Source organism: Ochrovirga pacifica, assembly GCF_000220525.1.
Taxonomy (GTDB): Bacteria; Bacteroidota; Bacteroidia; order Flavobacteriales; family Flavobacteriaceae; genus Ochrovirga; species Ochrovirga pacifica.
Genome location: NZ_AFPK01000015.1, coordinates 1 through 41,207, shown reverse-complemented (window position 1 = coordinate 41,207; position 41,207 = coordinate 1). Strand labels below are relative to the sequence as shown.

Below are 41,207 nucleotides of genomic sequence, written 5' to 3'. Positions count from 1 at the left end.
CCCGTAAAATGTTTGATGGAATCTGCCATGGTCACTCTAGCAAAAGGAGCTTTAAAACTTACTTTATGCTTGCCAAAGACCACATCTGTAGTTCCATTCACTTCCATAGCACAGTGTTCTAACAAGTTTTCGGTAAACTCCATCATCCAGTTGTAATCTTTATAAGCTACATAAATTTCCATAGCCGTAAATTCTGGGTTGTGCGTTCTGTCCATTCCCTCGTTACGGAAGTTTTTAGAGAATTCATACACTCCATCAAAACCACCTACAATTAAACGCTTTAAATACAATTCGTTTGCAATACGCATGTACAACGGAATGTCTAATGAGTTGTGATGTGTAATAAAAGGTCTTGCCGATGCTCCTCCGGCTATGGGTTGCAGTACAGGAGTTTCTACTTCAAAATAACCTGCATTGTTAAAGAAAGAGCGCATGGCATTGAACAATTTTGTTCTTTTTACAAACACTTCTTTTACATGCGGATTTACAACTAAATCTGCATAACGCTGACGGTATCTTAATTCAGGATCGTTGAATTCATCATACGTATTTCCTTCGGCATCTGTTTTTGGTAACGGTAATGGTTTTAAAGCTTTGCTTAACAATTTAAAATCGCGAACCATAACTGATATTTCTCCTACTTGAGTTTTGAACAACTCTCCTTCTACCCCAATAAAATCACCTAAATCTAATAATTTTTTAAACACATCGTTGTACAAAGATTTATCATCTCCAGGACAAATTTCATCACGATTAAAGTAAATTTGTATTCTTCCTTGGGCATCTTGCAACTCTGCAAAAGAGGCTTTTCCTTGGATTTTCTTTCGCATCAAACGACCGGCAATCACCACCTTTTTTCCTTCTTCGTATCCTTCCTTTATCTGTTTAGAGTGGTTGTTTACAGGAAATAAATCTGCAGGATAAGGGTTGATACCTAAAGCTCTTAATTTGTCGAGCTTTTCTCTTCTTACAATTTCTTGTTCTGATAATTGCATGCTGATCGTTTTTTAAAATTTTTAACGCATTAATTCTGAGCCTGCAAAGATAATAAGAACATCAGAATTCAACACTTAGAAATTACAAGTTATTTTATTGCCTGATTGTGTTGCAAAGGTTTTTATAGAAAAAAAGATACAAAAACAGGGCTATCCAAAATAAAACCAGTAAGTTTGCATCGTTGTTGTAAAGCTACGCAAGTGGCTTTTGGGTTTAATTACCAATGGAAAGCTTCCCTATAGGGTTGCTTTTTTTGTTTACAACCAACCAAAAAAAGCTTCTCGATGGCGAATAACATCTCTTATAAAATAAATAAGGTATGCGATTCCTAAAATTAGTTTAATTCCCGTAGAAAAAAGAAATCCTACTACCGATCCTATAGAAGCCCTAAAAGCCTTTTGTAAATTTTTAGCATCGTTCATTAATTCTCCTATAAGTGCTCCTAAGAACAAACCCAAAATCATACCAATAGGTGCAAACAACAGTCCAACCACCAATCCTATAGTAGAACCCCAAATACCATATTTACTACCACCAAATCTCTTGGTTCCTAAAGCAGGAATTACATAATCTGCCACGGTTACCACAATGGCTATTGCCAAGGTAATTCCTAAAAAAGTCCAATTTGTTGTTACCTTAGATGTTAAATGCAACAATAGCAAACCTAACCAGCTTGTAGGTGGCCCTGGAATAACAGGTAAAAAAGAACCTAAAATTCCACCAACCGTTAACAGAAATCCAACAAACAACAAAATATAATCCATACTTCTTATTTTCTTTTACAAAGCAAGATACTGTATTCTAATGAAAAAAGATGTAATTTTGAGACTATTGATGTGGTAAAAAAGATGATTCGATACTATTTATTTTTGATGAGTTTAGTACTTTTCTCCTGTGAGAAAATCAATTCTGTATCGGCTATTTTTACGTCTAACACTTCTTTGGCCAGAGACACCATTAACCTAACAGAAATAGATCAATATCCACAGTTTAAAGAGTGTGATGCTTTGTTAGATTTTGAAAAAAGCAAAACCTGTTTTGAAAAACATATGTACCAACAAATTAATACAGGAATACAACAACTGCAATTAAAAACTAAAACTAATTTTAGCGATACGTTACTGGTTAAATTTAGCATCAATACTCATGGTGCATTTTTGTGTAAAAACATTCAACTAAAAGACTCTACACAAATTTTATTCCCAAACTTATCTAAAGATATAGCACAAATAATACAAACCATTCCTACGGTTTTGCCTGCTCAAAAAAGAGGAATCCCAGTAACTTCTAGCTATACCATTCCTATTTTGATACAAACAAAATAATTTTTTTTGTAAAAACCACGCAACCCATTGAAAGTTTGCACATCTAATAACTATAACCTAAATACACCCTATTATGAAACGTATATTTTATCTTTTAACTCTTAGTGCACTTTTATTTGCTTGTTCTAATGATGATGAATTTAACTTCCCTAAATTTCACTTAGAATTCTTACCGATTGATGAAATTGACTTACCACAAACCTTGGAAGTAGATAAAGACACTTTGATTGATTTTAAATACACCTTAAAGAACGGATGTTACTACTATGATAATTTATATAGAAAAGCAAATGACACTGCAAGCACTAACATTACTCTTGCTGTGGTAGCCTATGTAGACGATGATGCGGAAACTTGTTCTGAAGAAACTAGAGAAGAAGAAAATACCTTTAGCATGAGGTTGTCTAAAAAAGAAGACTATTTGTTTAAAATTTATAAAGGAACCGATACTGATGGGAACGATGTTTTTGAAGAAATTACTGTAAGCGTAGTAGACCCAGAGGAAACAGCAGCACAATAATAGCATTACCCCAAGTCTAGTAATGGACCTACAGCAACTGATTAAAAAATGTCAAAAAAACAATGCCAAAGCACAAGCAACTTTGTACAAGTTGTACGCAGGCAAGTTGTTTGCTGTATGTTGCAAATACTCCAAAAATAATACCGAAGCAGAAGATAACTTACACGATGGATTTATCACCATTTTCAATAAAATTCATCAGTTTCAACATCAAGGATCTTTTGAAGGCTGGATGAAACGAATCATGATTCATACTGCTTTGGAAAAATATAGAAAAGACAAAGTGTTCCCCCTTGTTAATGAAGAAATTGAAACTTCAATCCCTGAAACAATAGACGAGGGGGAACTTAATTTGTCTCAACTACTAGAAAGCATACAAAAATTACCTAGCAGGTATCGTTTGGTATTTAACCTTTATGTATTGGATGGATACAGTCATAAAGAAATTGCAAAATTACTATCTATATCCGAAGGAACCTCTAAGTCTAATTTATCGAGAGCTAAAGCCATCTTAAAAAAAGAATTGAGTAACATGACCCCAACAAACACTAATAAAACAGCTTTGTTATGAACTCCGAAGACCTAGAAAAACTATACCAAGAAAAGCTAAAGGATCTAGAAATGACTCCGCCTAAAGCTACATGGCAAAGAATTGAAGCAAGTTTGCTTCAACAACAACGTGCCAAAAAACGTGGTTTTATTTGGTTTACTTCTGTAGGTAGCGTTGCGGCTGTTTTTATATTTTGGTTTCTTTTTACAACTACAGACAGTACTGTTTCTTTAGCTCAACAACAATCTCAGAAAACTAAAAAAAATGCTTTTAAAAAAACATCCCCTGAACAAAATACTAAGAAAGCTACTAAAAGTTTATCTTCAGAAAAGACAGCTCTTACAAACAAAAAAAAGGCAGTTGTTGTAACTTCAAAATCAACCTACAACAACTCTACACTACCTGTTTCTAACATAAAAACACCTCAAAAAAACAACACAAAACAGCCCAAACATATTGTAGCTATAACCCCAGAACCTAGCACCAATATATCTAAACAGAACAGAGAACAAGAGGCTACCAAAGAATTGAATTTTTTAACTATAGCTTCTGCTTCAAAAACAGCAACAACAAATCAACCCAAAGAAAAAAAAGCACTAGTAGCTTCTGAAAATGATGTTAAAACCACTGTAAAAAAAGAATCTTTTTGGAGTATTGCTCCTGTAATATCCCAGTATGTATATCAGTCATTTTCTAATCAATCTACTCTAGACAATCGTTTAGACAACTCTGAAAAACAAGGTGAAAGTTCTACTGCTTATGGTTTTAATATTGCCTATCAAATTAGCAAACGTATTAAAATTAAAAGTGGAATTCATAAAATTAGTATGTCTCAGAGCACAAACAATTTGGCAATTAATACATTTAGTAGAACCTCATCTTATCAAAATACGAGATCTATTTCGTCTAGAGACAAGTTATCTAACCAAACTGTACCAACTAGCGAAAGCTTGTCTAGAGATATTGTACCTGTACAAAAATCAGCTGCTCTTTTTTCTCAAGTCCAAGCTCAGAGTATTTTAGAACAACGTTTGGGTTATGTAGAAATTCCGCTAGAAATTAATTATGGCTTGTTTGTTAACAATCAATTTTCGTTTTATTTAGCGGGAGGGATTAGTACCTTATTCTTAACCAACAATCAGGTGATAGAACAAACCGATTTGTTTGAGGAATCTTTTGAAGCAAACAACATCAACCCCTTAAATTTTAGCCTGAATTTTGGAACTGATATTGAATATCATTTTTCTAAAAAATGGTTTATCAATCTAAATCCTGCCATTAAAATACAAACACAAACATTTAGCAGAGATAACAACAGGCCTTACTTACTGGGGATTTCTACAGGAGTTAACTACAAGTTTTAAGCTACTGATTTAACACCAAAGGCAACAATCTTTCTACAAATTTTTGATAGGCTTTTTCGGATGGATGCAACCCATCACCAGCCACCAAACTAGGATTTTCTAAACCTTTTTGTGTGATGTCTGTAACATGTAAAAATTTTACATTTTGCTTGTTACAATAGTCTTCTGCAAACCTATTATAGCTTTCTATTTCTTGAGACGTCGTGCGGTCTCCGTTTAAAAAAGGCGTGTATGCATAATCGGGTATAGAAAGTACAATCACCTTATTTTTTTGATTTCCTGCAAAAAAAATTGCTTTTTGTAAAAGCGTAGGAAACTCTTCTTCATAAACCGATATAGGAATTCCCTGAAATTGGTTGTTTACCCCTATTAAAAGTGTTACTAAATCATAGGTTGGGTCTAGGTTACTACGTTCAATTCCTTGCAACAAATCCGCTGTGGTCCATCCTGTAGTTGCCACAATATCTAGAGAAACTAAATCTATGGAGTCTTCTCTTTTTTGCAATTGTGTTCTTAATTGTTCAGGAAAACTACAAGCCGCACAAACTCCTTCTCCAACCGTATAGCTATCTCCTAAGGATAGTATTTTATAAAGTTTAATTTCTTTAGGATTTTCCTGTAAATCCGTTTCTGTGATTTCTTCTGAGTTAGACGTTGAACAAGCAAACAGAAAAAATACAATTCCAATAAATAAAGTTCCTATTGTTTTCATACCTAATAGATACGAAAAAAAGATTGCATTGGATTTCTTAAAAGCGAAATTTCTTAAACAAATCCCATAGTACAACTCCTGTTGTAACCGAAATGTTTAAAGAATGTTTGGTTCCATATTGCGGAATTTCTACACAATAATCGCTTACATTAATTACCTCTTGCTGTACTCCCTTTACTTCATTTCCCATAATAACAGCATATTTCTGATTTTCCTCTATTATAAAATTCTGCAGTTTTACACTATTTTCTGCCTGTTCTATAGCCAAAACTTTGACTCCCTTTTCTTGTAATTTTTTCACCAAACTAACTGTATCTTCTACATACTCCCAAACTACAGAATCTGTTGCTCCCAGTGCAGTTTTATGAATTTCTTTATTAGGTGGTGTAGCCGTAATACCACACAAATAAATTTTTTCTATTGCAAAAGCATCACTTGTTCTAAAAACAGAACCAATATTGTTTAAACTTCTAATATTGTCTAGCACAACAATCAAAGGTGTTTTTTTGGCTTCTTTAAAAGCCTCTATATTCAATCTGTTTAGCTCTTTGTTTTTTAGTTTTCGCATGTTCTTGTCTTCTAGCTTTGGATACAAATATAGGTTGAATAATTCGTTGATAACTTTAGTGCTTGTAAAATATATCTTCTGCAAGAAACTTTTAACTTTCCCCTTTCTAACTTTTAAACTAAAATCGTGGCCAAAACCAAAGCAAAAAAAGAAACTCCTTTAATGAAACAATACAATGGTATTAAGTCTAAATACCCAGATGCCATGTTGTTATTTAGAGTTGGGGATTTTTACGAAACCTTTGGAACCGATGCCATTAAGTGTGCACAGGTACTTAACATTACACTAACCAAAAGAGGAAACGGAAGCGAGTCGGAAACAGCTTTGGCAGGATTTCCACACCATTCTCTTAACACCTATTTGCCCAAATTGGTGAAATCAGGACTACGTGTTGCTATTTGTGATCAGTTAGAAGATCCTAAAATGACCAAAACCATCGTAAAACGAGGGGTTACAGAATTGGTAACACCAGGTGTAGCATTAAACGATGAAGTATTGCAATCTAAAAACAACAACTTTTTAGCATCGGTACATTTTGGAAAAAAGAATTTGGGAGTTGCTTTTTTAGACATTTCAACGGGAGAGTTTTTAACCGCTCAAGGAGATGTTAGTTATATTGATAAATTGTTACAAAACTTTAGCCCTAGTGAGGTTTTGGTAGAGAAAAAAAACAAATTATTTTTTACCGAAAATTTTGGAGACCGTTTTCACACCTTTTATTTAGACGATTGGGTTTTTCAGACTGAATTTGCCAACGAAAGCCTGCTAAAACACTTTGATGTAAACTCATTAAAAGGTTATGGAATAGAAGGTCTTGACCAAGGAATTATTGCCTCGGGGGCTGTACTCTACTATTTGTCCGAAACTCATCACAGCAAACTACAACACATCACTAGCATACAACGTGTACACGAAAACGAGTATGTTTGGATGGATCGATTTACCATCAGAAATCTAGAATTGTATCAATCCACCAACGAAAATGCCATCACTTTGCTAAGCATTATCGACCAAACTCATTCTCCTATGGGAGCTCGTTTGTTAAAACGTTGGATGGCCTTACCTCTTAAAGAAACTTCACAAATTGTAAAAAGACATGAAGTGGTAAGCTACTTTATGAATCATGAAGATTTTTATCAAAAAACGACGTATCAAATTAAACAAATTAGCGATATAGAACGTTTGATTTCTAAGGTAGCCACAGGAAAAATTAATCCTAGAGAAGTCGTGTATTTAAAACAATCTTTGGATGCAATTCTTCCTATAAAGAATGCAGCCGAAGAGAGTGATAATATCACCCTAAAAACCATGGGAGAGCAACTGCAGGATTGCACTTTGTTACGAGAAACTATTGCCAAAACACTGGTAGAAGATGCACCTGTAAGCATTCATAAAGGAAATGCTATTGCTGGTGGAATTAGTACAGAATTAGACGAATTAAGAACCATTTCTAACTCAGGAAAAGAATACCTAGATAATTTGGTACAACGAGAAATAGAACGTACTGGAATTCCTAGTTTAAAAATTGCTTTTAACAACGTTTTTGGCTACTATATAGAGGTAAGAAACACCCATAAAGACAAAGTTCCTGAAGAGTGGATTCGCAAACAAACCTTGGTAAATGCAGAACGATACATTACCGAAGAACTAAAAGAATACGAAAGTAAAATATTAGGTGCCGAAGAAAAAATTGGACTCCTTGAACAACAATTGTTTTCAGAATTGATTCAGTTTTTAATCGATTACATCCAACCAATACAGTTAAACGCAAACCTAATAGCACAGCTAGATTGTTTGTGTGGTTTTGCTACTTTGGCAATAAACAATAGCTATGTAAGACCTACTATTGATGACAGTACAGAAATTGATATTAAAAACGGTCGTCATCCTGTAATAGAAAAACAATTAACTTTTGGTGAAGAATATATTGCCAACGATATTAGTCTTAACAGAAGTCAGCAACAAATTATTATGATTACCGGACCTAATATGTCGGGTAAATCTGCCATTTTAAGACAAACAGCACTGATTGTTTTATTAGCTCAGATAGGAAGTTATGTTCCTGCACAACAAGCCAGAATTGGAGTAGTTGATAAAATATTTACACGTGTTGGAGCTAGCGATAACATTTCAATGGGAGAGTCTACTTTTATGGTAGAAATGAACGAAACCGCTAGTATTCTAAACAACGTATCAGAACGTAGCTTAATTCTGTTAGATGAAATTGGTAGGGGTACCAGTACCTATGACGGTATTTCTATTGCTTGGGCCATTGCCGAATATTTACACGAACATCCTAGCAAAGCCAAAACCTTATTTGCCACACATTATCATGAACTAAATGATATGAGCAAAACATTTACTAGAATTAAAAACTTTAATGTTTCGGTAAAAGAGCTTAAAGACAAAGTAATCTTTTTACGTAAATTAACAGCAGGTGGTAGCGAACATAGTTTTGGTATTCACGTAGCCAAATTGGCCGGAATGCCACAACCCGTAATACATAGAGCTAATAAAATGCTGCAACAACTAGAAAATAGTCATGGTTTGCAAAACAACAAAGCCAAACTAGAACAAGCTACTCAAGAAGAAGATTTTCAGCTAAGCTTTTTTCAATTAGACGATCCTTTGTTAGAAGATATTAAAGACGAAATTTTGGCTACAGACATCAATACACTTACCCCAGTAGAAGCTTTAATGAAACTGAATGAAATCAAACGAATGTTAACAGGAAAATAAATCTGCAAAACTAGTTATGAATTTTAATGTAATAGAATACATCAACATTTCTGGTTCTTTTGTTTTTGCCGTTTCGGGTGCACTAATAGCCATGAAACGAAAACTAGATCCTTTTGGAGTTTTAATTGTTTCTTTTATTACCGCAGTAGGAGGAGGAACTTTGCGTGATATTTTAATAGATAGACCCGTTTTTTGGCTATACGACACTACCATTCTATACGCAGTTTTGGCAGGAAGTATTATTGCCATGATTTTTAAAACCAAACTGAACTTTTTTGACAAACCTATGTTTCTGTACGATGCTCTTGGTCTTGGATTGTTTACTATTACAGGAGTTCAAATAGGCTTAGAAAACAATTTAGACTACTTAATTTGTGTTTTGCTAGGAACCGTTACTGGAGTTTTTGGTGGAGTTTTAAGAGATATTGTAGTAAATAAAATTCCTGTAGTTTTTAAACAAGAAATCTACGCAACCGCTAGTATTTTGGGAGGTCTAATGTATTTGGTATTGATGGACGTAAACATTCAAAAACCGTATTTACAAATTGTACCCATTGTACTAATTATTTTAATAAGATTGATTGCCGTATATTTTAACATCTCCTTACCAAGCATTTACAAGAAAAAGAAAGCATGAAAATAAATAATTTAGAACAAGGATATTTTGGAATTGGAATTATGAATGGAAAAACTCCTGAAAATTTAGGGGTTTTATGGAGATCCGCACAAAACATGGGTGCTAGTTTTATTTACACCATCGGAAACCGATATGCAAAACAAGCCTGCGATACCCATAAAGCAGTGGGTGCCATGCCTTATTACCATTACGACACCTTTGAAGAGTTTTACAAATTTTTACCTAAAAGTGCTGTATTGGTAGGGGTAGAATTAGATGATAGGGCGGTTTCTTTAGAAACTTTTGAGCATCCAAAACGTTGCGTGTATTTATTAGGAGCAGAAGACCACGGATTGACCAAAGAAGCCATTGACAAGTCCCATTTTTTGATTAAATTTAAAACCACACTCAGCATCAACGTTGCGGTAGCAGGTAGTATTGTAATGTACGATAGAGGCAGTAAAACGCCTATCAATCTCAGATAATTTATGAATCTTCGCTTTCTAAAATCCAAAAAAATATTGGTTGTTTTGGCCTTGGCCATTGTAAGTAGTATTTTATGGAATACACTTCGCCTTTTTGATGGATTTAGAGCACAAGAAGAATTGAAAATGGAAATTTTAGCCGATGCCTATTTTCAGTTTAACAAAGCAACTCCCGACGATGATATTAGCTTATTGGTTAAAATTATAGAGAACAACAAAACCATCCCTATGATTGTTACCGATGAAAAAGGGAAAATTTTATTAGACCAAAATATTGAGTATAAAAAAAGCGCTAAAAAAAAAGTGCTTGCCAAAAAATTAAAGGAGATGAAATCTTTACATGCTCCTATAGAAATTAACGTATCCGACAACAATAACCAATATATTTACTATTCCAATTCCGAAATTTTAGACAAGCTTCGCTATTATCCCCTAGCACTTATTTTAATTTTCTTAATTTTTTTATGGGTTTTATTTGCTGTTTTTAATGCCTCTAACAATGCCGATAAAAACAAGTTATGGAACGGAATGGCCAAAGAAACGGCTCATCAGATAGGAACCCCTTTGTCTTCTTTATTAGGATGGATTGAAATTTTAAAATCTGAAAACATCAATCCTACTTATGTAGATGAAATTCAGAAAGATGTAGATCGTTTGGGAGTAATTGCCAATCGATTTTCTAAAATTGGCTCAGAACCCACCAAAGTAGCCTCTAATGTATCTTTACTTATCCAAGAAACTATTGATTACTTTCAAAGTAGAAGCTCTAAAAACATTGTGTTTTCTTATCAAGCTTCTGCTTCTTTGGGAAGCTTTCATATCAACCCTGAACTTTTTAGTTGGGTACTAGAAAACCTAATTAAAAATGCTATTGATGCCATGCAGGGTAGAGGAAAGATTCATATAGAACTAAGAGACAACCCTTTGGAAATGCAAATCCTTATTACCGATACAGGAAAAGGGATTCCAAAAAATTTACACAAAACTATATTCGCACCTGGTTACACTACTAAAGAACGTGGTTGGGGCTTGGGTTTATCTTTATCTAAAAGAATTATTGAACAATATCATAAAGGGAAAATTTTTGTAAAACAATCGCAAAAAGATATAGGAACTACATTCCAAATCAACTTCCCTAAAAAACAAATTTTATGAAAACACAAACATGGATTCCAACAGCAGTAATAGCAGGACTGTTTTTTATTTTTGGTTTTGTTACTTGGATTAACGGAGCTTTAATTCCGTACATGAAAACTATTAATGAGTTAACAGAAGCCCAATCTTATTTAGTAGCATCTGCTTTTTATATTTCTTATGTAGTAATGGCCTTACCTGCATCCAAAATATTAGAAAAAATAGGCTATAAAAAAGGGATGTCTTTAGGTTTGTTTGTAATGGCTTTGGGGGCTTTGGTATTTATACCTGCAGCAAACTCAAGAACCTATGTGTGTTTTTTGCTAGGCCTTTTTATTCAAGGTAGCGGCTTAACCATTTTACAAACAGCTGCCAACCCTTATATTACTATTTTAGGACCTTTAGAAAGTGCTGCAAAAAGAATTGCTATTATGGGAATTGCCAACAAAATTGCAGGTGCTATTGGTTCTATAGTATTTGCTTCTTTACTTTTGTCTGGAATTGATGAAGTAAACAATCAGCTAATCAATACCAACCCTGCAGAAAAAGAACTACTACTAAACTCATTAGCCGAAAGCGTGGTAAATCCTTATTTATTAATGGCTTTTGTCTTATTTTTACTCACCCTTGGTATTAGAAAAGCCCCCCTACCCGAAATTGATCTTTCTAAAAGTTCCGATAATAAAAATTCAGAAGAAACTACAAAAACCTCTATTTTTCAATTTCCGTATCTGTGGCTAGGTGTTCTTACTCTTTTTGTATATGTAGGTGCCGAAGTAGTGGCTGGTGACACCATCATTAGCTACGGGAAAGCACTGGGAATTCCTTCAGAAAAATATAAGTTCTTTACTTCTTTTACTCTTATGAGTATGGTACTTACCTATGCCATTGGCGTTTATACTATTCCAAAGTTCATCAGTCAGCACAATGCATTAAAAATTAGTGCATTGTTAGGACTACTGTTTAGTGTTTGTATTCTGTGTACTTCAGGATTTACATCGGTATTGTTTGTAGCTGCCTTGGGTATTGCCAACGCATTGGTATGGCCAGCGGTTTGGCCATTAAGTATAGATGGTTTAGGAAAATTTACCAAAACAGGATCTGCTTTGTTGATTATGGCGATTGCAGGTGGAGCTACCATTCCACCATTGTATGGTATGTTTGTAGACTTTCAAGTACAATCTGGAACTAACATAGCCAATGCAAGCACCAAAGCTTATGGGGTTTTAATTCCTTGTTATGCAATTATCTTATTTTTTGCTACCAAAGGACATTTGTGGGGGAAACATCAATAATTCTTTTTTAAAAAGCAATAAAAAACGTATCATTACCTTACATATGTAGGGCCTAGAACCGATAACGGTGCTTTTTTTGAAGCCGAAATCATGCCGTTAATCAATTATTTTGCCAGTCCTAATGGATTGTACTACACCAACGAAGGTTCATTTAACGCCATTAAAGACGATGGTAGTGTAACTCGCTACTCTAACATTTCTGGAGCTTTTGTAAGTTCAGACAGCCCCAACATGCGTGTGTACGGATATTGGTTCTAAACTAAAAAAGGCTCGGAAACACCGAGCCTTTTTTATATATTACAAAGTACCACATCATTATTATTGCAATGTTTTGCTTACCATAGCAGTATTTTCTTTAACTGCATCTTCTTCAATTTTTCGGTAATTTCCTTGGGCAATAATCAACACCCCAACAATTAAAATAGACAAGCTTGTTACCAAAACACCTACGCTTTTCTTGCTTGCTCCTTTCCACTCTTTGGTTAAAATTCCGTTTACATTGGCCACCAAAATAGCTCCCGTTTCTAAGATGGCAAATCCTACAGACGTTCCTAATTCTCCTAAATGATATGCTGCCAGCCCGTAAATAACCAAGGCTGTGTCATGAAAAATGGCCATTAACAATACCAAAATCAAAGCTGTAAAAGCTCCTTTTTTTGTAAAATTCCCCCAGGTTTTATTTTTAGTCAACCGAATACCAAAAAAGATACTGGTAGATAAAGTAGCTCCCATAAAAATAGGCAATAAAACTGCCAATCGGGCAATCCATGGTTCATTGCCAAAACCCACTTCGGCCAATTCTCCTATTTTTCCTAGGTTGTTCCCTGTATGGTAAGACAAATTAAATCCGGCAGCACAAATAGCTCCTAATACACAAAATAAAATTCCTTTTCGTATGGTTTTCTGATCTGCTTTGTTACGCTTGTCTTGTTTATTTTTATCACGCAACACACCTGCATATCCGTTTAGGGCAATACCTAATACAATAATTACAATTCCCAACAGCATTTGGTTTCCTATAGAAGTTCCCAACACACTCTCTTGCCCCTCAGGAACCAAAATTAGTGGCAGTACTGTGTCTATAGAAGTTATTACTCCTAAAAATAAACTAAAAGCCAAAGCCATTCCAATAGATGCAATACTATAACCCCACAACATGTTTCCTATTCCCCAACAAAAGCTTAATGCAAACATTACAGGAAACACCCAGCTAGGTGTTTGTGCATAAATAGCCCATAAATCATCTACTAGAGCAAAAGTGATGACTAGCGGAATGACAAACATTCCAAAAAAGAAAAATCCTCCCCAAGTGTTTTCCCAAGCAAATCCTTTGGTAAACTTAGAGGGTAATGCATAAATACCTAACAAAATAGCAGATAAAAAAGCGTACAAGACACCTACAATCATAACAGTCTAATATTTTAAGTTTTCAGGATCAAGATATTAAAAAATCAATCTCTAAAAACACAATGATTTATTTTATCACCTAAAATAATAGTAATTGTTGTTGTCAGTTTCAATAAAATGCAATGCAATAAAGTTTGTATCAAGAATACACTGCATTAAACTCCGTAAATATCTTTGCTATTTTGGGTAGTAATTGCTGCAATTTCATCTAATGGTTTTTGATATATAGTGGCCAGTTTTTCGGCCACTTGTACCGTATACATAGACTCATTACGCTTACCTCTAAAGGGAGTAGGAGCTAAATAAGGGGCATCCGTTTCTAACACAATATGTGCTAACGGAATTTCGGCCAAAAACTTGTCTATTTTACCATTTTTAAACGTTGCCACACCACCTATACCTAGTTTTAGATTGTAACCAATAGCTTTTTTTGCATCTTGCAACGTACCCGTAAAACAATGAAAAATCCCAAACAATTCTGGGGATTGTTCTTCTTCTAAAATGGCAAATACTTCTTTAAAAGCATTGCGGCAATGGATGTTAATAGGCAGTTTTAATTCTTTAGCCCACTGCACTTGCGTTCTAAAAGCATCTTTTTGTTCGTTAATATATGTATCGTCCCAATACAAATCAATACCAATTTCCCCTACAGCTACAAACTTACCCGTTTCTAACCACTCACGAGCCATGGCTAGTTCTTCTTTATAGTTTTCTTTAATATGTGTAGGATGCACACCCATCATTAAATGCACATGTTCGGGAAAAGCTTCTGCTACCTGAAACATACTTTCGGTATATTCCGAATCTACCGACGGAACAAACATACGTGTTACTCCTGCCTTAATGGCACGTTTAATCATGGCAGCACGGTCTTCATCAAACTGTTCGCTATTTAAATGGGTGTGGGTATCGGTAAAAATCATAAAAAGAGTTTTGGCAAAAATAAAGGTTTCTGGTAGAATCATAGAGCAATAAGCTTTATAAAACCAAGAACAAGATCAAAATCAAAAAAAATTAAAGACATCAAAAACATAACATTTGCAAAATAAACAGTTGTTTTGTTGCGAATAATGTAACATTTATCTATTTTAATTGACTTAATCCTATAAAATAAAAAAGTTATGAGTCAAAAAGATGATTACAACAAAGAATTACCTGCAATGGAGGCCTTAGCATCCAATCAGGTAAAATCTCCAAACATGCCTGTAGAAATTGCTACCCAAGAAGCAGAAGACCAATATCAAGTAGCTCTAAAATATCAAGAACAACTTGCTACCGCAGGAATGACCACAGAAGTTCTAGACACATTAAAAAGTAGAGCCAATGCCTTAAGAGAAGCCGAAGCACAATGGAGAATTATTTACAACTCTCAACAAGCAAATATTAAAAACTGGAATGAACAAGAACCTGTTGGCATTGCCTTACAAAAAGAACTAAAAAACGTTTTCCGTTATGCCTTTAGAAACGATGCAGTTACCCTTGCCAAAGTTAGAGAAATAGCCAATGGCAAAGGAGACAAAGATATGATACAAGATTTGTTAGAGTATGCCGTTTTAGGAAACTCTAACCCAGATCCTTTAACAGCCGTAAATTTTGACTTAACCAAGTTAGACACCGCAACCTCCTTATCCGAAACACTGTCGCAACTACTTGCCAAAGCTACCACCGACAAACAAGCACAACACAAATACAAAAATACAAGAGACAGAGCTTATACCATTATGAAACAAACCTTAGACCAAGTTAGAGATTGTGGTAAGTTTGTTTTTATAGACCAACCTACTATTAAAAAAATGTTTGCTAGTGCCTATGCACGTAAACACAGAGACAACAACAAAGATGCTGAGCAAGAATAAAGAGAAAAGGAGTATAATGCTCCTTTTTTTATTTGATTTTTTTAAACACTTTCGAAAAATTAAACTGCAAAAAAACATAGCACCTATACAAAGACTCTTTTTTTAGTATCGGGATAGTATTTATTTCTCCACAGGAAGCCTATTCTAGAAGTAGGGAGTATACATTACTGCGTGGGAAACACAAAACCATGCATGGGAACATGTTTTAATACCTAGGAAAACATAAAACATACGCGGGAAGTTCTAATTTAGACATGGGAAGCAAAAAAATTGTAATAGGAAAGGTTTTTTTACTGCAAAGAATCAAAAAGCACTTGCAAAGACACTTATTTTAAGTGCAAAAACTCGTAGAATAGCTTTAAAAAAGCTATAACAACCTTTAAACATACTTTTTTTGCACAAAAACCACCCCATAGTTTTAACTGGTGTGCTAAAACTACCTAAAAACTCCTACTTCTTAGTCAGTAGAGCATTCAACCTTCTGTAGCTGTCAAAACCACCAACTAAAACCTCATCCCAAAACAAATAGAAACCGTAACTTAGGCAACAAAACCCTTTGTATGAGACACCTAAAAAACTATTGCCTTTTTTGCTTTATTTTGTGCTCCATACTATCCTGTTCTCAACAAAAAAAAATCAACGGAGCAAGTTTGGTATCACCCCCCAACCCTGTAGATACCTATTGTATGGATCAACTACAGCAAATTAATGCCAATTGGGTGGCCATCATTCCCTTTGCTTTTACACCACAAAACAGTACCAAAGTGTATTTTAACAATACGCACCAATGGTGGGGCGAAAAATCTGAAGGAACAAAAAAACTTATCCAAATAGCCCAACAAAAAGGATTAAAAATTATGCTAAAGCCACATGTATGGCATCACCATAAATGGATCGGAGATTTTAGCCTTTATACCCCAAAAGAATGGCAAATTTGGGAGCAAGAATACAGCAAATACCTACTACACTATGCAAAAATTGCTCAACAATATCAAGTAGAGTTGTTGTGTATAGGTACAGAGCTAAAAAAAGTTGTAATTAACAGGCCAATGTTTTTTAATCAGCTTATACCCAAAGTTAAAAAGATATACAAAGGCAAGCTTACTTATGCAGCAAATTGGAACAGCCTACAAGAAGTACCCTTTTGGTCTTCCTTAGATTATATTGGGGTAGATGCTTATTTTCCTTTATCCACAGAAAAACAACCTAGCGTTGCAACACTTAACCAAGCATGGAACCCCATTAAAAAACAATTAAAAATAGTAAGCCAACAACATAAAAAACCTATTTTATTTACCGAATATGGTTTTGAAAGCACCGATTACAATACCAAAACTACTTGGGGAAACAACGGAAAACACCCTGCCAATACACAAGCACAAGCAAATGCTTACACATCCTATTTTCAATCTTTTTATAAAGAATCTTGGTTTGCAGGGGGCTTCTTCTGGAAATGGCATTTAACTCCCAAAACGCTAAGAAATCCTGAAAAATCCTTTACCCCACAAAACAAGCTAGCCCAAAAAGTTATCCAAAAATATTTTAAGTAAGATTAACTATTGCCATAGCTTTTATCAATAAATATTTTTTATATTGAAAGCCTATTACCATTAGCTATGAAACTGAAATTACTATTAGTACTCCCTGTATGGTGCATGCAGATGTTTACTTATGCACAAACTCAAAACTTTTCTGTTGATCAAATTCCCGATAGTCTAAAAAAACATGCCGATGCAGTAATCCGTGATTACAAAAAGGAAATAGAGATTATAAATCAAAACAAAATGATGGTTTATTTTACCCAAACCATTACCGTTCTAAACAAAGACGGAGACCAATATGTGGCTCCTTACAAAACATATAGTAACGATTCTAAGATAAAAAAGATTGGTGCCATTCTATACAACCAAAACGGACACAAATTGGTTACCTACAAAAAGAAAGATTTTAGAGACCAAAGCGCAATAGATGGTTTTTATTCCGAAGACAGAGTAAAGTTTTTAAGTTTTACACCTAGAGATTATCCTTACACCCTAACGTTTAGTTATGTTTTTCAAACAGAAACAACAGCCTTTTTTCCTAGGTGGTATCCTGTTAGCGGCTACAATATATCGGTGCAAAACAAAGAAATTAAAATTACCAACAATACCAATACACCGTTAAAACATGTAAAAAACAATATCAATAAAATAGCGGTACAAAATCTTTCTTCAGAAAACAAACTACACTTTAAAATTCAGAACCAAATTGCTGTAGAAAACGAACGCTATAGTCCTTATTTTGAAGAAAAATATCCTAATATAAAGTTCTACTTAGAACAATTTACCTTAAAAGGTCATCAAAGTATATCTATTACCAACTGGAAAGACTTTGGCTGGTGGCTTAGAACCAAACTATATCAAGACCGTGTAAGCCTAAGTCCAGAAACCCAGCAAAAGGTAAAAGAATTGGTAAAAGGCATTCAAGATCCACTAAAAAAAGCAGAAATTATTTACAATTACATGCAAAACAAAACTCGATACGTAAATGTTGCTATCGGAGTGGGAGGCTGGCAACCTTCTTTGGCCAGCGATGTAGACCGATTGGGCTATGGAGATTGTAAAGGCCTTTCTAACTACACCAAAGCTTTGTTAGATGTAGTAGGTATAGAATCTAACTGGGTAATTGTATATGCAAAACAAAAAAGAAATTTTGACAAACAGTACCATGGAATGCAAGGAAATCATATGATTCTAAACTTGCCCAAACTAAACAATGGAAAAGATGTTTGGTTAGAGTGTACCAACCAAACATTGCCCTTTAATTACCTTGGTAGCTTTACCGATGATAGAGATGTGTTGGTCTTAGAAAAAGAAGGTGGAGTATTAAAACACACTCCTATATACACAGACAAAAACAACCTACAAATTAGCAATGCCACCTTGCAGTTACAAGAAAATGGACACTTAAATGCACATATAAACATACAATCTAAAGGTATAAATTACGACGATGATTACGTATTAGAAACCTATACTCCTAAAGAACTAGATCGTTATTACAAATTTTACAAATGGAGCTATAACAACAACGTAAAAATTACTTCACATCAATTTACAAATCAAAAAAACAAACAAACCTTTGCACAAGACTTAGATCTTTTACTAGAAGACTATGCAACTATTATGGGTAACGAAATGATTTTTAAAATCAACGCTCTTAACCAACACAAACAATCTGTTGCTTATCAAAAAGACCGACAACACCCTTTGGTTATAAGACGTGGGTATAACGAAAAAGACAGCATTACACTTAAAATTCCTAAAGGATATAGCATAGAAACACTACCTAAAGACAAAAACATTCAGTCAGAATTTGGAAACTATGCTCTGGTCTTTAAAAAGGTCGATGAACATACCCTAACATACCAAAGAGACTTTTATCAAAAGCAAGGAACCTATCCTAAAGAAAAATACAATGATTATGGAGATTTTATCCGCTCAGTAACTCAAAACGACAACCTAAAACTTGTACTATCTAAAAAATAAATGATGAAAAAGAAACTTATATTATTCCTAGCTGTTGTACTTTGCTTTGGTACAAGCAGCAAAGCCCAAAACTACAAATTTGGAAAAGTATCTAAAGAAGAACTTTTAGAAAAAACATGCGCTATAGACTCTTTGGCCGAAGCTGCCTTTTTGTATAAAAGCGAAAGCATTTCTATTAACTACAATACCATTTCTAGAAGCTTCGAAAAAGTGATAGATTATCATATTCGCTTAAAAATTTACGACAAAGATGGTTTGTCTTATGGAAACCAAAATATCTACTACTACTCAGGCTCTACACCCGATAGAATATTCAAAATTAAAGCCGTTACCTACAACCTTAAAAATGGTAAAATAGTAGAACAAAAAGTAAACAAAAAAGAAATCTATACCGAAGCAAAAAGCAAAACCCTAAGTGTTAGAAAAATTGCATTTCCTGATGTTCGTGCAGGCTCTATTATAGAACTTAAATACTCTTTAACTTCTAATTTTTGGGACATAGGAACCTTTAACATTCAAGAAAAAATCCCTGTAAAAAAACTGTATTACCGAACCGAAATACCAGAATTCTTTAAATACAAAAAAGTAACCAAAGGATATTATACTGTTACACCTAAAACAGAAAGTACTTCAGAACGCATAAATCAATACATTACTTACGATAAAGAAATTTTAACTTTTGAAGATAAAAACATTCCCGCCATTAAAAATGACGAACCCTACACAAGTAATTTTAACGATTACAGGGGTAGAATTCTTTACGAACTGTCTTCCGTAGTGTTTCCTGATGGTTACACAAAAACTTACAGCAACAGCTGGGAAAGTGTTTGTGAAAGATTGTTTGAATCTTACAGTTTTGGAAAACAACTAGCAAAGAAAAATTACTTTAAAGAGGATTTGGAAAAAATAACGGCTAACACCTCATCCGAAAAAGAAAAAATAGAAAGCATATTTGATTTTGTAAAGTCTAAAATTCAATGGAACAAACACTACGGACTATACACCAATGATGGATTGCCCAAAGCGTATAAAAAAGGAGAAGGAAACATTGCCGAGGTAAACTTAACATTGGTAGCAATGCTAAAAGAAGCTGGCATTAGAGCCTATCCTGTTTTACTAAGTACCAAAAACAACGGTGTTCCTATATTCCCAACTTTAGATGGACTAAACTATGTAGTTGCTGCAGTTAAAAACATAAACGGAGAAATTCTTTTACTAGATGCAAGTGGGCAAAACAACGCAGTAAATGTACTACCTACAAGAGCTCTCAACTGGCATGGTAGGTTAATGGCCAATAAAAAAACCAATATTGATGTACCGCTAGTTCCAAAACAACAATCAGAAGAAATTTATATGGCTCAAATTACTTTTGACAAAGATTTTAAAATGTCAGGAAACTTAAGAGCCAAACTTACCCGAAAAAGAGCTTTAGATTTTAGAAACAAATACAACAAACTAGGAGAAGAGGAACTAAAAAAGAAATTAGGAAATAGATACCACGTGTTTGTTAAAAACTGTCAACTTACAAACAAGAAAAAAACTTCAAAACCGATAATGTTGTTAGGGGAAGTATCTAGCAAAAAGTATTGCGAAACCATCAATGGAAAAAAATACATCAATCCGATGGTATTCTTAAGTGATACCAAAAACCCTTTTAAACTAGATAAAAGAAAATATCCTATTGATTTGGTTACTCCTACAAAGATTAGCAAAAACATTATCCTTACAATTCCAAAAGGTTACAAGGTGGTATCCTTACCAAAAAGCTTTAGAGCAACAATGCAAAATAAAACAGGAAGCTACAGCTACTTAATTCAACAAAACGGAAACTCAATTAGCGTAAAGAGTGTTAGAGAATTTAAAACACACATGATCCCTACATCCGAATACCAAGAGTTTAAAGCTTTTTACAAGCATATGGTTGCAAAAAACAAAGAAAAAATTGTATTAGAAAAAATAGAGCCCGTGGCTAGTGCTCATTAAGCTTACCCAAAGAAGATCCTTGCTCAGATTGTTTTGTTTTTATCTTAGAAACACCTACAATCTGAGCATTGTATATTCCAGTATGTCCAGAAAACAAATAAGCTGTAACACAGGCAAGTGCAATAAACACTATACCCTCGCTTCCAAACAATTCTACCCCCATTAAGGTACAAGCAATAGGGGTATTGGTTGCACCCGAAAACACCGCCACAAATCCCATACCCGCTAACAAACCAATGGGCAAGGGTACAAAAACAGAAAGGGCACTACCCAAGGTAGCTCCTATAAAAAATAAAGGGGTTACTTCTCCTCCTTTAAAACCAAAAGCAATACAAAAGGTAGTTAATAGTAATTTTGCAGCAAAATCATAAGATACCATCGTTACTTTAAAAGAATCTACAATAGTAGGAATTCCCAAACCAATGTACTTTGTTCCAATAGCAAAAACCAATACCGAAACAAACAAACCACCTACTACTGGTCGTAATGGTGGATACTTTATGTACGTTGAAAAACGACCAAAGAACGCAACTCCTTTAGAAAAAAAAGTACTTACCACTCCAAAAAGAATTCCAACAAACAATGCCCATAAAAAAGTACTAATGGTCAATTCAGGAACAACATCAACCACATATTGTGTATGAGGAATATGAAAATAATGAGCAACTTGAGACGATACATAATTAGAAATTACTGCCACCAACAAACAGGGCAAAACAGCATGATAACGAACGCTACCAATCATCAACACTTCTAGGGCAAAAACAGTTCCTGCCAAAGGCGTTCCAAACAATCCTGCAAAACCACTGCTAATTCCCATCAAAATAACAATATTTCTATCTAAAGCAGACAAGCGAAACCACTTAGAAAACTGATCGGCAATAGCACCTCCTATTTGTACTGCTGTACCTTCTCTACCTACAGAGGCACCCAATAAGTGAGACACAACCGTACCTATAAAAATAAAGGGAGCCATCCTAAAAGGGATAATATCTTTTGGGCTATGTAACTCCTCTAATAGTTGATTGTTTCCTTTGGCTACCGATTTTCCGTAATAATGGTATAACAAGCCTACAAGCAAACCTCCAAAGGGTAGCAACCAAATAATAGCCCTATGGGTTTCTCTATAATTTGTTGCATAGTGGAGTCCTATTAATAAAGATGCAGTGGCCAAACCCACCAAAACCCCAATAACGATGGCCAAAGACAACCATCTTAAAAAATCTTTGGATAGCCCCAGCCAAGAAGATTGCATTTGTTTAATAGCCATTGTATTTTTTAGAGCTGTTGCTTAGAATTGTTTCCCAACACTTACGCCAAACCTAGGTACAAATTGTCTAGACATTTTAGCGTTGAATAAATTACGTGCAACTCCTACATTGAATTCAAAAATATATCCATTTCTAGAAACATGCTTACCTCCTGCTCCAATTCCCAATCCAAAATCTGAATAATTTCTTTTTTCTTTAGTCGTAACTCCCATTTCGGTCATCTCTGTTTCTTTTTCTCCAAAGTTCAAGGTTCCAAAAAGTTCTCCAAAAAAGTCAAACCCTTTGTTAGTAGTTAAAAATTGACGAAAATAAGGAGTCAATTGAAAGTTTTCATTATATCGAAAGTCAGCACTTTTGGGTTCAAAATTAATAAACACCGAAAGTCCTACAGAAGCTTCATCATTCAATTGGTTTTCATAAGACACATCCAAGGTTCTAAACACCAAAATGTCTAATAAATCTAGTTTGATTTGATTGTTTTGTCCAAAAGAAGCCACAGAGGCAAATAGAATGCTAATAAAAAGTAGTTTTTTCATGTTTCTTTTTACTTTATAAGTTCAAAAATAACTCATTTTAACGAGCTTGCCTAATGTTTTAAAAGTTGGCTCTTAACTGTACACTACCAATATGAATGGTCGCTATGCTATTGTTTTTTCGTCCGTTATAACTTAGGCTTAAATCTAACAAACGTGTCAAACTCTTTTGTATTGTTACAGACCAAGTATAATTTCTATCGGGCGGCAAGCCTTCTAGCATTCTATAAGAAGCCGGACTGTTCAACGCTCCTTGGTATTGATTGTTTATTGTATGTACGCTTGCCAACACAGATCCTTTTTTGGGGTGATTGTAGTTGTAGTTCAATCCAATATCATGACTTGCCAATGTTTCGTCTCCTCCTTCATTTTTCTTATGCTGATAAATATATACTGCCTCTACAGTAGAAAACTCATCTTTTAGAAAACTAATAGACGGATGAAGCTTTTGAGAATGTATTGCAAAATTTCTAGATTCAAAACTACTTTTATTACTGTTTTCTTCTATTCTAGCCAACGCAGACAACACCCAAGAACCCTGAATATTGTGTTGAAAATTAAACTCATGTGCTTGCACACTTGCTGTTTGAGCATCGGCACTTATAATTTGACGATTTTCATTGTTTATATAGGTGTAAGTACTGCTGTAATGCTGTTGTCCTCGGTTAAAAAACAAACTAGAGGCAACATTTTTTTGCAAACCTACCACGTTTTGATTCCCCGTAGCAAATGGATTGATGTTAAACTGACGTCCTACCTTTAACTGATCCTTGTCTATCAAAAATCCTGTCTGAGTAGAAAAATGTGAAAGCCAACGCAGCCAAGGTGCTGTATGATTTTTAAATTGGATAAAGTTTAGATACAAAGACTGACTAAATTTTGCTTTCTGTGTAGCAATTCTAGCAAGGGTTGGCAACAAAACCCGTAAATAATTTGCCTGATCTGCAAACTGAGCTACTTCAAACTCGTCAAAATCTTTAATTCCATTATCGTTTAAATCACCTAAATACGTATAAAATCCTTGTCCGGGTTCGGTTTCTATATAATTGTAGTTTTGCTGAGGTGTAGTACCCGAACTGGTTTGATATAAACTACTTAGTACCAATAAATTTTGAAACAAACGTTGACTAAACTGAGTGCTAGCATTAACAACTTCTACATCATCAGCAAAATAATTAGCAACCACTCTGTAGTTGGCAAAAGTACTCCAAGAAGTTTGTTCGTTTTCAATCCATTTACTTTGTACAGAATAATTTTGAGCATTCTGTACCCGTGTCATCTTATTGTTTTTTACACTGTCAATTTCGGTAACATAATACTTTATACGTGTAAAAACTTTGGTAGAATCTCCCAAACCAAATTCTAACCCGCCCGTAGTATATTTCTGATTGTTGACATGCAATTCCTTTGTCTCCTGATTTTTTTGTTGATTGTCTTCGTACAAAAACAAACCCCGCATCCATCCTTTAGCAAATGGATAAGTAACCTGTGTATGATTTCTTACAAACACCCCTTTATCTAGTTTATTTTTGCTATTTAAAAAACTACTTCGGGTAGCAAGTACTATGTTTTTAAAGGTATTGTTTGTTATTAAAGAGTTTCTAATTCCCTTAAAGGCAGTTCCTAACTTTAAGTACTCACTTTCTAGCTCCATTTTTTGGTACTCTTGTTTGCTAGTTGTAAACTGATTTTTTATATAGGTCTGATTTCCTAAAAAATTAGGCATAAGTTGTACCTCTAAATTCCAATCTCTATTAAATTCTGCTTGATACAGTCCCTCTATATTGTTAAAGTTTTTTTGAACAAAATCCCAGTTCAGTTCGTTTTCTGTATTCCAATTTCCAGTAGCTATTTTTTGTTTCCAAGTTAGTTTAGAGGCAAGCCCTTGGTTGTTGTTATCGTCTTTATCAGAAAAAAGATTTAAATCATTATTGCTATAAGCCAATTCGGTGTGCACAAAAGAGGATTTGCTTATTTGATATCCTGTATTGACCACTGCGACCTGTGTTTTTACAGGAGCAATCAATTGAGTAACGGGTGCATAGCTTCCATTATTTTCTCCTACAAATACATATACATTTCCCTGTGCTGAAGTTTGTTGTAAATTGTACGCTCCTTGTCCGTTTGCAACTCTATTAAAAACAACATTGTACAATTCATCTTCTTTATTATTGCTTCTAACATAATTACCATCTGCATTTTTGGTATACTGAATTCTATTTTCATCGTATGCTGCTTTGTTAGCACTTTCGGCCACCATTAAAGACAGGTTGTTTCCTGCCTCTTTTAAGACTTGCTTTTGGGCATCGTTTAAATTTTGTTGTAAGGACTGACTTTTTACATCATGTTCATGATAAAAATACGTTCCTAAAGACCACTTATCATCTTTGTATTGTATTCCGTTATGGGTAACAAACCTATTGTAATTTTGATCACTGTACTGATAGTCTACCAAAATTCTTTGAGCAGCATTGATGGGAAACGTAGGATTAAAAGTAATTTCTGCCGTTGTATAATCTATTGTATAATCATGCTGTTCTCCTCTTTTTAAAACCACACCGTTTACATACACCACCTCACTACCCGAAATAACAACAATATTTAGTTCGCCATTAGCTCCTAACAACCTATAAGGCCCCTGGTTTCCTTCTTGAGGATGAATAGCAGCCGTGGTAAACTTTCCTCTAACCACTGCTCCTGATGCCGTAACCGTTGTTTGTTGCTCTCCGTTATCTAACATCACATTTAGTTGGGCTCCGTTTATTTTTTTATTAAAATTTAAAAAATAACTCTCCCTGTTTTGCAAATCCACGTCCCCTGCTTTTAGCTTCCAAGTGTCTGTAAACAGTTCTATAAACACCCGATCGAACTCTCTTAGATTCTGAGATACTCCATTTTCCTGAATAGGCACATTAGAATCTTTTATACTGGCTCTAATTTTTAATTTTTCTGATAAGCTTCCTGTAATTTGCAAATCTAACCCTGAATTTAGCACCGATCCTTGATTGTTACCCACCGTAATACCACGGGTAATGTTTCCGTAGGTGGCTACCTCTCCAAAAAAATCTTTTTTCCTGAATTCGGATAAAATGGAAACAGGTTTTGAATTGGGAGTTGCTTTGGGAATGATAAGTTTTTTTTGAAACGGACTGTAAGTTTGGGTTAAAAAATCAGGATACTTATAGTAATGTATCTTTGCCAATTTAATGCTATCGCTATAAAAAAATAGTTGTGCTTTCTGAGGATTAAAATAGTAGTAGCTAGAAGGAATAAGGATCCCTTTTGTATTTGTTACTTTAAATTGAACATCGCTAATGGCTACCTTTTCTAAACGCAAAGTGTCTTTTGTAACCGATATTGTTTTTATCACCCTATTTTTATTAATGAGCTGGGCGTAAGTGCTACTGCAAAAAGTAAGTATAAAAAATAGCACTTGTGTTAGTTTCATTCTTTAGGTCTATAAAACTAATTTAATGAACTATTTGTAATTAAGAAACCACGGAATTTACTTCTTGCGTTCTACCACGTAGTCTATCATGGTTTCTAAAGAAGATTTGTACTCAGAATCAGGATAAGTTTTTAGAATTTCTAAGGCTTTGTTTTTGTACAATTGCATTTGGGTGATGGTATATTCCAAACCTCCATGATTTTTAACAAAAGAAATTACTTCTTTTACTCTTTTTTTATTGGTATTGTGGTTTTTAACAGAATTAATTAACCATTTTCGATCCTTATCGCTACAAGTATTTAGCGTATAAATCAACGGCAAAGTCATTTTTTGTTCTTTAATATCTATTCCTGTTGGCTTTCCAATCTGTTCGTCGGAATAATCAAACAAATCATCTTTTATCTGAAAGGCAACTCCAATATACTCTCCAAACAATCTCATTTTTTCTACCTCTTCAACATCTGCACCAACCGATGCTGCTCCAATACCACAGCAAGCAGAGATTAGAGTTGCTGTTTTTTGTCGGATTATTTCAAAATAAACTTCTTCGGTAATATCTAATCTTCTGGCTTTTTCTATTTGCAGCAATTCTCCTTCGCTCATTTCCCTAACGGCAGTAGAAATTAGTTTTAAAATATCAAAATCATCATTGTCTATGCTTAACAGCAATCCTTTTGATAGTAAAAAATCACCTACTAGAACAGCAATTTTATTTTTCCACAAAGCGTTGATAGAAAAGAAGCCTCTACGTTTGTTGCTATCGTCTACAACATCATCATGCACCAAAGTAGCGGTGTGTATTAGCTCTATTATAGAAGCTCCTCTGTAAGTTCTTTCGTTAAAATCTCCGTCCGAAACCATCTTGGCTACCAAAAACACAAACATGGGCCGCATTTGTTTTCCTTTTCTACGAACAATATAGTGTGTAATGCGATTCAGCAAAGGAACTTTTGTGGCCATCGCTTCTTTGAATTTGTCTTCAAAGGCAGCCATTTCTGTATGAATGGGTTGCTGAATGCGTTCGGTAATTTTCATGTTTTCTTAAGGGGATAATCGGGTGTAAACTTAGTTAAAAACTTTAGGATAGTGAATTTTTTACTCGCTCTGAAGCCTCTATCACTTTGGTTTTTAAACTTTGTTTGTACGCCACAATAGTGTCTAAAACAGCACTGTTGCTAGCTCCTATAATCTGAGCAGCTAAAATTCCTGCATTTTTTGCTCCGTTTAGAGCTACGGTTGCTACTGGTACTCCTCCTGGCATTTGTAAGATAGACAAGACAGAATCCCATCCGTCTATAGAATTGCTAGATTTTACCGGAACTCCTATAACGGGTAACGGACTCATCGAAGCAACCATTCCTGGCAAATGTGCTGCTCCTCCTGCACCAGCAATAATAACAGCAATTCCTCTTTTATGAGCGTTGGTAGAAAAATCTACTAATTTTTCTGGCGTTCTGTGAGCAGACACAATATCTACTTCTACTTCTATTTCAAATTCTTTTAAAATATCTATGGCTTGTTGCATTACGGGCAAATCAGAATCTGATCCCATTACGATAGCTACTTTCATAATTTATAGTTTTAAAGTTACAAGTTTGTAAAGCTGAAAAGTTAATGCTCCTTGCAAAGAACTTTATATATCTTCAACTTTTTACTTTATCAACTTATTTTGTTTTACTAATTACTTTTACGGTTTTCTTTACTATTTCGGCTGTTTTTCTTGCCTTTTTGATGTCTTTATCAACAATGGTTACATGTCCCATTTTACGGAAAGGCTTGGTTATTTTTTTACCGTACAAATGTGGAGTAACCCCATCAATTTCTAAAATATCTACAATGTTTTTGTACACAACTTCTCCTTCATAACCCTCTGCTCCTACTAAATTAACCATAATCCCAGCCAATTTGCTATCTGTTTTTCCTAAGGGCAGATTTAGAACGGTTCTTAAGTGTTGTTCAAATTGATTGGTGTGCGATGCTTCTATGCTATAGTGACCGCTATTATGGGTTCTGGGTGCTACTTCGTTTATAATGATGTCATCATTTTCGGTTTGAAACATTTCTACTGCCAACAGACCTACGTGTTCAAACGCTTGTGCTACATCCATGGCTATTTTTCTGGCTTTGCTAGCCACTTCATCATCAATACGAGCAGGACAAATAACGTATTCTACTTGATTGGCTTCTGGATGAAATTCCATTTCTACCACAGGGTAGGTTTTAACTTCACCATCGGCATTTCTGGCTACAATTACAGCCAATTCGTTTTTAAATGGTATTAATTCTTCTACAATACATTCTGTGTCTGGTAATTTTTGAATATCGTCTATAGAACGTACAATTTTTACTCCCATTCCATCATAACCAAATTGTGCAGATTTCCAAACAAAAGGAAATTCTGTTAGATTGGCTTGTTTTAGTGCCTCCAAACTATCAAACCTTTGATGCGGAGAAGTTGGGATGTTGTTTTCTTTGTAAAAATCTTTTTGTTTTCCTTTGTGCTGTATGGTTTCTATTACATGGGGTTGTGGATATACTTTTATCCCTTCTTCTTGTAATTTGTACAACGCTTGTATGTTTACATGCTCTATTTCTATGGTTAATACATCGACCTTTTTCCCAAAGTTATATACATCGTTGTAATCTAATAAATTACCTATAAAAAACTCGTTACAATAAGGGGCACAAGGGGCATCTTTAGAGCTGTCTAGAATACAGGTGTGTACATCAAATTTTTGTGTTTCGGCCAACAACATTCTTCCTAATTGACCACCTCCTAAAACTCCCAATTTAAATTGAGAAGAAAAATAATTTTCCATGGAATTGTTATTTGGGCACAAAAGTACGAATTAATCAGCGATTAAAAATTAGTTACCAACAATGAGTTTCCTTGTACTGAAACTTTATATTGTCTTAGATGATATGTCTTTTGATTAATGGTTACTTTGGTTTTAAATTGAGTAAAAGTGATATCACTTTGCTCGCAAATAGCACAAGACATCACACCAGTACCGTCTTCTACATCCATTGCCAAATTACATTCGTTTGGACTTAGGTAAGGGCAGGTTAAATCAAAAGCTAAAAAAGTTTGTTTGTCAATATTAAAAACAATAATTCCGTTGGCACGATACCCTTGGTTCGGTAGTATTCGAAAATCACCTGGTATAGACAAAAAAGAAGGATCGTTAAGAGAAGCATTGACTGCTACTTCGGGAACCAATGTATTTTTTTGTGTAAATACATCGCTGCTGCAAGATGCAAACACAAGGATAAGATTGAAGAAAACAAATACTTTTTTCAATGGTGAAAAACTTTAAAAATTTTATGGGTTAAAGGTACGTCATTTTTTGGGCTTTAAAATATTTGCTTATATTTGTGTGTATCTCACTTTCAGCAGGAAGTGAGATTTTTTGTATTTTAAAAACTAGAGAAGATGAGTGAAGTATCATATTATTCAGAAGAAGGATTTAAAAAGTTAAAAGACGAATTAGAGTTTTTAGAACAAGTAGAACGACCAAGAGTTTCTAATGAAATTGCCGAAGCAAGAGACAAAGGAGATTTGAGTGAAAATGCCGAATATCATGCTGCCAAAGAAGAACAATCTTTGTTAGAGCTAAAAATTGCACAACTAAAAAATGTAGTGGCCAATGCTCGTATTTTGGATGAGTCTCAGATTGATACCTCTAAAATTTTAATCCATTCCAAAGTAAAAATTAAAAATACAGCAAACGGAATGGAGTTTAACTACCAACTTGTTGCCGATTCGGAAACGGATATTAGAAATGGGAAACTATCTGTAAACTCTCCTATAGGAAAAGGATTGTTAGGTCACAAAGCAGGTGAAATTGCTGAAGTTCAAACGCCTAACGGAATTATGAAATTTGAAATTGTAGAAATCAGCCGCTAATTTGTCTTTTGTGTTGCTACTTTTACAAACCTAAAAATTGTTAAGAAATGTCCAGTATTTTTACCAAAATCATTCAAGGGGAAATTCCGTGTTACAAAGTAGACGAAAACGAACACTTTATTGCTTTTCTAGACATCAATCCTAATGCTGCTGGGCATACTTTGGTGGTTCCAAAAAAAGAAATAGACCAGTTGTTTGATTTAGACGATGAGTTATATACCCAACTCTTCGCTTATTCTAAAAAAATTGCAAAAGCAATAGAAAAAGCTATTACTTGCAAACGTGTTGGACTGTCTGTTATAGGATTAGAAGTGCCTCACGTACACGTACACTTAATTCCGTTAAACAATATGGCCGATGCTACTTTTGGCAAAAAAGAAACACTTCGTCAAGAAGAATTTCAGACCATAGCAAAGAACATAGCAAAATATTTATAATAAAAGTGTCATCCTTCTTCTTATATAGAATAAAAGGAGGGGTTACGCTTTTATTTTCTTCCAAGCCTGAAACCAAAACCATTAACATTTCTTATCCAAAAAGACTTAAAAACAGGTAAAAAAGATTTAAATTCTATTAAAACAGCCCTAAAAAAAGGCTAAAAAACTTAGTTTAATAAAGATTTTTACACTTAAACCATTGTTAAATTTTAACATTTCTATTACAGTAACCCAACACTAAAGAAACAAATTAACAATTAATTAACGTTAAATATACAATAAATAAATCCATTGTTAGACATAACATAAAATAAGTACGTTAAGCAAAACACTGTAAGTGAGTAGTTTTGCTAGGCAAACTTAATTTTACTTTAAACAATGAAAAAATTTATTCTATTTGTTACCCTGTTCTCTGCTTTGGTTTCACAAAGTTTTGGACAAAGTACAAAAACAATTACAGGATTAGTTAAAGACACTTTTGGACAACCTGTTCCTGTTGCAACTGTTGAAGTTGTTAACTCTATAAACAAAGGTACTTTTACAAACTTTAACGGTGAATTCAATTTAAAAGTTACACAAAACAAAGGACAGATAAAAATTAGTTCAATGGGGTTTCAAACTAAGACTATTGAATTTAATGGAAACTCTAAAAATTTAATCATAATATTAGAAAGTTCTTCTGTAGGTTTAGACGAAGTGGTTGTTTTTGCCTCTAGAGCTATTGATAGAAAAACACCCATTGCTTATTCTACTGTAAAACAAGAAGAAATTGAGCAAAAACTAGGAAATCAAGAATTTGTAGAGATTTTAAAATCTACTCCAGGAGTGTTTACAACTCGTGCTGGAGGTGGTTTTGGAGATGGGGAAATTACCATGCGTGGTTTTAACTCTGAAAACGTAGCAGTGGTTATTAACGGAGTACCAGTAAACGCTGCTAAAGACGGACGTGTATTCTGGTCTAACTGGGCAGGTATTGGTAATGTTACTGCTTCTACCCAAACGCAAAGAGGTTTGGGAGCATCTAAATTGGCCGTACCTTCTATTGGTGGTACCATTAACATCATTACACAATCTACCGAAGCAAAAAAAGGAGGTAGATTTGAATATGGTATCGGTAATGATGGTTATCAAAAATATGGATTGAAACTTTCTACAGGTTTACTAGAAAATGGTTTTGCTGCAACCGTTTATGCTGATAAAATTTCAGGTAATGGTTATGTAGATGGAACTCAATTTGATGCCATGTCTTACTTTGCCAGTATTGCAAAAAAAATAAATGATGCACACAAGTTAACTTTCTTTGTTACCGGTGCACCTCAAAGGCACAACCAAAGGTTTGACAAGCTTACTATCAATCAGTTTAGAGAGAGTGAATACGGAATAAAAACCAACCTTAATTGGGGATATAAAAACGGACAAGAGTTTGGAGTTAGCTCTAACTTTTTTCACAAACCCATCGCTTCTTTAAATCACTACTGGAAGATAAATGATGATGCTAAATTATCAACCACCGTATATTACAGTAAAGGTGACGGAGGTGTAAGCTTTGAGGAAGGAGATGATAGCGGAAAATTAGAAACTTCAGAATACCGCTTAGGAGGTATATATGCACCTATCGATATAGACAAAGTAGTACAAGAAAACAAAATAAAAGGAGAGTCTACCATTTACATACAAACACGTACTAACGATCATACTTGGTTAGGAGGTTTGACCAACTTAAACTACGATTTATCAGATGAGTTAGCATTAACGGCTGGAGTGGATTACCGTTATACGAGAGTAAGTAGTGGTAAAGAATTAGCAGACCTTTTAGGAGGTGAATACATTATGGATAAAGACGGAAACGTTAACAACCCTAACAACGAGGTACAAGTTGGGGAAAAATACGACTTTTACAGCACTGCTTTCAATACTACTTACGGTGGTTTTGCACAAATTGAATATGACCACGAAGACATTACTGCTTTTGTAGCTGCAAACGTGTCAAACACAGTATATGCAAGAGAAGATCACTTTGCAAAATTAGATTCCGATCCAAATCAAAAAACAGACAATGTAAACTTTGTAGGTTTTGGTGCTAAGGGAGGAATTAACTACCGTTTGGATGCTTACAACAACATCTTTTTTAACGGTGGATATTTTGAAAGAGCTCCTTTTTTTAATGCTATATGGCCAACCAACAACAACGACGAAACCAACGTAGATGCAGAAAATCAAAAAATCTTCAGTTTAGAATTAGGATACGGTCTTAGAACCGACAAATTTGCTGCGAACATTAATGTGTATAGAACTGCATGGAACGATAGAACCGAAACTAAAACGCGTACCATTCCAGATTCTAATGGTCCAAACAAAGTAGAATTTATAAACATTCTGGGAGTGAATGCCTTACATCAAGGTGTAGAGGTAGACTTCGAATACCGTCCATTTAATCGTTTCACTTTAAAAGGTGCTTTATCTCTAGGAGACTGGACTTGGCAAGATGACGTAACAGCAACCTTTACAGATCAAAATAACAATGTACTAGGGAGCGAGATTGAGATCTTTATCAAAGACTTGCCAGTAGGTAGATCTGCACAAACAACGACAGCTCTAGGAGCAAGTTATGACCTTACGGAGGACACAAAGATTTTTATAGATGCAAACTACGCTGATAGGTTTTACGCAGACTTTGACCCAAGCGGTAGAACAACCAATCCTGAAACTGGAGATGTGAGAGACCCTTGGAAAGTTCCTGCATATACTTTAGTGGACTTGTCTTTACAACACAAATTTAAAGTAGGAGCTTTAGATGCAAAATTAATGGCAAGAATGTACAATGCATTCGACACTCGTTACATTACCCGTGCTGATGATGTGGGTGGTACCGCTGCAAAAGCATTGGTTTACTACGGTGTAGGAAGAACTTTTAGTGTAAGCACAATCCTAAACTTTTAATTCTTTTTCTCAATCAAAAAACAGAACAAAATGAAAAATATAAAACAACTAGCATACGCTTTTGCTACTAGTATGCTCCTTTTTTCTTGTACAGACACTTTAGAAGATACGTACGATGAATTGGGTGAATTGCCTTCGTTAATAAAAACTCCTATCCAGTACACACTTATAGAAGAGGATTTTGAAACCATGAAATTGTCTGGTACCGCTTTTGAATCTTTTGAGCAAGCTGAGAAATTAATTCCTTTGGCTTTAAACAAGGAATTACCAAATGCCCCAGGTGCTAGTGCAGAATTAACCATAGACATTTATAATGAAAATAACACGGTTATTCAAAGCCTATTCAATGCTGATGACATCACATTAGCTGATGAAGATTATCCAACAGCAAACAGTGGTGCTTTTCACCCTGATGAAACCGCTAGCGATTTATTAGCAGGTATTTTAGACACCAAAGTGACTAATCCTGTTGAAGATAACTTTTACAAAGTAACCTATAACAACTTTACAGAAGAGCCAAGCTTGGCTGCTGGTGGTGCTGTTAAAAATTTTGATTTTACCAACGAAACCTTTAACGGTTGGACTGCCTACAACGTTGTTGGAGATGAGGAGTGGACAGATGCAACTGGTTTTGGTAATATTTCTATGAGTGGATTCTCTGGCTCTGCAAAAGACAACGAAGATTGGCTAGTCTCTCCAGAAATTGATTTGACTGGAGAAACAAACTTGAAATTTCAAATTGATGAAAACCTTAGATATGGTACTGATTTGTCTAACTTAAAAGTAATGGTAACTGAAAACTTTACGGGCGATGTTGCTACAACCACTTGGTCTGAGCTAACTATCACAAACAGAACAACCCATACCAACCACTCTTTAACTCCTAGCGATGTAGTTGACTTTTCTGCTTATGACAACAAAATTATTCATATGGCTTTTAAATACATTTCTACTACTTCTGACTCTATGCGTTGGTTGATTGGTAATGTAACCATTTCCAAAGGTGAAGGTGACGAATATACAGGTGAGACGGAAACTTTAACTACATATTATCAATATGACGGTACCGAGTTTGTAATGCCTGAAAATATGATTACATTAACTGATGAGGACTATAAAGCAATGGGAACTGGATCAGGCCAACCAGGTGAGTATGGAAACTTTAGTAGCTCTGTTAGTCCTGACACATACTTACCAACTTATTTAGCTAACAAGTATACTTACGCACAAAACGAAGAACAAGTAATTGTATTATACAAATACTTTAGCGGTGGTACACAAACTCGTTTTGACTTGTACGAGTTTAGCGATGGAGCTTGGATCTTACCAGAAACAACAACAGCAACACCCATCCGTTTTGCACACAAAAAAGGTACTTGGGTCCCTGACAACCCAATTATTTATACGTTTACTAGTGATGATTTTGATTGGTTAGAAACTTCATCATTAAAAGACGATGCAACACTTGTAGAGCAAGTATCAAGTGCAGCACAGTATAACAACTTTGACAGAAGACCTGGAGCAAGTGCATACTGGACTGATGAAATGATTTTAAAAGCATTAAACGTATTTCTAAAAGATAGATTCCCTAATGCAGAAGAAGATGATGTATTTGCCGTTTTTGCAGATACTTATACCGGAAGCCGCCCTGTAGAAGAATTTAGAGTAGTACTTAAAGGTGATGAATACATTTACGTAGAAGAATAAACTTAGAATTATAACCCAATAAAAACCTCTTTCATATTTGGAAGAGGTTTTTTTAAAATTCGTCATATAATGAAAAAAATTTTAATCCTATTTGTAGCAGCTATAGCTGCTGCTTGCTCTAGCGGAAATAACAATTTTGTCATCAACACTCCGCCAGAAGAAATACCAACACCTGTTGCCGTTGCAGATAATTATGTGTCTGTTATCAATACTGCTTATGAAATTTCAGACCTGTTAGACAATGATGAAAAAGTAGAAGAAGTAACCTTAGCTGTTGACCAAACAAGTAAAAACAACGGAACTATTGTTAAAAATAACAATACAACTTATACCTATACGCCTGCAAATAATTTTGTAGGAGAAGACAGTTTTGACTATACCGTTTGTGCCAATGCCGATTCAGAAAAATGTAGTAGCACAACTGTAACTATTACCGTTTTAGACAATAGCAATGAAGGAATTTTTGATATTCCTGAAAATCTAAAAAGCTATTACAATTCTGTTACTTTTTCTACCAACAAAGATGAATTAACTGCTGAATTGACCAGTGTTACGACTAACAAACACACTACAATTTTATATTATTCTAGCCGTCACACACCTTTATTAAAAGCAGATCAAGACCCAGATAACAATACGAATGTTATTTTAATGTATACAGGTGAAAGTAGAGCAAAATCTAAAAGACAAACAGGAGGTAGTAGTAACGGACTATTTAATACAGAACATGTTTATCCTCAATCTTTATACGCAGGGGGTACTGGTGGTGATGAAAAAGACGAAATCGTTAAAGGTGATTTGCATCACTTAAGATACTGCGATTCTGGAGTAAACTCCTCTAGAAGTAATGATAAATTTGTTGATGGTTCTGGAGATGCAGGTCCCGTAGGCTCAGCTTGGTATCCTGGAGATGAATGGAAAGGTGATGTAGCCCGAATGATTTTTTACCTAAACATCCGCTACGGAGAAACCATTACCAAAGTAGGAAATCTGGATACGTTTTTAGAATGGAACAAAGAAGACCCTATTTCTCCTTTTGAAATTCAGCGTAACAACGTTATAGAAGACGCACAAGGAAACAGAAATCCATTTATAGACAATCCATACCTAGCAACACTTATATGGGGTGGAGAAGCCGCAGAAAACAAGTGGGACTAAATATTTAAGTAACAGAAAAAAATAAAAGACTGTGCAAATTAATTTTTGCACAGTCTTTTTCAATTAAAAAAAGGTATGGCTACACCTTATTGTTTTATTACTTTTAGTTTATAAGCAGCTTCACCATATAAAATTTCTACAAAATATAAACCTGTGCCAAGGTTGTAATTTGTAACTTGTTGACCTACAATATTTATCACACTAAGAATGGTTGCATTGGTACAAACAAATTTATTATTTTTTATTTGTAGACCAACATCTACTGCTCTTAGTTGCGGATTGGACAAGACACTAAAAGAAAACACTACTGAAGAAAAAGGCAATAGCGACTCACCATCAGAAGTACTTGTAGTCCAATTACTTTCATTGGTAATTAAAGTCGCAAATTCAGCTTCCGTTTTGTTAATTCTTGTTCCTGAATACACACCTCCATCCTTACTAGCTGTAGCAGCTATAACAACAAAATTGCTTGAAACATTGAGACCGGTAGCAGAAAAATTGGTTTCTAACCCTCCATTGCTATTTTGAATTCCAGCAATCCACTGTGTTACTTCATTTTCAGAAGGGTTTCCATAGCTTGCATAAATAGCATCACCAGAAGTAGAAATATTAAAACCAGCATCGGTTACAGACAAGCTACCCACCGAAACTCCAAAATTGGTATTAGAACCACTGTCTATATCTGTAAACACAACAACAGTTCCTTTACTTATTACTGAAGCTCCTGTAGACCAAAGCAATACTCCTTCAGAATTAGAGTTACCATTTCCATCTACATTGGGTTCATTGTCTGTAAAATAAATTTCTGTATTGGGGGGTAAATCTACCATGCTTACAATAGCAAAGTCAGAATCGCCATTCGCATTAAAACCAATAAACAAAATATCTCCTGCATTTTGAGCATACGAAAACGCAAAAGAAATAAACATTAAAATTTGTGTAATTCTTTTCATAATTGTCAATTTTTTTATCAAATATAACAATTATCATCAATAAAAACGACTCACATTTAATTGTTTTGTATTTACAACCGTTTGGTTTTGTTTTAAATACCTGCTAAAAAAGCATCTAACCAAGTACTTTTCTTTTTAAAAGTTTCGTCTAATACTTTTGCCAATCGAACACCTCCTTTTTGTAATTGTGTGCGTACAATTGGAAAATTATGATACATATACTTATACCCCAAACGCTCTCCGTCCTCTACTTCTTTATACACTTTAAGAGCTAGTTTTCTAGATTCGTGCACCCAATCTAACAAACTTCCTGATTGCAATCTACGAAGCTCCTTTTTCTTTAGTACATCGGTATTGTTTGCCAATTCGGAATAGCTCATCTGGTAGGAGTCTAACATATGAGTATCCCACAACGAATGTAAATTCACATCTTTTCCGTACCATTGTACTTTGATTTTATTTCCTCCGTAATCGTGTTTATTTCCGGCGTGCAAAGGCATGTGCAAGTCCCCTACAAAATGTACTAACATTTTTAGATAAAAGGTTTTATCTTCTTTGCTTATGATTGGGTTTCTAATCTTTAGAATACACGTTTTAATTCCTTGTAAAATATCCCCTTTTGGGTTTACCGGATCTTCTTTGTATTTTTTATCCCCTTCAAAATTTACATAATGCCACGGAGCAAATTCGTTATAACGTCCATCACTTCTAATTTCATCGGCATAAATAGAAACAAAAGCCAAGGAACGTCCTTCTAACAAATACGCTACTTTTTTTGCTGTTTTTTTACTAATATGACTGTTGGCAACCTCTCCAACAGTTCTATGCCCTGTTTTTCCCCAATCATTATTTGCTTGTAAATGCAGGGTGATTATTAAAAATACAAAGGTTATTTTTTTCATATGATTATGATAATTTATAAAAACACAATATTACGAATCCCTTAAAAATTGATGGCTAAACTGATATTAAGGAAAAGCTATTATTAACAAAAAAACCCTGAACATATGTTTCAGGGTTTGTGTGTATAAAACAGAACTTTAAGTATCGATTTTTATTCAATTTCATCAAAATCCATGCTTACACCTAATTTATCGGCTACCATGGTATTGATTTTTTGTTTTAAAGCAGGAATTTTGATGTCTTCAACAGCATCAGCACAAAAAGCAAACATCAATAATGCTTGTGCTTCTTTTGGAGGAATTCCACGTTGTTGCATATAAAACAAAGCAGACTTATCCAACTGTCCAATAGTACATCCATGCGAACATTTAACATCGTCTGCAAAAATTTCTAATTGTGGTTTTGAGTTGATAGTTGCAGTATCCGACAACAAAACAGAATCATTTTGTTGGTATGCATTGATACGTTGTGCAATCTGATCAACAATTACTTTTCCGTTAAACACACCTGTAGCTTTACCTCCGTAAATACCTTTGTAAGTTTCATTAGAAGTACAATCTGGCGATTTGTGAGCCACTAAAGTATGATTGTCTACCAATTGATCTCCTTCTAAGATGGTTACACCATTTAAATTGGATTCGCAACCCGTTCCATTTTGAAAGAATGACAAATTATTTCTTGTTAATTTACCTCCAAAAGAAAAAGTAAACACAGAAGCTACTGTGTCTTTTTCTTGAGCCACCAACGTAGCATCTACTAATGATGCATTTTCTTTATCATTTTGTATTTTGTACAAATCAAAAATAGCATTTTTACCAACAAACACTTCCGTTACTACATTGTTAAAAGTAGCGATGTCTGTTAAAGATTGATGTCGTTCAATGAATTTTGCTTGTGCATTTTCAGCAATTAGAATCAAATTTCTAGGTTGTAGTAACAAAGCAGAACTTTCACCTGAGGCCAAATACAAAATTTCGATAGGTTTTGAAACTACCTTGCTTTTTGCTACTTGAATCAACACTCCTTCTTGTGCAAATGCTGTATTTAAGTCCGACAGACTACTTACACCTTTGGCCAAACTGTTGTATTGCTGCTTAAAGATTTCATTGTTCTTACTATCTTCAATTGCTTTTGATAACAACTGTACCGAAAACTCGTCGGATTCATCAGATAAAGTTTCTTGAAACACACCGTCTACAAAAATTAATTTGTAAGAATCTACTCCTGAAACCAAATAGGGTTGAATAGATTTGGCAGAAACATCTGCAGTTTTTGCAGGTGCAATTCCATATTCGTTTTTTAACACATTACGCAAACTAGTGTATTTCCACTCCTCGTCTTTAGTGGTAGGAAAACCTTGTTGTGCAAAAGCATTAAAAGCTTCTTTTTTATGATTTTGGACAGCTGCATTGGTAGAATTTTCTTGAAATGCTGCTGCTAATTTATCTTGTAAACTCATTTTTAATTAAGTTTTTAAAGTTAGAAAGTTGCAGGTTAAAAAGTTTTTTAAAAAGTAATTCAACTTTACAAACTTTATAACTTTTAACTTTATCAACCTATTTTACAATCCAGTCGTACCCTTTTTCTTCTAATTCTAAAGCCAATTCTTTTCCTCCTGACTTTACAATTTTCCCATCGGCCAACACGTGTACATAGTCTGGCACTATATAATCTAACAAACGTTGGTAGTGTGTAATTACCACTACGGCATTGTCATCAGACTTAAGTTTGTTTACTCCATTGGCTACAATGCGCAAAGCATCAATATCTAAACCTGAGTCGGTTTCATCCAAAATGGCTAACTTAGGTTCTAACATGGCCATCTGAAAAATTTCGTTACGCTTTTTTTCACCACCCGAAAAACCTTCGTTTAAAGAACGTGATAAGAAATCTCTTTTGATTTCTAACAATGCAGATTTTTCTTTTATTTTCTTTAACATTTCTGCAGCAGGCATGTCTTCTAACCCTTGTGCTTTACGTTTTGCATTGATGGCTGTTTTGATAAAATTAGTAACTGAAACTCCAGGAATTTCTACAGGATATTGAAAAGACAAAAATACACCTTTGTGTGCTCTTTCGTCTGGATCTAATTCAGTTAAATCTTCTCCTTCTAAAGTAATTGATCCTTCTGTAACTTCGTAGTTTTCATTTCCTGCAACTACAGATGCAAAAGTACTTTTTCCTGCTCCATTTGGTCCCATAATGGCATGCACCTCTCCTGCTTTTACTTCGATATTTAATCCTTTTAAAATATCGTTATCTTCTACTTTTGCGTGTAAATTTTCAATCTTTAACATTGTTCTAGCTTTTGGCTTTTGAAATTTATCTATGTGATATGTTTTACTTTTTTCTTTATCTGTCTTAGTCTCTTGGTAACTAAGACCATAATTATCTACCTTTTCCATATCAAATCAATTTTTTTAATGCTAAGCATTTTCTTAATTGTTTATAAAGTTTGAAAGTTGAAAGTTTATAAGGTTTTCAATCTTTCTGTATTTACTTGTTTAAATATTTTATTAACCCACTTAACATTCTCGATATTTCAAGAACACTCTTTTTGATTTTATTAAAATCCGTCTCATCGATATAACCTATATCTAAAGCTAAATACATTTGAGACCTTACTTCTCCTATTGAACCTTTTGCGATAAATAAAAACCGACTAAATTCTTTATTGGATTGTCTTTCAAATCCTTCGGCAATATTAGAACTTACTGAAATTGAAGCTCTTCTTATTTGCCTGACTAAGTCGAAGTCTTTTGAAAAGTTAGTTTTAGAAGTTATTTGATAAATTAATTTATTTAGTTCTCTTGCTTTTTGCCAAGCTTCTATATCTTCAAAAGAACTAAAAGTACTCATTCTTATAACTTTCT

General features: G+C 34.4%; 37 protein-coding genes. 19 read left to right on the top strand and 18 right to left on the bottom strand.

Annotation, left to right across the window (positions count from 1 at the left end; all coding sequences use genetic code 11):
- Together FS85_RS0102580 and FS85_RS0102575 are read right to left on the bottom strand one after the other, a co-directional pair.
- Positions 1–995 (bottom strand): lysine--tRNA ligase (locus tag FS85_RS0102580; RefSeq protein ID WP_010134440.1); only part of this gene is annotated, 995 nt, incomplete at its 3' end.
- Between the two features lie 258 nt (positions 996–1,253).
- On the bottom strand, positions 1,254–1,760 hold the full coding sequence (locus FS85_RS0102575) for a DUF456 domain-containing protein (protein ID WP_010134438.1): 507 nt from the start codon (positions 1,758–1,760) through the stop codon (positions 1,254–1,256).
- A gap of 108 nt (positions 1,761–1,868) precedes the next feature.
- Here FS85_RS0102575 and FS85_RS0102570 point away from each other — a divergent pair, with 108 nt between their 5' ends.
- The 4 genes from FS85_RS0102570 (at position 1,869) to FS85_RS0102555 (ending at position 4,755) form a co-directional block, all read left to right on the top strand.
- Positions 1,869–2,321: a hypothetical protein gene (locus tag FS85_RS0102570; protein ID WP_033194528.1), complete on the top strand. Its 453-nt coding sequence runs from the start codon at positions 1,869–1,871 to the stop codon at positions 2,319–2,321.
- Between the two features lie 73 nt (positions 2,322–2,394).
- The gene (locus FS85_RS0102565) at positions 2,395–2,841 is read left to right on the top strand and encodes a hypothetical protein (protein ID WP_010134436.1); all 447 of its coding nucleotides are present in this window, start codon (positions 2,395–2,397) and stop codon (positions 2,839–2,841) included.
- A gap of 22 nt (positions 2,842–2,863) precedes the next feature.
- Complete coding sequence (locus FS85_RS0102560) at positions 2,864–3,412, top strand: RNA polymerase sigma factor (protein WP_010134435.1); 549 nt, start codon at positions 2,864–2,866, stop codon at positions 3,410–3,412.
- The gene (locus FS85_RS0102555) at positions 3,409–4,755 is read left to right on the top strand and encodes an outer membrane beta-barrel protein (RefSeq protein WP_010134434.1); all 1,347 of its coding nucleotides are present in this window, start codon (positions 3,409–3,411) and stop codon (positions 4,753–4,755) included. Before FS85_RS0102560 ends, FS85_RS0102555 begins: the two co-directional genes overlap by 4 nt.
- A 1-nt stretch (position 4,756) precedes the next feature.
- Here the strand turns inward: FS85_RS0102555 and FS85_RS0102550 are convergent, their stop codons facing one another.
- Together FS85_RS0102550 and FS85_RS0102545 are read right to left on the bottom strand one after the other, a co-directional pair.
- Positions 4,757–5,467, bottom strand: a complete 711-nt coding sequence (locus tag FS85_RS0102550) for an SGNH/GDSL hydrolase family protein (RefSeq protein WP_010134433.1) — start codon at positions 5,465–5,467, stop codon at positions 4,757–4,759.
- Positions 5,468–5,504: 37 nt separating this feature from the next.
- Positions 5,505–6,035 carry an RNA methyltransferase gene (locus tag FS85_RS0102545; protein WP_010134432.1) on the bottom strand — a complete coding sequence of 177 codons (531 nt, stop codon included), beginning with the start codon at positions 6,033–6,035 and terminating at the stop codon, positions 5,505–5,507.
- Between the two features lie 162 nt (positions 6,036–6,197).
- Between FS85_RS0102545 and mutS the strand changes: the two genes are divergently transcribed.
- The 6 genes from mutS (at position 6,198) to FS85_RS16680 (ending at position 12,562) form a co-directional block, all read left to right on the top strand.
- On the top strand, positions 6,198–8,774 hold the full coding sequence (gene mutS / locus FS85_RS0102540; protein ID WP_192807096.1) for a DNA mismatch repair protein MutS: 2,577 nt from the start codon (positions 6,198–6,200) through the stop codon (positions 8,772–8,774).
- A gap of 16 nt (positions 8,775–8,790) precedes the next feature.
- Complete coding sequence (locus tag FS85_RS0102535) at positions 8,791–9,411, top strand: trimeric intracellular cation channel family protein (RefSeq protein ID WP_010134430.1); 621 nt, start codon at positions 8,791–8,793, stop codon at positions 9,409–9,411.
- Positions 9,408–9,875: an RNA methyltransferase gene (locus FS85_RS0102530; RefSeq protein WP_010134429.1), complete on the top strand. Its 468-nt coding sequence runs from the start codon at positions 9,408–9,410 to the stop codon at positions 9,873–9,875. Before FS85_RS0102535 ends, FS85_RS0102530 begins: the two co-directional genes overlap by 4 nt.
- Positions 9,876–9,878: 3 nt before the next feature.
- Complete coding sequence (locus FS85_RS0102525) at positions 9,879–11,030, top strand: ATP-binding protein (RefSeq protein WP_029489212.1); 1,152 nt, start codon at positions 9,879–9,881, stop codon at positions 11,028–11,030.
- The gene (locus tag FS85_RS0102520; protein ID WP_010134427.1) at positions 11,027–12,304 is read left to right on the top strand and encodes a sugar MFS transporter; all 1,278 of its coding nucleotides are present in this window, start codon (positions 11,027–11,029) and stop codon (positions 12,302–12,304) included. Before FS85_RS0102525 ends, FS85_RS0102520 begins: the two co-directional genes overlap by 4 nt.
- Before the next feature lie 90 nt (positions 12,305–12,394).
- Positions 12,395–12,562: a hypothetical protein gene (locus FS85_RS16680; protein WP_160162380.1), complete on the top strand. Its 168-nt coding sequence runs from the start codon at positions 12,395–12,397 to the stop codon at positions 12,560–12,562.
- Between the two features lie 60 nt (positions 12,563–12,622).
- Here FS85_RS16680 and FS85_RS0102510 read toward each other — a convergent pair whose 3' ends face one another.
- Together FS85_RS0102510 and FS85_RS0102505 are read right to left on the bottom strand one after the other, a co-directional pair.
- Entirely contained in the window at positions 12,623–13,711 is a 1,089-nt protein-coding gene (locus tag FS85_RS0102510) for an L-rhamnose/proton symporter RhaT (RefSeq protein ID WP_010134426.1), read from the bottom strand.
- 155 nt (positions 13,712–13,866) lie between these two features.
- Positions 13,867–14,634, bottom strand: coding sequence for a TatD family hydrolase (locus FS85_RS0102505; RefSeq protein ID WP_010134425.1), 768 nt, complete (start codon positions 14,632–14,634; stop codon positions 13,867–13,869).
- A gap of 198 nt (positions 14,635–14,832) precedes the next feature.
- Between FS85_RS0102505 and FS85_RS0102500 the strand changes: the two genes are divergently transcribed.
- From FS85_RS0102500 to FS85_RS0102485, 4 genes are all read left to right on the top strand, one after another.
- On the top strand, positions 14,833–15,567 hold the full coding sequence (locus FS85_RS0102500) for a hypothetical protein (protein WP_010134424.1): 735 nt from the start codon (positions 14,833–14,835) through the stop codon (positions 15,565–15,567).
- 560 nt (positions 15,568–16,127) lie between these two features.
- A complete protein-coding gene (locus FS85_RS0102495) occupies positions 16,128–17,117 on the top strand; it encodes a glycoside hydrolase family 113 (RefSeq protein WP_010134422.1) in 990 nt (329 codons plus the stop codon).
- Positions 17,118–17,183: 66 nt separating this feature from the next.
- Complete coding sequence (locus FS85_RS0102490) at positions 17,184–19,094, top strand: DUF3857 domain-containing protein (protein WP_083823621.1); 1,911 nt, start codon at positions 17,184–17,186, stop codon at positions 19,092–19,094.
- A gap of 3 nt (positions 19,095–19,097) precedes the next feature.
- Positions 19,098–21,077 (top strand): DUF3857 domain-containing protein, encoded by a 1,980-nt coding sequence (locus tag FS85_RS0102485; RefSeq protein WP_029489211.1) that lies wholly within the window; start codon positions 19,098–19,100, stop codon positions 21,075–21,077.
- Here the strand turns inward: FS85_RS0102485 and FS85_RS0102480 are convergent.
- From FS85_RS0102480 to FS85_RS0102450, 7 genes are all read right to left on the bottom strand, one after another.
- On the bottom strand, positions 21,064–22,347 hold the full coding sequence (locus FS85_RS0102480) for a voltage-gated chloride channel family protein (protein WP_010134417.1): 1,284 nt from the start codon (positions 22,345–22,347) through the stop codon (positions 21,064–21,066). The genes FS85_RS0102485 and FS85_RS0102480 overlap by 14 nt on opposite strands.
- Before the next feature lie 21 nt (positions 22,348–22,368).
- On the bottom strand, positions 22,369–22,884 hold the full coding sequence (locus tag FS85_RS0102475; protein ID WP_010134416.1) for a hypothetical protein: 516 nt from the start codon (positions 22,882–22,884) through the stop codon (positions 22,369–22,371).
- 58 nt (positions 22,885–22,942) lie between these two features.
- Positions 22,943–26,251, bottom strand: coding sequence for a hypothetical protein (locus tag FS85_RS0102470; protein WP_010134415.1), 3,309 nt, complete (start codon positions 26,249–26,251; stop codon positions 22,943–22,945).
- 135 nt (positions 26,252–26,386) lie between these two features.
- The gene (locus FS85_RS0102465; RefSeq protein ID WP_010134414.1) at positions 26,387–27,364 is read right to left on the bottom strand and encodes a polyprenyl synthetase family protein; all 978 of its coding nucleotides are present in this window, start codon (positions 27,362–27,364) and stop codon (positions 26,387–26,389) included.
- 43 nt (positions 27,365–27,407) lie between these two features.
- Positions 27,408–27,902 carry a 5-(carboxyamino)imidazole ribonucleotide mutase gene (gene purE / locus FS85_RS0102460; RefSeq protein ID WP_029489209.1) on the bottom strand — a complete coding sequence of 165 codons (495 nt, stop codon included), beginning with the start codon at positions 27,900–27,902 and terminating at the stop codon, positions 27,408–27,410.
- A gap of 91 nt (positions 27,903–27,993) precedes the next feature.
- A complete protein-coding gene (locus FS85_RS0102455; protein WP_010134411.1) occupies positions 27,994–29,148 on the bottom strand; it encodes a 5-(carboxyamino)imidazole ribonucleotide synthase in 1,155 nt (384 codons plus the stop codon).
- A 41-nt stretch (positions 29,149–29,189) separates the two neighbouring features.
- Positions 29,190–29,594: a hypothetical protein gene (locus tag FS85_RS0102450; protein ID WP_029489208.1), complete on the bottom strand. Its 405-nt coding sequence runs from the start codon at positions 29,592–29,594 to the stop codon at positions 29,190–29,192.
- Positions 29,595–29,762: 168 nt separating this feature from the next.
- On the opposite strand from FS85_RS0102450, the gene greA reads away from it, so the two are divergent.
- The 5 genes from greA to FS85_RS14985 all read left to right on the top strand — a co-directional run bounded on the left by greA (position 29,763) and on the right by FS85_RS14985 (position 36,478).
- On the top strand, positions 29,763–30,236 hold the full coding sequence (gene greA / locus FS85_RS0102445) for a transcription elongation factor GreA (RefSeq protein WP_010134409.1): 474 nt from the start codon (positions 29,763–29,765) through the stop codon (positions 30,234–30,236).
- Between the two features lie 47 nt (positions 30,237–30,283).
- Positions 30,284–30,673, top strand: coding sequence for an HIT family protein (locus tag FS85_RS0102440; RefSeq protein ID WP_010134408.1), 390 nt, complete (start codon positions 30,284–30,286; stop codon positions 30,671–30,673).
- A gap of 378 nt (positions 30,674–31,051) precedes the next feature.
- Positions 31,052–33,613, top strand: coding sequence for a TonB-dependent receptor (locus tag FS85_RS0102435; protein WP_010134407.1), 2,562 nt, complete (start codon positions 31,052–31,054; stop codon positions 33,611–33,613).
- A gap of 30 nt (positions 33,614–33,643) precedes the next feature.
- Positions 33,644–35,320 carry a choice-of-anchor J domain-containing protein gene (locus FS85_RS0102430; protein WP_010134406.1) on the top strand — a complete coding sequence of 559 codons (1,677 nt, stop codon included), beginning with the start codon at positions 33,644–33,646 and terminating at the stop codon, positions 35,318–35,320.
- Between the two features lie 69 nt (positions 35,321–35,389).
- On the top strand, positions 35,390–36,478 hold the full coding sequence (locus FS85_RS14985) for an endonuclease (RefSeq protein ID WP_010134405.1): 1,089 nt from the start codon (positions 35,390–35,392) through the stop codon (positions 36,476–36,478).
- An 86-nt stretch (positions 36,479–36,564) separates the two neighbouring features.
- On the opposite strand, the gene FS85_RS16040 is transcribed toward FS85_RS14985, so the two are convergent.
- From FS85_RS16040 to FS85_RS0102400, 5 genes are all read right to left on the bottom strand, one after another.
- A complete protein-coding gene (locus FS85_RS16040; RefSeq protein ID WP_010134404.1) occupies positions 36,565–37,431 on the bottom strand; it encodes a hypothetical protein in 867 nt (288 codons plus the stop codon).
- Between the two features lie 92 nt (positions 37,432–37,523).
- Positions 37,524–38,333 (bottom strand): S1/P1 nuclease, encoded by an 810-nt coding sequence (locus FS85_RS0102415; protein WP_010134403.1) that lies wholly within the window; start codon positions 38,331–38,333, stop codon positions 37,524–37,526.
- A gap of 152 nt (positions 38,334–38,485) precedes the next feature.
- Entirely contained in the window at positions 38,486–39,793 is a 1,308-nt protein-coding gene (gene sufD / locus FS85_RS0102410) for a Fe-S cluster assembly protein SufD (protein WP_010134402.1), read from the bottom strand.
- Positions 39,794–39,890: 97 nt separating this feature from the next.
- Positions 39,891–40,631, bottom strand: coding sequence for a Fe-S cluster assembly ATPase SufC (gene sufC / locus FS85_RS0102405; protein ID WP_010134401.1), 741 nt, complete (start codon positions 40,629–40,631; stop codon positions 39,891–39,893).
- Between the two features lie 199 nt (positions 40,632–40,830).
- On the bottom strand, positions 40,831–41,207 hold a 377-nt coding region (locus FS85_RS0102400; protein ID WP_010134400.1), incomplete at its 5' end, for a four helix bundle protein.

Coding starts and splice junctions, on each gene's coding strand:
- FS85_RS0102575 (WP_010134438.1), bottom strand. CDS start 1,760: ATGGATTATATTTTGTTGTTTGTTGGATTTCTGTTAACGGTTGGTGGA.
- FS85_RS0102570 (WP_033194528.1), top strand. CDS start 1,869: ATGAGTTTAGTACTTTTCTCCTGTGAGAAAATCAATTCTGTATCGGCT.
- FS85_RS0102565 (WP_010134436.1), top strand. CDS start 2,395: ATGAAACGTATATTTTATCTTTTAACTCTTAGTGCACTTTTATTTGCT.
- FS85_RS0102560 (WP_010134435.1), top strand. CDS start 2,864: ATGGACCTACAGCAACTGATTAAAAAATGTCAAAAAAACAATGCCAAA.
- FS85_RS0102555 (WP_010134434.1), top strand. CDS start 3,409: ATGAACTCCGAAGACCTAGAAAAACTATACCAAGAAAAGCTAAAGGAT.
- FS85_RS0102550 (WP_010134433.1), bottom strand. CDS start 5,467: ATGAAAACAATAGGAACTTTATTTATTGGAATTGTATTTTTTCTGTTT.
- FS85_RS0102545 (WP_010134432.1), bottom strand. CDS start 6,035: ATGCGAAAACTAAAAAACAAAGAGCTAAACAGATTGAATATAGAGGCT.
- mutS (WP_192807096.1), top strand. CDS start 6,198: ATGAAACAATACAATGGTATTAAGTCTAAATACCCAGATGCCATGTTG.
- FS85_RS0102535 (WP_010134430.1), top strand. CDS start 8,791: ATGAATTTTAATGTAATAGAATACATCAACATTTCTGGTTCTTTTGTT.
- FS85_RS0102530 (WP_010134429.1), top strand. CDS start 9,408: ATGAAAATAAATAATTTAGAACAAGGATATTTTGGAATTGGAATTATG.
- FS85_RS0102525 (WP_029489212.1), top strand. CDS start 9,879: ATGAATCTTCGCTTTCTAAAATCCAAAAAAATATTGGTTGTTTTGGCC.
- FS85_RS0102520 (WP_010134427.1), top strand. CDS start 11,027: ATGAAAACACAAACATGGATTCCAACAGCAGTAATAGCAGGACTGTTT.
- FS85_RS16680 (WP_160162380.1), top strand. CDS start 12,395: ATGCCGTTAATCAATTATTTTGCCAGTCCTAATGGATTGTACTACACC.
- FS85_RS0102510 (WP_010134426.1), bottom strand. CDS start 13,711: ATGATTGTAGGTGTCTTGTACGCTTTTTTATCTGCTATTTTGTTAGGT.
- FS85_RS0102505 (WP_010134425.1), bottom strand. CDS start 14,634: ATGATTTTTACCGATACCCACACCCATTTAAATAGCGAACAGTTTGAT.
- FS85_RS0102500 (WP_010134424.1), top strand. CDS start 14,833: ATGAGTCAAAAAGATGATTACAACAAAGAATTACCTGCAATGGAGGCC.
- FS85_RS0102495 (WP_010134422.1), top strand. CDS start 16,128: ATGAGACACCTAAAAAACTATTGCCTTTTTTGCTTTATTTTGTGCTCC.
- FS85_RS0102490 (WP_083823621.1), top strand. CDS start 17,184: ATGAAACTGAAATTACTATTAGTACTCCCTGTATGGTGCATGCAGATG.
- FS85_RS0102485 (WP_029489211.1), top strand. CDS start 19,098: ATGAAAAAGAAACTTATATTATTCCTAGCTGTTGTACTTTGCTTTGGT.
- FS85_RS0102480 (WP_010134417.1), bottom strand. CDS start 22,347: ATGGCTATTAAACAAATGCAATCTTCTTGGCTGGGGCTATCCAAAGAT.
- FS85_RS0102475 (WP_010134416.1), bottom strand. CDS start 22,884: ATGAAAAAACTACTTTTTATTAGCATTCTATTTGCCTCTGTGGCTTCT.
- FS85_RS0102465 (WP_010134414.1), bottom strand. CDS start 27,364: ATGAAAATTACCGAACGCATTCAGCAACCCATTCATACAGAAATGGCT.
- FS85_RS0102455 (WP_010134411.1), bottom strand. CDS start 29,148: ATGGAAAATTATTTTTCTTCTCAATTTAAATTGGGAGTTTTAGGAGGT.
- greA (WP_010134409.1), top strand. CDS start 29,763: ATGAGTGAAGTATCATATTATTCAGAAGAAGGATTTAAAAAGTTAAAA.
- FS85_RS0102440 (WP_010134408.1), top strand. CDS start 30,284: ATGTCCAGTATTTTTACCAAAATCATTCAAGGGGAAATTCCGTGTTAC.
- FS85_RS0102435 (WP_010134407.1), top strand. CDS start 31,052: ATGAAAAAATTTATTCTATTTGTTACCCTGTTCTCTGCTTTGGTTTCA.
- FS85_RS0102430 (WP_010134406.1), top strand. CDS start 33,644: ATGAAAAATATAAAACAACTAGCATACGCTTTTGCTACTAGTATGCTC.
- FS85_RS14985 (WP_010134405.1), top strand. CDS start 35,390: ATGAAAAAAATTTTAATCCTATTTGTAGCAGCTATAGCTGCTGCTTGC.
- FS85_RS16040 (WP_010134404.1), bottom strand. CDS start 37,431: ATGAAAAGAATTACACAAATTTTAATGTTTATTTCTTTTGCGTTTTCG.
- FS85_RS0102415 (WP_010134403.1), bottom strand. CDS start 38,333: ATGAAAAAAATAACCTTTGTATTTTTAATAATCACCCTGCATTTACAA.
- sufD (WP_010134402.1), bottom strand. CDS start 39,793: ATGAGTTTACAAGATAAATTAGCAGCAGCATTTCAAGAAAATTCTACC.
- sufC (WP_010134401.1), bottom strand. CDS start 40,631: ATGTTAAAGATTGAAAATTTACACGCAAAAGTAGAAGATAACGATATT.